The organism is Mesorhizobium sp. M2E.F.Ca.ET.219.01.1.1, from assembly GCF_004016445.2.
Taxonomy (GTDB): domain Bacteria; phylum Pseudomonadota; class Alphaproteobacteria; order Rhizobiales; family Rhizobiaceae; genus Mesorhizobium.
Genome location: NZ_SADT02000003.1, coordinates 1 through 56,358, shown reverse-complemented (window position 1 = coordinate 56,358; position 56,358 = coordinate 1). Strand labels below are relative to the sequence as shown.

Here is a 56,358-nt window from a genome sequence, read left to right as displayed (position 1 = left end):
TAGTCGGCAACCTGGAAGATCGGCGCCTCCTCGTCCTTGTTGATGGCGACGATGACCTTGGAATCCTTCATGCCGGCGAGGTGCTGGATGGCGCCGGAAATGCCGACGGCGATGTAGAGGTCGGGTGCGACCACCTTGCCGGTCTGGCCGACCTGCCAGTCGTTCGGCGCGTAGCCGGCGTCGACGGCGGCGCGTGAGGCACCGACCGCGGCGCCGAGCTTGTCGGCGACCGGCAGGATGACTTCCTGGAACTTTTCCGAGGAGCCGAGCGCGCGACCACCGGAGATGATGATCTTGGCCGAGGTCAGCTCCGGACGATCATTCTCGGAAAGCTTGTTCTCCACGAAAGACGACAGGCCGGGGTTGGCGGCGGCGCCGACCGTCTCAACCGACGCGGAACCACCTTCCGGCGCTGCCGCGAAGGAAGCGGTGCGCACGGTGATGACCTTCTTGGCGTCGGTCGACTGGACAGTCTGGATGGCGTTGCCGGCATAGATCGGGCGCTTGAACGTGTCAGGCGAGACCACCTCGATGATCTCCGACACCTGGGCGACGTCGAGGAGGGCTGCGACGCGGGGCGCGATGTTCTTGCCGGCGGAGGTCGCCGGCGCAATGATCGTGTCGTAACCGCCCGCGAGCGACACCACGAGAGCCGCCGTCGGCTCGGCGAGGCGTTCCGAAAGCTCATCGGCTTCGGCGAGCAGCACCTTGCGCACGCCCTTCAGCTTGGCGGCGGCGTCGGCAGCGCCCTTGGCACCCTTGCCGGCCACCAGCACGTCGACTTCCGCGCCGATCTGGAGAGCCGCCGACAGCGCCTTCGCGGTCTGGTCGGAAAGGCTTGCGTTGTCATGTTCGGCGATGAGGAGAATTGCCATTTTCTTTGTCCTTTCCCGATCGCTTCAGAGCACGCCGGCTTCGTTCTTCAGCTTCTCGACCAGCTCGGCCACCGACTTCACCTTGACGCCCGCCTTGCGGCCGCCGGGCTCCTCGGTCTTGATCACCTTGAGGCGCGGCTTGACGTCGGCGCCGAAGTCGGCCGGGCTCTTCTCGTCGAGCGGCTTCTTCTTGGCCTTCATGATGTTGGGCAGCGAGGCGTAGCGCGGCTGGTTGAGGCGAAGGTCGGCGGTGACGATCGCCGGCATCTTCAGCTCGACCGTCTGCAAGCCGCCGTCGACTTCGCGCGTCACCTTGGCCTTGTCGCCGGCAAGCTCGACCTTGGAGGCGAAGGTGCCCTGCGACCAGCCGAGGAGCGCGGCCAGCATCTGGCCGGTCTGGTTGGAATCGTCGTCGATCGCCTGCTTGCCGAGGATGACGAGGCCGGGCTTCTCCGCCTCGACCACGCCCTTCAGCACCTTGGCGACGCCCAGCGGCTCGGTCTGCTCGTCGGTCTTGACCAGGATGGCCCGGTCGGCGCCCATGGCGAGCGCGGTGCGCAGCGTCTCCTGCGCCTGCTGCGGGCCGACCGAGACGACGATGATTTCTTCCGCCTTGCCGGCTTCCTTGATGCGGATCGCTTCCTCGACCGCGATCTCGTCGAACGGGTTCATCGCCATCTTGACGTTGGCAAGCTCGACGCCCAGTCCGTCGGCTTTCACCCGGACCTTGACGTTGGCGTCCACAACCCGCTTCACGGGCACAAGGATCTTCATTTTCCTGTCACCTCTCCTGAAATAGTCGGGGCGCTATAGCAGCGTACGCCCTGTCAGAGTTGTCGAAAGCCGACATTCCGGGCGGAATATCCGCCCAACGGTGCCGTTTCCGTAGTGGCGGCAAATCCGCGCGTCAATATCCCACGACGCACCCAAATCGGTTCAGTCGCGAGGCGTCGCTGCTCCACGGCCCCATTGCTGCGCCGGGGCGCCGTCGCTCGGGGTGGGCTCAACGGGGACAGGCGGCTGCTGGATGTTCGGCGTCGGGTCCGGCTCGCCGTCGGCGCCGGCCAGCAGCGGCACGCCGCGGCTGCGCAGCACCAGCACCAGCACGAATCCGGCGATGATGCCGCCGATGTGGCAGGCCCAGGAAATCTGGTCCTCGCCGCCGGCGGCAAACATCACGATCTGGAACAGGATCCAGAGGATCAGCGGGATGAAGGCCGGAATGCGCAAGGGGATGCGGGCAAAGGCCAGAACCCAGACTTTCACGCGAGGGTAGAGAATCAAATAGGCGGTGACGACGCCGGCAATGGCGCCGGAGGCACCGATCAGCGGCACCTGCGAATCCCAGGCCACCAGCCCCTGGAAGAAAGCGCCGGCGACGGCGCAGGCGAGGTAGAAGATCAGGTAGCGTATGTGGCCGAGCGCATCCTCGACATTGTCGCCGAATACCCACAGGAACAGCATGTTGCCGCCGAGATGGAAAATGTCGGCGTGCAGGAAGGAATAGGTGAGGTAGCTGAGGCTTTCGGGGATGACGACGAATTCTGGCGACAGCTCGACCTTGTCGTGCACCACCGAAGGGATGAAGCCGAGACCGAGAACCGCGGCATTGGTGAAGTTCTCACCGCCAAGCGTAGTCGCCAGATAGACCAGCGCATTCGCCACGATCAGGCCGATCGTCACATATTGCAGGCGGATGTGGCGCAGCCTGTTGGTGTCATAAAGCGGGATGAACATCGGACCCTCCCGCCCCCGAATTCAGCGGTTCATTCAGCGGTTCTTGCCGGGAACCCATAGCACGTCGGCCTTTCCATTGTCATTGACGGCACGCGCGGCGACGAACAGGAAATCCGAGACGCGGTTGATGTATTTGAGCGCCTCGCGGTTGACATGCTCGGTCGGATCCTGCGCCAGCGCCACCATCAGGCGCTCGGCCCGGCGCGCCACGGTGCGGGCCAGATGGAGCGCGGCGGCTGCCGGCGTGCCGCCGTTCAGCACGAAGGATTTCAGCGGCTGCAGTTCCTTGTTGAGGAGGTCGATGTCCTGTTCGACGCGGCCGGTCTGGGCGGCGACGACACGCAGCGGCTCGTAGTCCAGCGGCTTGCCGTCGTCGGGTACGGCGAGGTCGGCTCCGAGATCGAAAAGGTCGTTCTGGATGCGCGACAGCATGGCGTCGATCAAGGGATGTTCGCCGGCGGTATGGATGCGGGCCATGCCGATGCAGGCATTGGCCTCGTCGATGGTGCCATAGGCATCGACGCGCAAGTCGGATTTCAGCCGCCGCTCGCCGGTGCCTAGCCCGGTGGTGCCGTCATCGCCGGTGCGGGTGTAGATCTTATTGAGCTTGACCATAACGTCCCCCAAAAGACCCTAATTGCGCGTGAAATAGACCACCAGCAACAGCAGCGCCAAGGCTACGGCCTGCAGCATCACACGGGCTTGCATCAGCTTGTTCGAGGTGACGCCGGAGCCGCCGCGCATCATGTTGATCAGGCCGCGGACCAGCACGATCAGCACGGCCGCCATCGCGATGACGGCGAGAATCTTCAAGACGATGACCATCTGGCTGGCTCCGGTTCAGTTTCGGTCAGGCGCGCCTGGCGAGCATGCGGTACAGCATTGACGCCGGCAGGATGCGTTTGAGTACCGCGCCGATCCTGGCCGGCACCGTTACCACATAGTGTGGGCGCGGGCGCTGTGACAGAAGCGCGTGGCGGAGCGCCTTGTGCACGATCTCCGGCCCGGGCTTCAGCTTCGACACGCTGCCGCCGGCCTGAAGCCGGGCGAGCTGCGCCTGATAATCGGCGCGGTGGACGGAATTCTCGACGTCGATGTTCTTCAAAAACCAGGGCAGGCCATTGCTGGCGATCTTCGAGGTCACCGGTCCCGGTTCGATGAGCGAGAGATGGATGCCGCTGCCTTCGAGTTCCTGGCGCATGCACAGCATAAGGCCTTCTATGGCGTGCTTGGATGCCGAATAGGCGCCGCGAAAGCGGACAGGCGCCAGTCCGAGGATCGAGGAGCAATGGACGAGACGGCCGTGCCCCTGGCGGCGCATGATCGGCATGACGCGCCGGGTAAGATCGTGCCAGCCGAAGAAATTGGCCTCGAACTGCTCGCGCAGCGCTGCGACTGGCAGGTCCTCGACGGCGCCGGGCTGGGCGTAGGCGCCATTGTTGAACAGCGCGTCAAGCGTGCCACCGGTGCGCTCCAGCACCGCCTCGACCAGCGCGGCGATGGATTCGGGCTCGCGATAATCGAGGTAAAAGGCCTCCAGGCCGTCGGCCTCGAGCGCGGCGATATCGTCCGGCTTGCGCGCCGTCGCGAAGACCCGCCAGCCCTCAGCCTTCAAGGCCCGCGCGCAATAGGCGCCGATGCCGGAGGACGCCCCGGTGACGATGACGGTGCGCAACTCTTTCGCGACGGTGGACGTTGTCTGACCTGGGGTTGCCATTTGCCGCAATCACTTCCCATATTCGCGGCGTCGACACAATCGAGCGGAGCGCGGGTCCTTGCTCAGGAATATCGTCGCCGTCAAGCGCGTGCTCTACGATGCGATCGGCCATTTCACCAATGACGACGGCTGGGCGATGGCCAGCCATCTCGCCATCACCTCGCTGATGGCGCTGTTTCCGTTCCTGATCTTCGCCACGACACTGGCCAGCTTCCTCGGCGCGCAGGCGTTCTCGGATACGGCGGTGCATCTCGTTTTCGACACCTGGCCGGAGCAGATCGCCAAGCCGATCGCGCGCGAGGTGCAGAACGTTCTCACCGTCAGGCGAACCGACCTTTTGACCTACGGCGTCGTGCTTGCCGCCTATTTCGCGTCGAACGGCATCGAGGCGCTGCGCACCTCGCTCAACCGGGCCTATCGTGTCACGGAAACGCGCGGCATCATCCACCGCAGGGTGCAGAGCATCATTTTCGTGCTGATCGCCACGGCCTGTTTCCTGGCCGTCAGCGTGCTTCTGGTGTTCGCCCCCCTGCTGGCCAGGCTGGCGGAGGCGCATCTCGAATGGATCAAGCCTTATATGGGCACCATCACGCTGTGGCGTTACGTCGTCGCCTCCACCGTCATCGTCATCGGGCTGTTCTCGGTGCATATCTGGCTGCCGGCCGGCAAGCGCCGCTTCGTCTCGATCATACCGGGCATCGTCTTCACGCTGATCGCCTGGCTCGCCGGCTCGACGATCTTCGCCAGCTATCTCGACCATTTCTCATCCTACGTGACGACCTATGCGGGGCTCGCCTCGATCATGATCGCGGTGGTTTTCCTCTACATCATCTCGGCGATCTTCATCCTCGGCGGCGAGCTCAACGCAGCGATCAGCCGTTACCTGGAGGCGCGTGCGCGCGTCGGCTGAGATGGCGCCGGGAACTGAGGAACTGAGGAAAAGGCGGCAATAACTAGCGCTGTGTTTTCTTCAGTTCCTCAGTTCCTCAGTTCCTCTTTCCGTCCCTGCCCCGCCGTCGCCAGGGCGACGCCAAGGGTCGCGATCGCCATGCCGGCGATCTGCAGCAGGTTGAGCTGCTCGTCGAAAAGCATCCAGGCGATGATCGCGGTTACGGCCGGCACCAGGTAGAAGAGCGAGGCGACCTTCGACATCTCGCCGTCCCTGATCATCACCATCAACAGGAAGATGGCGCCGACCGACAGCACCAGGACCAGCCAGGCCATGGCAAAGATCAACTCGCCATTGACGGTGATGGCGCGCGTCTCGAAGGCAAGCGAGCCCAGGATCATCACGATGGAGCCGCCTACATACTGCCACATCGTCGCCGACACCAGATCGCCGCCGGAGGCGTGGCGCTTCTGCCAGATGGTGCCGGCGCTCATGCCGAGCACCGAGACGAGCGATGCAGTCAATGTCGCCGCGGTCACGCCGCCGCCGACCGCTCCGAGCTTCGGCCACAGCACAATGACGACGCCCACAAGCCCGACAGCGAGCCCGGCCCAATGGCGGGGCAGGATCGCCTCGCCGAGGAACCTGCCCGCAAGCACGGCCGTGATCAATGGCTGCAGGCCGACGATCAATGCCGAAAACCCCGCCGGCATGCCCCGGTGGATCGCCCAGAAGACGGCGCCGAGATAGACGCCATGCATGAGGACGCCGGCCCCCGTCGCGTGCAACGCCTCGTCGCGCGTGGCCTTGGCCGAGCCAAGCAGCACGGCGAGGCCGGCAAACAGGATCGCCGCTATCACGAAGCGGATGGCAAGGAAGGTGAAGGGCTCGGCCCAGGGCATGGCGTAGCGTGCGCCGATGAAGCCCGTCGCCCACAAAACGACGAAAGAGGCGGGAATGAACCGCTTGATGCTCTGCATGGATGGGAGGCTGCCGGGGTGAACGATTGATGACGGCAATTGCTCTAATGCCGTTCAATCCGGCAAGCAAAACGAAACGGTTGATCCATAAGCTAAGTCGAATTCAACAAACCGTGCCAGGAGGGGCATGGCGCGTCGTCGCGCCATGGGTGGGCATGTTTTTGCATCTCGACACGACCTGGCTGTTGTTCGCCTTCTTGATCATCGCCGGCTTCGGCTTCTTCTTCGGTACGGCGCTCGACGCGGTCATGAAGGAGAGCGGATTCGGCCCGACCGGCAACACGCTGCTGTTCATCTTCGGTTTTTTTGCCGCGATGGTGATCGCCCACAAGCATGGCATCAGCCTGAACGATCTCAGGCTGGCGGTTGCCTGTGGGCTCGGCGGCGCCTTTGCCTTCATCAGCGTGCTGGCGCTGATCAAGGCCGGGATGGCGCGACTTTAATCAAACTCGACAAGCCGCCTGACGTCCTGCGGCGACATGCCTGCCTCGCGAAGCGCGGCAAGACCGGTGTCCTTGAAGCTTTTGGACAGTTTACGGCCGTCAGGGCCGAGAATCAGGCGGTGGTGGAAATAGCGCGGCTGCGGCAGGCCGAGCAGTTCCTGCAGCAGGCGCTGCACGCCGGTCGCCGCATAGAGATCCTGGCCGCGCACGACATGACTGATGTTCTGCAGCGCGTCGTCAACGACGACGGCGAGATGGTAGCTGGTCGGGGTGTCGCGGCGGGCGACGATGACGTCGCCCCAGGCCTGCGGTTGCGCTTCGACGGTTCGGGTCGCCGACATCGTCTCATCGGCGAATTCGATCCATGACAGGTCGGCCCTGACGCGCATTCTCGCCGCCTCGACGTCGAGCCGCCAGGCGAAGGGCATGTTCTCGGCGATCCGCCGCTTGCGCTCGCTGGCCGGCAAAGCCTTGTCGAGCGGTGGGTAGAGCGGCACGCCGTCGGGATCGCGCGGCCAGTCGCGGCCGCCGGCCTCGGCGATGAAGGCGCGGATCTCGCCCCGGCTCATGAAAGCCGGATAGACCAGTTCCTCGGCGATCAGCCGGTCGAGCACCGCCCGGTATTCGGCAAAATGCTCGGACTGGCGGCGCACCGGTTCTTCCCAGCGCAATCCCAGCCAGTCGAGGTCGCGGAAGATGCCGGCCTCGAATTGCGGCGTGCAGCGGGTGATGTCGATGTCCTCGATGCGCAGCAGCAGCCGCCCGCCTACTTGCGCTGCCATCTGTTGGTTCAGCAGGGCGGAATATGCATGGCCGAGATGCAGTTCACCATTCGGGCTCGGCGCGAAGCGGAATGTCAGGAGCGTCATCTTCGAGACGGCATTCGGGTTGAAAGGTGCTTTCGCGGGTTGATAGTTAGCCATCCATTGCCACTTCACAGGCGCCCTGGGAACAAGAACGTGCAACGCATCGCCTCGCTCGACGACATTGCGGCAGGGCTCGACGCCCTCTGCCGGATCGATCCGCGGCTGGAGACGGTGCGCGGCAAGGCGGGCGAGGTGCCGCTCCGGCTGTCGGAACCGGGGTTTCGAAGCCTGGCTTCGATCATCGTTTCACAGCAGGTTTCCCGTGCCAGCGCCGATGCGATCTTCGGGCGGCTGGTCAAGCTGGTCGATCCGCTGACGCCACAGGCAATCCTGGCCGCGGGCGAAGACGTGTTTCGCGAGGCCGGGTTGTCGCGGCCGAAGCAGCGCGGGCTGCTCGCCGTCGCCGAAGCGGTGTCCGGCGGGCTCGACCTCGATCACCTGTGCACGCTGGACGCCGGCGAGGCGATCGCGGCGATGACGGCCGTGCCCGGCATCGGCCCTTGGACGGCCGAATGCTACCTTTTGTTTGCCGCCGGCCATCCGGATGTGTTCCCAGCGCGCGACGTCGCGCTGCAGACGGCGGTCGGCAATGCGCTCGGCATAGACCCGCGTCCGCCGGAGAAAATGCTTATCCGGCTGGCCGAATCATGGAGCCCCTGGCGGGGTGTCGCGTCGCGGCTTTTTTGGGCCTATTATCGTGAACTGAAGGGCAGGGACGCGGCGCCTCCCGTCGAAATGGCCAAAAAAGCATGAAAATCATGCGTTTTTGAGAGTTTCGGCGAGAGACAATCCGCTTCACATCCCTGTCATGTCGGGCTTACAGTATCCGCGCCGTTCGGTTTGGAATGTAGGAGGCGAAGGACGTGACGGTTGCCGTATCTCCGGATGGGCTTCCCGCGCTGGTGCTGAATGCGGACTACCGTCCGCTCAGCTATTACCCCCTGTCGCTCTGGTCGTGGCAGGACGCCATCAAGGCTGTGTTCCTCGACCGGGTCAACATCGTCGCCGAATACGAGCACGCGGTCTCCTCGCCGACCTTCTCGATGAAGCTGCCGAGCGTGGTCAGCCTCAAGGCCTATGTGAAGCCGTCGCGGCATCCCGCCTTCACCCGCTTCAACGTGTTCCTTCGAGACCGTTTCCAGTGCCAGTATTGCGGCACGCCGGAGGATCTGACGTTCGACCACGTCATCCCGCGCCATCGCGGCGGGGCGACGACCTGGGAGAATGTCGTCGCCGCCTGCTCGCCCTGCAATCTTCGCAAGGGCGGCATGATGCCGGCGCAGGCCAAGATGTGGCCGCTGCAAAAGCCCTATCAGCCGACGGTGCACGACCTGCACAACAACGGCCGCCTGTTCCCGCCCAACCATCTGCACGAAAGCTGGATGGATTATCTGTACTGGGATGTCGAACTGGAACCTTAGAGTTCGGCAGAAATCCGCGAGCCCGGCCGTCTGCCGCAGCTTTCTGCGCTTCCGGTGCTCACGTACTTAAGTACGCTCCGCTCCGGTTCTCGAAAGCCGCGCCAGCCAATCCGGGCTGGCGAATTTCTGGGCGAACTCTCCGCCGTGCCGTTCGATAGAAAATTGGCTCAGTCGCGGGATAACGCGCTGCGGAAGGCGACGGCGGCAAGCACGAGGCTGGCGATGGCGTTCCAGCCGGCGAGCGACAGGCCGAGGATGCGGAGCGCCGCCTTGTCGCAGGACGGCGGCACGAATTTGTCGAGCGCGTCGAGCACGCCCTTGCCGCCAGTGTCGACCGGGCCGGCGCCGGCGGTGCAGTCGGTCGGGCCGGCCCACCAATGCCATTCGACGCCGGAATGGTAGACGCCGAGGTAGAGGCCGTAGAGCATCAGCAAGCCGCCGATCGCCAGCAGCCCGCGCGCCACCCAGGCCGGCGTATGAAGCATCGAGGCGATCACCGCCAGCAGCATCAGCGGCGCGCCGATATAATAGGGCGTGCGCTGCTCCAGGCAGAGATGGCATGGGATGTAGCCGCCGATATATTGGAAGGCCAGCGCCGAGCCGACGGTCGCCGCCATGGCGACGGCGAGAAACAGCGAAGCGCGCGTGCGCTGGCGTCCGGTATCGGCATCCATGGTCGCTGTCATCGATCGGGTCCGTTCGTTGCGTCGCTATCCGTGGGCGTATCTGACGAGGATATAGAGCAAAATCAGGGCAGCGGCGCCCGCGCCGACAATCAATCCCAAGCGCTTTTCGATGAACTCCCGGATTTCTTCGCCATAGCGGCGCAGCAGCCAGGCCAGTAGCAGGAAACGCGCGCCTCGCGCCACGATGGCGGAGACGATGAAGACAAGAATGTTGACGTGAAGCGCGCCAGCCAGAATGGTGACCACCTTGATCGGCGGCAGGTGCGCGGCGCCGGACGTGACCAGCAGCACCAGCATCAGCCCGGTGCCCGAGGACTGCCACTTCTCGAACGTCTCAAGGCCGCCGAAATGCTCCAGGATCGGCCGCGCTATCGTGTCGTAGGCATAGTAGCCGATCAGCCAGCCGGCGATGCCGCCCAGCACGGATGCCGCTGTGGCGGTCAGCGCGTAGCGATAGCTGCGTTCGGGCCGCGCCAACGCCATGGGCAGGAACAGCACGTCGGCCGGGATGAAGAACACCGAGCTTTCGACGAAGGCGATGAAGGCCAGCCACCATTCGGCGGATTTGCGCGCCGCCAGCGACAGCGTCCAGTCGTAAAGTCCGCGAAGCATCGGCTCTCCTAATGCGGTCGACGCAATTCCGGACGGAAAACCGCAGCGCGCTTTTCCTGGAATTGCTCTGATCAATGTCACCCGGGACACTTGGCGGTTTTGGGCAACGGCAGGCAGGAAGACAAGGACCCAAAGCGCCGCATCCAGCTTCCCGATGCGAGGCGCTCAACGCTTCGCCTGTCTAGAAAGATTTTTCGCGAGGCACAATGTCCTGCATCGCCACGAGGCCGAAGGGTGGGCGATACCGGCGGTCTAGTGGGCAAATCCGCAACAGCCCAGTTGACGAACACCCATCCGCCCGTATAGTCCGCGCCCATCCAGGCCGCCCGGCCTGAGCCCCTATGGCGGAATTGGTAGACGCGCTCGACTCAAAATCGAGTTCCGCAAGGAGTGCTGGTTCGATCCCGGCTAGGGGCACCACCACCGTCGTTCACGCCGGATTGCTCCGCCGCGATTCCCAAGACGGTAGTAGGCCGGAGCTACTGCGAATTCGGTATCCGTTGCCTCTGGGTCGGCCCTGCAAAGCGGGATAGAATGGTTAACGATGGCGTCTCCGAACCGCGGAAATGCGTCGAAGCAATGTAATTCTGAGCCCTTCTTGTCCGACGGTTGGGACGCAACCATGGCAAAGAGAAAATCGCGTGCCAAGCCCGACGGCGATCTCGTAAAGCTGCTGGCGACTAGGCCGCGAGCGATTGCCCTAGCGGCGCTGCATGTGAGCGAATCAGTGCTGCTTGAACTTGAAGCATCCGAACTCCTATCAGCCGCGGAGATCAGAGGCTTGCTCAAGGACGCGTCGACGACGTTGCGCAATGCCGCCGGTGAGGTGGACAACCGCAGTTGTCTCGCTGCCAGCAAAATAGTCGATTCGATGCGAGAAAATTTCAAGAGGAACAAAAGCTGATCGGTCTCACATCAAAACGAATTCAGATCTGATGCTGGTATTCGGCGGGCGCGCGCCGTTCAAAGAAAAAGAAGTGTTGTACTGATCGCGTCAAATTTGATGTACCTTCAATTCAAGGAGGAAGGTAGCCGGGGGAGGAAGATATTGGGCGGGGCAATAGATGACGTACTCTTCACACCCTTTTTTGCGCGCAAACGAGAATGGTCCGGTACGCGCCGGACTTGACGACGGTGATACGGCACTGATCGAGACGCTTGGGTTCACGCCCAAGCGCTATGCGGCGGGGACGGTCATCGTCAGGCAAGGCGAGCACAAAGATCGGATGTTCGTGATCGAGTCGGGCTGGGGCTGCATTGCTCATGAACTCGAGGGCGGGCAACGACAGATCCTGGATTTCACCCTGAAGGGCGATATCGTCCTGCCTCAGGTCAATGGCGGCGGCGCGCTTGAGACGTTCACGGCCCTGACCGACCTTTCGGCGCTGGTTGCGTCGACCAAGACATTTGCCCTTGCTGCCATGAAATCGCCTCCGCTCTTTTCCGTCGTCCTTGAGGCGCTCGTGCAAAACGGAGCGGTGATCGCTCAGCATCTCACCGATGTTGGACGACGGAGCGCGCTGGGACGGTCGGCGCATCTGTTCCTCGAGCTAACCGCGCGTCTGGAACGGGTCGGCGCGGTCACCCGCAACAGTTTCGAATGTCCTCTCACCCAGTACGATCTCGCGGACGCGCTCGGCCTCACGCCGATCCATGTCAATCGCATGCTGCGGGAATTGCGCGAGCGCAAGTTTCTGGAATTCCGGCATGGCCATGTTCGCATTCTCGACCGCGCGGGGCTGATAAAATTTGCCGGGTTCGCGGGCGAATATGTCGAAAGTTGAAGCGCCTGAAGGGCGCTCCAAGGTCTGGGACTTCGCAGGAGGAAGCGCCTTACCGCATATTCCCCGTATGCCCCTGCGAGTAGCGCCCCGGCTGAGGCCAGACCGTCAGGCCATGCGGCTCGACGCCGACGCGGATTTTGGTCACCGCGCCGCTCGTCGTGTCGATCATATAGGCCTCGCTGTCGAAGCGGCCGGAGAGCCATAGCTGCTTGCCGTCGGCGCTGACATTGCCCATGTCGGGGCTGCCGCCGCCGGGGATCGGCCATTGCGCGACCACGGCGCGGGTGGCGAAGTCTATCACCGTCACACTGCCCGGACCCTTGGCCTTGCCCTGCTCCATCTTGTGCGAGCCGCGGTTCGAGACATAGAGGCGCTTGCCGTCACGGCTGACGACGAAACCATGCGTGCCGATGCCGGTCGGGATGAAGCCGATCTCCCTGAAACTGTCGCCGTCGATCAGGAACACGCCGTCATTCATCATGTCGGCGACGTAGAAGACCTTGCCGTCGGGCGACAGGCGGATGTCCTGCGGCATGCCCATCTTGGAGAGATCGAGGTGGCCCAGCACTTTCTGGTTCTTCAGGTCGATCTTGGCCAGTCCGCCATCGCCATATTCGCAGGTGAAGATCGCATAGGAGCCGTCGACCGAAAAATCGGCATGGTTGATGCCGGGGCAGGTCGGCGTCGGTAGGCTCGATTTCAGCGCCATGGTGTGCGGGTCGCGGAAATCGAGCTGCTGCATTGCTTCGTCGACGACGATGGCGGCGCTGCCGTCCGGCATGAAATAGAGATTGTAGGGGTCGTCGACCGGGACCTGCTGGCCGGGCTTGGCCGTCATCGGGTCGATTGGCGTCAGGCTGCCATTTTTGCCGGTACCGTTGTTGGCGACCCAGAGCGTCTTCAAATCCCAGGACGGCACGACGTGCTGCGGCTTGCTGCCGACATTGAAGCGGTCGACTTCCTTGAGCGTGACGCTGTCGATGACCGAGACGCTGTTGGAGGAGCGGTTGGGCACATAGACGCGCGGCAGCGACCCGGTCGTCACGGGGCTCAGATGACCGGCGGCGGTGTGTTTGTAGATGTTGACGGCGGGCGGCGGGGGCTCGCTGCAGTCTTCGGGGCAGGAGCCGGCCAAGGCGCGCATGGGCATCAGCGCAAGCAGCAGCAGAGCCGCACGGAAACTGGTGTGACGCAAAAGACTTCTGATCATCTGGATGGTTTCGTAAAGGCCCGCCCGATATTCCCCGCCCGGACCCATAGCTTGTGTCCCGCCGTTGATCTAGCGCCTTTTCAACAGGCTCCGCATGCGATTGCGCAGCAGGCGCGCCATGTTGCGGGTCTCGCGGTAGAGGTGCAGCTGCGAGGCCGCCTGGCGGGCCAGCCGGTCGGCGTCCGGCGTCAGCCCGACCACCAGCGTGCCCATCGGCTTGCGCTCGCTCCACAGGCGGCTCATCACGGGATGGTCCGGAACCGCGCAGGAATCGGTCACGACGATGTTGGGATCGTCGAGATGCTGCTTGGTCACCTCGATCATCAGCAGCGTGCCCGGCGAATAGGCCGAGAGCGCCTCGTCATAGGCCGTCTTCCAGGTGTAGGCGACGCCGGCCTCGACGAAAACCACCAGGCAGGCGATGTTGCGGCCGTCGAGCGTCAGCATGTGGATGCGGCACATGTCCTGCTCGGCCAGCCGATGCACGGCCTCGCGGGCGAAGGCGGCGCGGTAGCGGTCGATCGCCATGGCGGTGCGTTCGCGGCCTTTCCAGCCGGCCGCTTCCAGCGTCAGGAAGCTTTCGATGGCGTGGCGGATCTCGTCCGGTCCGCGCGCCACGATGTGCTCCAGCTTGCCGTGGTCGGCGAGGCGCCGCTTCAGCCGGCGGAATTCGCGATAGTGATGCGAACGCAGCGACGCCTTGAGGTAATCCTCGCCGTCGGCCTCGCTCTCCAGAACCGGACGCTCGACCTTGCCGGTGGTCACCAGGGTCAGGCCGCGGCTGTCGGCGAAGGAGGTGAGCAGGCTCGCCACCGGACCGTCGAGGCGCATGTCGGGCAGCACAAAGACCCTAGGCAGCTTGAGATGCGGCCGCGACAGCATCGAGAAGAAATCCTCGATGACGCCGATGGGATCGTCGCGGTCGACCAGCGGCGTGCCGAGCGGGCCGAACGGGCTCGACCATGTGCGCATCACCGGAACGCCGAGCGGGATCGCCGGCCGCTCGACCGAGAAGGGCACCAGAAGGCGCAGCCGGTTGCGGTATTCGTCGCCGTCGCGGATGACGGCCAGCCGTACCTCGCGGTCTTCCAGCCGGGGCATCGCCGGCGCCAGGAAGCGCGGGTTGAAGAAGACATTGGGCTCGACGGTGCGGGCGCTGAGGTAGTCGAGCTCCTCGACGAGGTCGAAGCCGGCCGAGGCCGGGTAGATGGCGAGCTTGCGTTCCGGCCTGTTGCTGGCGAAGAGCTCGATATGGGCCGGGTCGACCTCGCGCGCCAGGCCGGCAAGGTTGGAGACCATCGCGCCGGCGGGGCCGCCGCTGGTCTCTTCGAGCAACGGGACGGCGGCCATCAAGCAATTTCCTTCTTTGAAGGCATGAAGATCGCCATCACGATGCCGAGCTTGCGCCAGACGGTGAAGGAGAGCGCGCTGGCCTCGAAGACCATGGCGAGGCTCGTTGCCATCGCCGCGCCCCAGAGACCGAACAGCGGTATCAGGATCACGTTGAGGCCGATGTTGAGGGCAAGCGTCATGGCGTAGACGGCGGCGCAGATGTTCTGGTTGCCGCTCATGGTGAGCAGGCTTTCGCAGGGGCCGACGGCGGCGCGCGCCACGACGCCCAGCACCAGCAGGAAGAGCAACGGATAGCCGGCGGTGAATTCGGGACCGAACAGCACCAGCATCGGCTCGCCCAGCGCCAGCACCAGCAGCGCCATCAAAAGCGAAGGCCAGAAGGTCCAGGAGACGGTTTCGCGGGCGAAGGCGGCGAGCCTGTCCGGCTCACCATGGGTGAATTGCGCATAGCGCTGGGCAACGCCGGCCTTGACCGCGAAATAGACGAAATGCACCAGCGCCAGGGTCTTCACCGTCGCGAAATAGACGGCGACATCGTTGGGCGGAAGGTAGGCGCCCACCATCAGCACGTCGGCATTGGTGAGCAGGAAGAAGAAGCTCTCGACCAGGAAGATCGGCAGCGAGACGAGGATCCACTGGCCGAAATGCACCGTCATCGGCCCGGCCGAGACTTTCTTGTCCATGCGCGAGGTGACGGCCATCAGCTGGCCGAGCGTGGTGACATAAGTGGCGGCGATCGAGGCGAAGATCGCGGTCTTGGCGTCGGGCACATAGTGCATGCCAAGCATCAGCGCCATGAACGCCAGGATCAGCACCGGGCGCACCAGATAGGTCGGCGACAACGCGAGCAGCGCCCAGGAATTGGCGCGCGCCAGCCCTTGCAGGAGATCGCCGAGCGCGATCATCGGCAGGCAGATGACGCCGAGGATGAAAGGGATGACGTAGTAGTTCTCGATCCAGTCTGAGGCCAGCCACACGCCAAGGGCGCCAAGGCCGGCGATCAGCGTCGAGGCGACGAGCACGAACAGGCGGCTGGCGAGCACGATGCCGCGCAGCTCGGCAAGCATGCCGCGCTCGCGATATTCCGGAATGAAACGGATGACGGAGGTGTGGAAGCCGAGGCAGGCGAGATTGCCGACGATGACCATCGTCACCCAGACCAGCACCGAGATGCCGTACTCGAACGAGCCCATCCAGCGCGCCATCAGCACCTGGCTGACAAAGGCGATGAAGGCGCTGATGATGCGGATGGAAAAGGCAATCAGCGACATGCGCCCGGCTTCGCCGCGCGCATCGGCGGTGAAGAGGATGGCATCGATGCGGCCAAGCAGCGGTGTGATGCGCAGCGCCCAGCGCTGCGGCAAGAACCGCCCGGCAGTCGTTGCCGCGGAAAAGCGCACCCACAACTCTCCGTTTTCCGCCTTTTTCCAGCGCTCGGGTCTATCCGAAACACCTTAAGAAAGGGTGGGTGGGGTGCTTCCTTCTCCCCGTCACTAAACGGGGAGAAGGTGCCGGCAGGCGGATGAGGGGCAGCGCCGGCCTTGGAAATTTGGGGTGAATCGCGTCTCGAAGAGCCTCTTTGCGGGAGGGGGCTCCTAAACTGAAGTGGCCATCCTCTGTCAGATTACGAGGGGCGGCAAGTCGCAATCGCCGGCGCCGCCCCTCATCCGGCCCTTCGGGCCACCTTCTCCCCGTGAAACGGGGAGAAGGAAAAGGCGTCACATCGCCTTCATCGCGTCGCACGAGACGTTCGGGTTCATGTCGGCGAAGGCGCCGGTCGGGTTCTGCTTCCAGGCCCAGACATGCAGCTCGTAGAACGGGCCGAGGCCGTAGCGGTTGGGCGCGGTGTTGAAGTTGAAGAGATGGCCTTCGAGCGAGGCCGGGCCTTTCGACGTGATGTATTCGACCGCGATCAGCTTCAGCGTGCCGTCGGCCATCGGCTCGTACATGACGGCTTCCGGCCTGGCGACGTCGACGGCGTCGTCCTTCAGATAGGTGGCATTGACGTAGTGTATGCCCATGGCGCCGCCGGTGAGGCCGCTGGCGCAGGGGATCGGCGCGTAGCCTTCGGCCTTCGCCACCGCGATGTCCTCGAAGCGGCTGTCGAGCGCCCGCACCTTTTCGGCGAGCGGGTTGATGGTTTCCGCCGTGGCGGCGCCCGCCATCAGCAGGATGATCGACGCGGAGGCGCCGATGGCGCATCGAGTCAGGATGTGAATGCTCATTTGTCTCTCCAATTCAGTTGCGGCGCGCAAGCGACGGGAGTCGGCCGGTCAAAGCCAACTCCGCACGCCGGCGGCGCCTGTCGGTAAAAGGGATGGTCGCTGGTCCCGACGCTGCGGGATCAGCGGTGAAGCCACCAATATTCCCAGTATTCGCGCGGCATCTCCCGCTCATCGAGGCCGATATCGCGTTTCAGGTAATCGTCCCGAGGCGGCAGAAGGCGGCGTCGGTTTCGCAACGGCGAAAGCAGCGCCGACAAGGCCCGTCGCATGTAGCCGCGCCGTGGCGGGAGGTAATCCGCCGCGGCGGATAGACTCTCGCTGTCCGGCACGGCATCAGGTCCGCCGGCGGCGGGACTGATCTGCCCGACACGGTCCGCCCAATCAGCGATAAAAGTAGGGGTCGAGGACCCGCACCTCCGTGATCTTGTCGACGGGAAGCGAATTCTTCTGCGCGGTGCTGCGGATCGCCTCCGGCGAGGGCGCGTCGTAAATGCAGAAGCTCTTGCCCTTGTCGGGCGAGACGAAGGATTGCACCCAGGTCACGCCTTTTTCGGCATTACGGGCGATGACGCCGCCCATCGCGGTGGCGCCGGCATCGTTCATCGGCACGTTCAGCCCTTCCGGGAAGGTGCGTTCAACAAGGTAGCGAGGCACGATCGTTATTCCTTTCGTGATTGGATTGGGCTCGTTTCGAGCAAGGCCGATCCCACCATTTCGGCAAAGATCACGCATCGGAGCCATTCCCCATATTGGCCGGGACGATTCCCTATCTTTGGATCGTTTTATGTGGAAGATGGCACCGGAATGTGTGGAAAGTCACATTTCTGTGCCGTTTCCCACGCTATCGCGGCGGGGACCCGCCGTGATGGAATTCCGATTTCGCGAGAGTGCGATCATGCTTCTGGAACGGCAGCCGCAGCTGCAGCAGATGGATGCCTTGTTGGCGGATGCAACAGGGGGTCGTGGCCGCGTCGTGGTCGTCTTGGGCGAGGCCGGCGCCGGCAAGACGGCGCTGGTCGAGGCGTTCGCGAGCCGACTGGATGATGGCCTGTCCGTGCTTCGCAGCGCCTGCGAGGACCTGTCCATTCCGGACCCGCTGGGGCCGCTTCACGACCTGGCCCGCAACGCGCAGTGGGAACTGCCGCGAGCGATCGACGACCGCCAGGTGCAGCGGTTGCCCTTGTTTTCCGAGGCGCTCGACGTCTTCGAGGCGAAGGGCCCGAGCGTGCTCGTCATCGAAGACCTGCACTGGGCCGATGACGCGACGCTCGATTTCGTGCGCTTCCTCGGCCGGCGCATCGCAAACACCCACATCCTGCTTCTGATCACGGCGCGGACCGACCGCAGCGAAGGGCAGATGCGCGTGCGCCGGGCGCTCGGCGAGATCCCGGCCGGCAATGCCGTGCGTATCGACGTGCCGCTGCTCAGCGAAAGCGCCGTGCTCTCGCTCGCCGCAACCGCCAAGCGCGACGGCGACGCAATCTACCGGGCGAGCGCCGGCAACGCCTTCTTCGTCACCGAGCTGCTCGCCGCCGAAGGCGATGGCGCATTGCCGGCGAGCGTGCGTGACGCCGTTCTGGCGCGCGCCGAAAAACTGTCGCCTGGCGCGCGCTCGATGCTCGACGCCGTCTCGGTGTTTCCGCGCCGCGCCGACGCTTGGGCGCTGAGTGGCCTTTGCGGGATTGCCGCCGCCGGTCAGCTCGCTGAATGCGTCGCCAACGGGCTGCTCGAGGATTTCGGCGACGGCTATGCCTTCCGGCACGAGATCGCCCGCACGGCGATCGAGATGGCGCTGACGCCGAGCAAACGGCGCGAATACAATGAACGCGCCCTGGCGGCCTTGCGCGAAAACCCGCAAGTGGCCACTGCCAGGCTGGTGCACCATGCCGTGGAAGCGCAGAACCTGGACGTGGTGCGCGAGCTCGCGCCGGCCGCGGCGCGCGAGGCTTCGCGGGTCGGCGCGCATCGCGACGCGGTGGGCTATTACGAAGTTGCCCTGCGCTACGCGGATATGCTGCCGGCCGAAAAGCGAGCCGAGCTCTATGAAGGCCACGCCTTCGAGTGCCACTTGATCGGCCGCGTCGACGCGGCGATGGAGGCGCAGGGCCGGGCGCGCCAGTTGCGCCAGGCGTTGGGCGACCGTGTCAAGGAAGGCGACAGCCTCAGGTGTTTGTCGCGCTTTGCCTACCTGCTTGGCGATCGCGCGGCCGCGGACCGTTTCGGTGAGCAGGCGGTGGAGCTTCTGGAGACCGCTCCCGACAGCGCCGAGCTGGCGATGGCCTACTCGAACCTCTCGCAGCTGGCGATGCTCGCCGAGCGGCTCGAGGACACGCTTTCGCTCGGCGGCAAGGCGGTCGATCTGGCGGAGCGGCTCAACCGGCCGGATATTCTGTGTCATGCGCTGAACAATGTCGGCGCCGCCGGACAATGGCTGGATTTCACCAAAGGGCGGCGCGATCTGGCCCGCAGCCTGGGAATCGCATTGTCGGGAAACTTCCAGGAACACGCTGCGCGCGCCTTCACCAACTGCGCCTGCGTCGAGATGAACAGGCTCAATTTCAGCGAGGCGTCTTCGTTCCTGGAGCGCGGCATTGCCTATTGCGTCGAGAACGATCTGGCGACATGGCGCGATTACATGCGCGGCGTGCAGGCGCAGCTTCTGCTGAGGCTCGGCCTCTGGGACGATGCCGCGGCGACGGCGCATGAGGTTGTCGACGATGAAGCAACGCCGGCGCTGGTACGCTATCCGTCGCTGGTGGCCCTGGCCAGATTGCGCATCCGCCGCGGCGACCCGTCGGCCGAGCCGATCGTGGAAGAGATGAGGCGGTTCCTGGACAAGGGCATGGAGCTGCAACGGCTTGTTCCTTTTGCCGGGATGATGGCCGAGCTGGCGTGGCTGGGCGAGGGCGACAGGGACGAAGCGCTGCATCTGATCGCCCTTGCCGAAGGCCTCGCGCCGACGCGGGCGGTGTTCGGTGAGCTGGCGATCTGGCGGCGGCTTTTGTCGCCTGAAAGCGATCCCGGCGAGACCGAGGGCATGGCCGAGCCGCACCGCCTGCAACTGGTTGGCGACTGGCGCGCCGCCGCTGCGTTTTGGACAAGGATGGGCGCCCCTTTCGAACGAGCGCTTGCCTTGCTGCAGGGCGACGAGGCCGCGCGGCGTGAAGCGCTGGACATTTTCGAGGCGCTCGGCGCAAGACCGGTGGCGCAGCACGTGCGCAGCCTGCTGCGGCAGAGCGGCGTGAGCCGCATCGCCAGAGGTCCGAGGCAGGCGACACGCGCCAACCAGGCCGGCCTCACGCAGCGCCAGATGGAGGTCCTGCAGTTGATCGAGCGAGGCTTCTCAAACAAGAAGATCGCCGCGCATCTGACCATCTCGCCGAAGACGGTCGACCACCATGTTTCAGCGGTGCTCGGGAAACTGGAAGCCGTCTCGCGCGGCGAAGCGGCGGCCGCGGCGCGCGCCTCGGGGCTGGTGTGACGGTTAGTGCGTTCCCCGACACAAGGATTTTGAAAAGTTGCCGTTTGTCTTGGTGCAAGATTCTCCGTTCATTTCCGTGAAATCAGCGCAACGCCGGAGATTGGTCGAAGCCGCCCCAACCTCGTCATTCTATGGCGGAGCAAGGAGCGAAGCGACGCGCGCAGACCATAGAATCCTGTGTGTTGGTTTCGGTGTATGGTTGAAGTGGGAAGGAGACCGAGTGGATCCTGGTCGTCCTTTCGGACAGGCCGTGGCATGGCCCGGTCCCTTCCCACCGGTGAACCATCAACCTGAACAGTTGCACGGGGCTGTTCGAAGCAGACCCCGCACCACAGGAAGAGGCGTGGACATGATAGCCCAGAACTATGTCGGCTGCGACATCTCCAAGCAGTGGCTCGACTTTTTTTGATGAGACAAGCGGTCGTCTTCGGCGCATCGATAACCAGGCCGATGCGATAGCGGCCTATGTGGCGGGCCTTGATCCCAGTCGGGACTTCGTCGTCATGGAGGCGACAGGCGTGCATGACCGGCTGCTGCGCCATGCGCTGGCCAAGGCCGGCGTGCCATTCTCGCGGCACAACCCGGCGCACACCCACCACTATTCGAAGTCAACGCGACGGCGCGCCAAGACCGATCCTCTCGATGCCAGGATGCTGAGCGGCTACGGCCGTCGCTATAACCCTGAGGCCGAGCCGGCGCCGAGCGAAGAAGTCGAGCAGCTTCAATCGCTTGCTGGCCACCGCGATCAACTGGTCGGGATGCGGGCAACGGCGAAGAAGCACCTCGCCGAGGCCTTCGAGGAGATCGTCATCACCAGCCTTGAAGACCTGATCGCCGACCTCGACACGCGCATCAAGGCGTTCGAGAGCCAGATTGCCGCAGTCATTCGTCAAAACCAGGACACCGCCCGCGACCATGCGCTGATGGTCTCCGTGCCCGGTGTCTCCAAGGGCGGCGCGCTCTCGCTGCTGGCGCTCCTGCCCGAGCTCGGCCAGCGCTCACCCAAGGCGATCGCCGCGCTCGTCGGCCTTGCCCCGTTCGACAACAAGAGCGGCAAGCTCAACCGCAGGAGCCAGATCCAGGGCGGGCGATCACGCGTGCGCCGCGCCCTCTACATGGCAGCCCTCACCGCCATCAGAACCTGTGAGCGCTTCAAGACATTCTACACAGCGCTTGCTGCCCGCTCGGGGTCCAAGAAACTCGCCATCATCGCCGTCGCAAGGAAGCTCCTGGTCGTCCTCAACGCTATCATTCGCGACAAAACCGCATTCGCATGAACACAGTTGCCATGCCGTGGATTCTAGGGTCTTCGCGACGGAGCTTCGCTCCTGCTCCGCCCTAGAATGACGATCGCGACGGGCGTTTCGGCCAAAGGCATGCCACCTGCCGACGCAGACAGAGCCGGCCGGTCAAAATCCGTGTGCTGGGGAATTAGTTGCTGGGGAAGCCTAACTCGGCGTTCCACCGGGATCGCGTAACGCCGGCGCTGCCCCTCATCCGCCCTTCGGGCACCTTCTCCCCGTATGACGGGGAGAAGGAAGAGGGGTTCAGGCGAAGGCGCCGTGGCAGTGCTTGTACTTCTTGCCGGAGCCGCAAGGGCAGGTTTCGTTGCGGCCGATCTTGCCCCAAGTCGCCGGGTTCTTCGGGTCGCGGTTTTCCGGCGCGACGACGGCGGTGGTGTCCTGGCGCATCAGAAGCGCGGTCTCGCCGCCCTGGAAATCGTCCTCGCCGGTGGAGCCGTCGATGTGGCTGCCGAACATCTCGGGCGTTTCGGGCGGCGGCGCGTCGGCCGCCTGGCGCACCAGCTCGACTCGCATCAGCTGCGCGGTGACGGCCTGGCGCAAATTGCCCAGCATGCCCTGGAACAGCTCGAAGGCCTCGCTTTTGTATTCCTGCAGCGGGTCGCGCTGGGCGTAGCCGCGGAAGCCGACGACCGAGCGCAGATGGTCGAGATTGACGATATGCTCGCGCCACAGATGATCGAGCGTCTGCAGGACCACTGAACGCTCGACGTAATTCATCACGTCGGGGCCGAAGCGGTCGGCGCGCTCCTTGGCGGCGGCGTCGGCCGCGGCCGCGATGCGCTCCCGGATATCGTCCTCGGCGATGCCCTCTTCCTTGACCCATTCCTCGATCGGCAGGTCGAGATTGAGGTACTGCGCCACTTCCTCCTTGAGGCCGGCGACGTTCCATTGCTCGGCATAGGCGTTTTCGGGGATGTTCTTGGCGACGATCTCGTCGATCACGCCTTCACGCATCTCGGTGATCGTCTCCGAGAGGCCTTCGCCGTCCATCAGCTCGATGCGCTGCTCGAACACCACCTTGCGCTGGTCGTTCGAGACGTCGTCATATTTCAAAAGGTTCTTGCGGATGTCGAAGTTGCGCGCCTCGACCTTCTTCTGCGCTTTTTCGAGCGCCTTGTTGATCCAGGGATGGATGATCGCCTCGTCTTCCTTGAGGCCGAGCTTCTGCAGCATGCCGTCCATGCGCTCGGAGCCGAAGATGCGCATAAGGTCGTCCTGCAGCGACAGGAAGAATTTCGAGCGGCCGGGGTCGCCCTGACGGCCGGAGCGGCCACGCAGCTGGTTGTCGATGCGGCGCGATTCGTGGCGCTCGGTGGCCAGAACGTAAAGGCCGCCGGCGGCCAGCGCCTTTTCCTTCAGGCGCTCGACATCGTCGATGATGGCCTTCTCCCGCGCCTCGCGCTCGGGGCCGGCCGGCATGTCGCCAAGCTCCTCGGCGATGCGCATCTCGGCATTGCCGCCGAGCTTGATGTCGGTGCCGCGGCCGGCCATGTTGGTGGCGATGGTGATGGCGCCGGGCTTGCCGGCCTGGGCGACGATGGACGCCTCGCGCTCATGGTGGCGGGCGTTCAGCACTTCGAAGTCCTTGATGCCTTCCTTGCGCAAGCGCTCGGCCAGCTGCTCGGATTTCTCGATCGAGGTGGTGCCGACCAGGATCGGCTGGCCACGCTCGCGCGCGTCCTTGATTTCCTTGACGATCGCCTTGTATTTCTCGTCGACCGTCCGGTAAACCTCGTCGTCCTCGTCCTTGCGGGCGACCGGCAGGTTGGTCGGGATCTCGGTGACCTCGAGATTGTAGATGTTGCCGAATTCCTCGGCCTCGGTCAGCGCCGTGCCGGTCATGCCGGCGAGCTTCTTGTAGAGGCGGAAATAATTCTGGAAGGTGACGGAGGCCAGCGTCTGGTTCTCCGGCTGGATCTGCACGTGCTCCTTGGCCTCGAGCGCCTGGTGCAGGCCTTCCGAATAGCGGCGGCCGGGCATCATGCGGCCGGTGAACTCGTCGATGATGACGATCTCGCCGTTGCGCACGATGTAATCGCGGTCCTTCTGGAACAACAGATGCGCCTTCAGCGCATTGTTGACGTGGTGGACGATGGCGACGTTCTCGACGTCGTAGAGCGACTCGCCCTTCAACAAGCCGGCCGCGGTCAGCATGTTTTCCAGCTTCTCGGTGCCTTCCTCGGTGAAGATCGTCGTCTTCTGCTTCTCGTCGACCTCGTAGTCGGCCGGGCCGAGCTTCAGCATGAAGGCGTCGATGGTGTTGTACATTTCCGAGCGGTCCTCGAGCGGACCGGAAATGATCAGCGGCGTGCGCGCCTCATCCACCAGGATGGAATCGACCTCGTCGACAATGGCGTAGGAATGGCCGCGCTGCACCATCTGCGAGCGCTCATACTTCATGTTGTCGCGCAGATAGTCGAAGCCGAGCTCGTTGTTGGTGGCGTAGGTGACGTCGCAGGCATAGGCCTCGCGGCGCTCGTCGTCGGAAAGGCCGTGGACGATGATGCCGACGGTCAGGCCGAGGAATTTGTAGACGCGGCCCATCCATTCGGCGTCGCGCTTGGCGAGGTAGTCGTTGACGGTAACGACATGCACGCCATTGCCGGCGAGCGCATTGAGATAGACGGGCAAGGTGGCGACCAGGGTCTTGCCCTCGCCGGTGCGCATCTCGGCGATGCCGCCATTGTGCAGCACCATGCCGCCGATCAACTGGACGTCGAAAGGCCGCATGCCAAGCACGCGGCGGGCGGCTTCGCGCACCGTGGCGAAGGCTGGGACCAGCAGGTCGTCGAGCGAAGCGCCGTTGGCGATATCCTGGCGGAATTTCTGCGTGCGTCCGGCGAGTTCGGCGTCGGAAAGCGCCCGCATCTCGTTTTCCATGGCGTTGATGGCTTCCACCCTGGGCCGGGTCGACTTGACACGCCGGTCGTTGGAGGAACCGAAAACCTTACGGGCGAGACCGCCGAGACTGACCATCCAATGGTCCTTTCGATAGCAATTTTGGCCGTTTGCGACAGGCGCCTGGCGGGCCCATCAAATCCGCGTGAATGCGGACAAACGCAAAAAGCGCCCGGAAAACGGTTCTGGACGCCAAGTCGTTGGACAGATAAGAGGGGGCTCAATCGATGTCAACGCCGCGTTAGCCCTATGGGCAGCGCCAAATTCCGCCACAATTCGACTGATCTGGAACCCTTCCGCTCACGCGATCCTCATTGGCAATCCCATTGGAGTTATCTTGATGTCCCTGTCGTTCCGCCGCGCCTCGCTCGCCAGCCTCGGTCTGGCCTTCGGGCTCTCGGCTCTCTGCCTGTCGCCGCTGATGGCGCAGGAGACCAAGCCCGCGGATGCCGCCGCGCCTGCCGCCGCTCCCGCCGCGCCGGTCGATCCCAATGCCGTGGTCGCCACCATCAATGGCGAGAAGCTGACCGAGGCCGATCTGCAGCTCGCCGAAGGCGAACTTTCGCAGCAATTCGCGCAACTGCCGCCCGATCAGCGCCGCGCGGCCGCCCTTTCGGCGGCGATCGAAATCCGCGTCATGGCCAAGAAGGCGGTCGACAGCGGCCTTGACAAGGATCCCGACTTCCAGCGCCGCATGGCTTTCCTGCAGGCGCGCGCGCTGCATGGCGAGGTCGTCGAGAAGGAAGTGGTCGACAAGGTCACGGACGCCGAAGTGCGTGCCCGCTACGACCAGGAGATCGCCAACACGCCGCCGGTCAATGAAGTGCATGCGCGTCACATCCTCGTTAAGACGAAGGAAGAGGCCGAGGCGATCATCAAGCAGCTCGACGGCGGCGCCGACTTCCAGAAGCTCGCCAACGAACACACCAACGACCCATCGGGCAAAACCAGTGGCGGCGATCTGGGCTGGTTCGGACCGGGGCAGATGGTGCCGGAATTCGACAAGGCGGCCTTCGCGCTCGACGTCGGCAAGTACACCAAGGAGCCGGTGCAGACGCAGTTCGGCTGGCACGTCATCAAGCTCGAGGACAAGCGCGCCAAGCAGCCGCCGGCCTTCGACGACGTCAAGGACCAGGCCAAGCAGGCGGTGATCCGCGACAAGTATTTCGCCATGGTCAAGGAGCTGCGCGCGTCAGCCAAGGTCGAGATTCCGGACGAGAAGCTCAAGAAGGACATCGACACGCTGGAAGGCGGCAAGTAATCCGGCCGCTCGAGATCGGTTTTGCAAAGGGCGCCTTCGGGCGCCTTTTCGTTATGGGGCGGGGGCTATCCCTCGCACCAGATAGCGCACGGCGGTGCGGATCGCCGCCTCGTCTTCGCCGAGGCGGTTGCTCAACAGATGCCGCCAGGCGTAGGACGCGATCAGGTCGGCGACGATCCCGGCATCGACATCGGCCGCCACCTCGCCGCGCGCCTTGGCGCGCTCGATCATCAGGCCCGTGTGGCTGCGGCGTCCTTTTGAGTATTCGGCAAGTGCCGCCGCGGCCGTCTCGTCCGACTGTGCCTCGGCAATCAGTGAGCGGTAGATGTTGCCGGACGGGGTGTCGCGCCAATGCGCGAACAGATTCTCGAGGAGGCCGGCCAGATCATCCTCGACGTTTCCGGTGTCGGGCGTCTCGACATGCTTCTGGCGCTGGTAGACCTCGATCAGCAGCGCCGCCTTGCTCGGCCACCAGCGATAGATGGTTGGTTTTCCCGCCCGCGCCCGCCGGGCGACGGCCTCGATCGAGAAGCCTGCGTAACCCGCCTCGCGCAGCACCGCCTCGGCCGCCTCGACAATGGCGTCGGCGCTCTCGGGATTGCGCTTTGCGCCGATCGACTTGCGCCCGCGAGCGGCGGCCTCGCCCATTCCAGTCTTCCTTAGCCGGTGAATCTGCCGCCGATCATATTGGCTTCGCGGGCGAAACGAAACGATCCGTTTCAGACCGCGAGCCCTTCAGCCGGGGCGATCAGGCGTGGCCAGAACGCCCCTTGCGCCGGGACGCGCTATCGGGCAAACCGGCCTTCCTTTCGCTTTATTGCCATTCCGAGGTTCCGATGTCCGCTACGATCTCGCCGCTCGCACCGAAGAAATATCCGAAGATGCCGGTCATCGAGGGTGTGCGCATCGCGACTGCCGAAGCGGGCATCAAATACCGGAACAGAACCGACCTGCTCGCCATGGTCTTCGATCCGGGCACGGCTGTCGCCGGCGTCTTCACCAGGTCGAAATGCCCGTCGGCGCCGGTCGACTTCTGCCGCCAGAACCTGCCTGACGGCAAGGCGCGCGTGCTGGTGGTCAATTCCGGCAATGCCAACGCCTTCACCGGCAAGAAGGGCAAGGCCTCGACCGCGCTGACCGGCGAGGCGGCGGCCAAGGCCGCAGGATGTTCCGAGAGCGAGGTGTTCCTGGCCTCGACCGGCGTTATCGGCGAGCCGCTTGACACCACCAAATTCAGCCATCTGCTCACCGGCCTGGTCAAGGACGGAAAGCCCGATCTGTGGACCGAGGCGGCAAAGGCTATCATGACCACCGACACCTATCCAAAGGTGGCGACGGCGACGGTCAAGCTCGGCGATACCGACGTGACCATCAACGGCATCGCCAAGGGCGCCGGCATGATCGCGCCCGACATGGCGACGATGCTTTCCTTCATCGCCACCGACGCGCCGATCGCGGCGCCCGTGCTGCAGGATCTGTTGTCGCGCGGCACGGCCAAGACCTTCAACGCGGTGACCGTCGACAGCGATACCTCGACCAGCGACACGCTGCTCATCTTCGCCACCGGCAAGGCCGCCGCGCGCGGCGCGCCGGCGATCAGCGATGCCAAGGACGCGCGGCTCGGCGCGTTCCGACGGGCGCTCGGCAAGGTGTTGAAGTCGCTGGCGCTGCAAGTCGTGCGCGACGGCGAGGGCGCGCGCAAGCAGGTCGAGGTCACGGTGACCGGCGCCAAGTCGGCGCGTTCGGCCAAGCGGATCGCGCTGTCGATCGCCAATTCGCCGCTGGTCAAGACCGCCGTCGCCGGCGAGGACGCCAATTGGGGCCGCGTCGTCATGGCCGTTGGCAAGGCCGGCGAGCCGGCAGACCGCGACCGGCTGTCGATCTGGTTCGGCGACAACCGGCTCGCGCATGAGGGCGAGCGCGATCCGGCCTATTCGGAGGAGGCGACGTCCGCCTACATGAAGCGCGACGACATCCGCATCCGCGCCGATATCGGCATCGGCCGCGGCAAGGCGACGGTTTGGACCTGCGACCTCACCAAGGAATATGTCGCCATCAATGGCGACTACCGGAGCTGATGGCGCCGGTGTCCAGGCATCCGGCAAGCGTGCTGGCGGTCGTGCGCCGCTACGAGGCGGCAGGCTTTCGCGCCTGGCCGGCGGCGGCCGTCCATTATGACGGCACCTGGGTGGTGCGGCTGACCGCCGGGCACCCCGCCAAGCGGCTCAACTCGGTCAATCCGCTCGATCCGGGCGACACGCACGCCATCGAGGAGCGCATCGGCCGCGCCGCGCGCCGCTTCGATGCCTATGGCAGGCCGCTGACCTTTCGCATGTCGCCGCTGTCGGGGCAGGTGCTGTCCACGCATCTCGACAAGGCCGGCTGGAACAGGTTCGACGAATCCATGGTCATGCGGCTGCCGTTGAAGGACCTCGAGCTCGGCGCGGCCATGGACCAGATACCGCTCAAGGACATCAGCCGCTTCATCGGCGCGTCGTTGAGAACCAGCGGCTCGGATGCCTCGCTGCGGCCCGGCCTGTCCGAGGTTATCGGCGCCATCCAGCCCGAAGCTGGGTTGTTCGCGCTGGAGGACGGCAATGAGCCGCTGGCGACGCTGATCTGCGTCCATGATGGCGATCTCGCCGGCCTATTCGAGGTCGCCACCGAAAAATCGGCGCGCAAACAGGGCCATGGCAGCAATCTCATTCTATCGGCGCTGAAATGGGCGCGGCTGCGCGGCGCGCGCGAGGCCTGGCTGCAGGTCGAGGCCGGCAATGCGCCGGCGCTCTCGCTCTACCGGTCGCTCGGCTTCGAGGAAGTCTACCGCTACCACTATCGACGGCCGCCGGGCGCATGAGCGAGATGAAGCCAGCCGGAAAACGCCTGCTGCTGGTCGCCGCCTGCGCGCTGGTCGATAACGACCGGCGCGTGCTCCTGGCGCAGCGCCCCGAAGGCAAGCAGCTTGCAGGCCTGTGGGAGTTCCCGGGCGGCAAGGTCGAGCCCGGCGAGACGCCGGAGGAGTGCCTGGTCCGCGAGCTGCATGAGGAACTGGGCATCGAGACCGAGATTCCGTGCCTGGCGCCTCTCACCTTCGCCAGCCATTCCTATGACGATTTCCATCTCCTGATGCCGCTCTATGTCTGTCGCCGCTTTCGCGGGATCGCGCAACCCAGGGAAGGGCAGGGGCTGAAATGGGTCAGGCCGCGGCAGATGCGCGACTACCCGATGCCGCCGGCCGACGCACCGCTGATCCAGTTCCTCATCGACCTGCTGTAATTCGCGACCTGCCTTCGCCGCCGTTCACCATTTGCTGGAAGCGTCGTTTTCCAGAGCTGCTTTAGCCAGCGTTAATGGAAGATTTATCTCGACGTGAAAAATTGCACGGGGCCGTTTCGCGCGGCGAGATCGTCGATGACTGTGGGAAACACGGCATGAGCCTTGAAAGAGAGTGGGACTCGATCCGGCCCGACCGCGGCTTCCGCGCTGCGGATGCCGGCATGGGCATCCTGCGAATCACGCTTCTCTTCGGCTCGGCAGCCGTGGCGCTGGCGCTGATCGCAACGCCTTTGCTGGACAGCCAGACGCGATCGCAGGGCGCTCGCGACGGCTTGGCCGTCGGGCTCGACATGACAGCGACCGGATCGATCGGCCATCGCACCAATACATATACGGTGCGCCGCAGTGTGCTGCAGCCGATGCCCAGTTCAATCTGCGTCATCCGCAATGACGGCAGCCGCAGCGGCGAGTGCTGACATGGTTAATGATTTTTTGGGACACCGGCATTTCACTCGCTGTTAAGCTTTTGCCGTTAACCTTTCTTAACGGGTAGGACATTAGAATTTCTGCATAAGGGATGGATGACCATGAAAAACCTGCTGCAGCAATTCGTAAGAGATGAGACGGGCGCCACGGCCATCGAATATGGCCTGATCGTTGCTGTGCTCTCGCTTACAATCATCGGCGGCGTGGGCAGGGCCGCGGACGCGCTCCAGTGGTTGTTCAGCGACAACAACAGCAGGTTGGTGCAGGCCTTCTCCCACTGACGAAGCCGAGCCGGCAATCAGAGACGCGGTCAACCCTTGGGCGGGTTCTCCAGGATCGCCTTCAGCGATACTTTGGCTGACCCCGGCTTGAGCGGCTTTTGCTGGGAGGCGTCAGGCGCCCAACCGGACATCCAGACAATCGGAAAGCTTGCGCGGATGCGGCCATCCGGGTCCGAAAACCGTTCAGCGTAGATTTCGGCGGCACGGGCAAACAGGCGTCTGCTGCCCGGCCGCCGGCTGCGGTCGATGAGCGGGCTGGTCTCGCCCATGGCGCGCAGGTCGCTAGCCAGATCGAACAGCGTGTCGTAGCGCACCGTCACCGTCTCGACATCGGCCACCGGCAGTGCCAGGCCGGCGCGCTGCAACAGCGCACCCGCATCGCGCACGTCGGTGAAAGGAAGGATGCGCGGGCTCGCGCCGCCGTAAAGCTCCGTCTCGGCCGTCAGCATGCTTTCGCGCAACTCCGCGAGCGTACCCGCGCCGGCGAGAGCGCCAAGGAAAAGCCCGTCCGGTTTCAGCGCGCGGCGGATTTGCGCCAGCACGCCGGGAATGTCGTTCATCGCGTGCAGCGAGAGCAGGGAGACGACGAGATCGAGGCTGCCGTCCTCGAACGGCACGGTCTCGGGCGGCGCTACCAGGCCCGGCCCGCCGGCGAGAAGCGCTTCATCCATCTCGACACGCACAATCTCGCCGACCTTGCCGCTGGCTGCGAGCACCTCGACCGCCGCTGACGTCTGGCAGAACAGCGCGGCCGCCTTGCCGAAGCGGCGCTCGACGGCACCCAGCCGGTCGGCAAGGTCTTCGGCCGCCCGCCGCATCAGGAAATCGGCACCCTCGACGGGGCGGGCGAGAGCCCGGCGCATGCGCGCGAGCCAGAGCTCAGTGTCGATCAAAGGCTGCAATGAAAAGCTTCCTGTTGTCCGCGCCCGCCGGAGTGGTGTTAAGGTGGCGCGGGGCTTCCTTTCACGTGGCCGATCCGGTGCACAAGATCAAGACCAGCGCGGTTCCGGACATGACGCGGCAGGCACTGGCCTGGCCGGCGCGTCTGTTGTTTCCGCCGGTTTGCGCCGGCTGCCGTCGCCATGTGTCGCAGCCCGGCGTTTTGTGCGGCGCCTGCTGGCCGAAGCTCAGGATGCTGGAAAGACCCTGGTGCCCGGTGATGGGAACGCCCTTCACCCACGACATGGGCGAGGGGTTTCTGTCGGCGGAAGCGATCGCCGATCCGCCGCCCTTCGAACGGGCGCGGGCCGCCGTCATCTATTCGGGCGTCGCACGGCAGATGGTTCAGGGGCTGAAATACCAGGACCGGACGGACCTGGCGCCCTGGATGGCGAACTGGATGGTCCGCGCCGGCGCGGAACTGATTGGCGAGGCCGATCTGGTCGTGCCGGTTCCGTTGCACTGGCGGCGCTTCTTCCGGCGCCAGTTCAACCAGTCTGCGGAGCTTGGACGCGCCGTTGCAAAGCTCAGCGGGCTGCCATTCTCGCCATCCGCGGTCAAACGCGTGAAGCTGACGCGCCAGCAGGTCGGGCTCGAACGGCATGAGCGCGAAGAGAATGTGCGCGCCGCCTTCCGCGTTCTACCGGACGCCGAGATCCAAATCTCGGGCCGCCGGGTGCTGGTCGTCGACGATGTCTACACTACCGGCGCCACGGTGAGGGCGGTCGCCAAGGCGCTGAAGAGGGGCGGCGCCGGGGCGGTCGACGTGCTGACCTTCGCCCGGGTCTTGCCGGGGGACTTTCGGGCCGATGAGTCCGCGACTATATAGAAACCCAAGTGTTGTTTTTGGTGCGGGTCGCTGTCATGCAACCATTGGGCGATATGCACTGGCAGGATTGTGACTGATGGTCGATGTGACGATCTATACAAGGATGATGTGCGGCTACTGCAGCGCCGCCAAACGGCTGCTCGACCGCAAGGGTGTGAGCTATACGGAGCACGATGCCTCGTTCTCGCCGGAACTGCGCCAGGAAATGATTTCCAAGGCGCATGGGCGAACCACCTTTCCGCAGATTTTCATCGGCGACACGCATGTCGGCGGCTGCGACGATCTCCATGAGCTGGAGTCGCAGGGCCGGCTGGATGTGATGCTCGCCAACGGGAGATGATCATGGGTGTTTTCAAGGCCGCCGCCGTGCAGATGCGTTCGGGCACGAGCCCCGAGCGCAATGCCGCCGACATGGAAATCCTGGTCCGCCAGGCCGCCGGTCAGGGCGCGACCTATGTCCAGACGCCGGAAATGACCGGCGCGCTGGTGCGCGACAAGGAAGCCGGCGCGGCCGCCTTCACCACCGAGGACAAGGACATTGTCGTCGCCACCGCGCGCAGGTTGGCGAAGGAGCTCGGCATCCACCTGCATATCGGCTCGACGGCAATTCGCCGCGCCGACGGCAAGCTCGCCAACCGCGCCTTCCTGTTTTCGCCCGACGGCACACTGATTGCCGGCTACGACAAGATCCACATGTTCGATGTCGACCTCGACAATGGCGAGAGCTGGCGCGAATCCGCTTCCTATGAGCCGGGAACGGAAGCGGTCGTTGCCGACATCAATGCAACGAAGCTGGGCTTTGCGGTCTGCTACGACCTGCGCTTCCCGCAACTGTTCCGCGCCGAGGCGATGGCCGGAGCCGAGGTGCTGACGGTGCCTGCCGCCTTCACGCGCCAGACCGGCGAGGCGCATTGGCATGTGCTGCTGCGTGCCCGCGCCATCGAGAACGGCGCCTATGTCGTTGCCGCCGCGCAAGGCGGCCTGCATGAGGACGGACGCGAGACCTATGGCCGTTCGCTGATCGTCGACCCTTGGGGACGCATCGTCGCCGAGGCCGCGCATAACGAGCCGGGAGTGATCGTCGCCGAGATCAATCCGGCGCAGTCGCTTGCCGCGCGCCGCAAGATCCCGAATCTCAGGAATGCGCGAGACTTCACCGTCAATGCCGGCGCAGGCGAAGCGCCGCGTCTCAGGGGTGCTGCCTCTTGATCCGCTTTTCCCTGGTTTGCGAGCACGAGCACGAGTTCGAAGCCTGGTTTCGCAGCAATGACGACTTCGACACTCAGAAGAAGCGCGGTTTCGTCGATTGCCCGAATTGCGGCTCGCACAAGATAGAGAAGGCGCTGATGGCGCCGGCCGTCTCGACCTCGCGCAAGCAGGAAAAGATGGCTTTGGCCATGGGCGAAGCGCAGAAACAGGCGCTGGTGCAGTTGAAGGCGCTGGCCGAGAAGGTGCGCGAGAATGCCGACTATGTCGGCGACAAGTTCGCCGAGGAAGCGCGCAAGATCCACTTTGGCGAGACCGATCCGCGCGGCATCTATGGCGAGGCGACGCCGGAAGAGGCGCAAAGCCTGATCGAGGACGGCGTCGAGTTCATGCCGATCCCAAGCTTTCCGGACGACCGCAACTGAGGTGTGTCGATATTCAGGTGAGGCCGGCCTGCGAATAGCGGCTTCCTGCGGTTCCGGTGCTCACGTACTTTAAGTACGCTCCGCTCCGGTTCTCGCAAACCACCATTTTCGACTCGGCCTGACCTGAATCTCAACACACCTTGGTGCAAATCACGAAGGTAGAGATCAAGGCACGCTAAACGGCGGGTTGGCCTAGGCTTCCGATCAGTTTCTCAAGCAGTTTCGCCAGCATTTCCCTGTCCTCTTGCGTCAGGCCGGCGAGGATTTCATGCTCGTTGGCGACGTGGGCGGTGAGTGCGGTGTCGGTGAGCTCGAGGCCTTTCGTGGTGAGCTGCACGACAACCCCGCGCCGGTCGCTCGGGTGTGGCGCGCGTTGGGTCAGACCGGCCTTTTCCAGACGATCGAGGCGGGCGGTCATGGCGCCTGATGTCACCATCGTCGCCTCGTAGAGTTCGGTCGGCGTCAGCGCGTAGGGGGCGCCCGACCGGCGCAGCGTCGCCAGGACGTCGAATTCCCCGGACTGCAGCCCGAAGCGGGCAAAGACCGGCGCAAGCCGGTCGCGCGCGATGAGCGCCGAGGCTTCATTCAGCCGTCCGATGACGCCCATCGGCGACACGTCGAGATCCGGCCGCTCCCGCCGCCACTGTTCGATAGCCCTGCCTGCTCGGTCCATATTGCTCACCACGAAGTATCTTGACATCAAGAATCTTTACGCTATGTTACCGCAAGATGAACCGGCCGCCAAGCGGTCACGCAGCGACGGGACAATCCGATGAAATTTCTCTGGGATTCGGCGATCGGCCTTCTGGTCGTGACCGGCGGCCTGCTCGGCATGACGCTGCCCTTCGGCAAGCTCGCCACCGCCGCCGGCGTGCCTGCCATGGCCTGGGCTTTCACTATCTCGTTCGGCGCTGGCGGCGTGCTGTTGCTGGCGCTTCTGCTGCGCGGCGAGCGCATCCGGCTGACCCCGCACAAGCTGCGTTATTTCTTCGTCACTGCCGCGATTTCGTATGCCATCCCCAATCTTTTGATGTTCTCCGCCATTCCGCATCTCGGCGCAGGCTATACCGGCATCATGTTCACGCTGTCGCCAGTGGTCACGCTGGTGTTCTCGATCCTGCTCGGCGTCAGGCGTCCGAACCTGCTCGGCGTCATCGGCATCGCCGTCGGCTTCATCGGCGCGGTAATGGTGGCGCTCACGCGCGGCGAGGCCGGCCAGGCGGCGGATTATTTCTGGGTGGCGATCGGGCTGCTCATCCCGGTCAGCCTCGCGGCCGGCAATATTTATCGCACTGTCGACTGGCCGGAGGGCACCGGCCCGATCGAACTGGCGGTCGGCAGCCATCTGGCCTCGGCCACGCTGCTCCTCGTCGGCATTTGGACGCTTTTGGGCTGGCAGGCCTTTGCATCGCTCGCCGGCGTGCCGCTGGTGGTCGTCGGACAGGCCGCCTCGGCCTCGGCGATGTTCGTCTTCTTCTTCCGCCTGCAGGCCGTCGGCGGCCCGGTCTATCTCAGCCAGATCGGTTATGTGGCGGCGGCCGTCGGCCTGTTCGCCGGGACGATCCTCCTCGGCGAGCACTACCAGCTTCTGACCTGGCTGGGTGCGGCCATTATCACCGCGGGCGTGTTCATCACGACCAGGGCGCAAAGCCAGGTCGGCGCGCCTGCGCCGCTTCGGATCGAGCCGGCATCATCCCGTAGCTAATCCTCTTTGCCCGCGGGCTCCGGCTGCGGATGACGGCGGCGATGGGTGGCAGCGCCTTGGCTCGCTGTCCCAGTCCTAAGTTCGTCTTGACGCTGTTCCAGACAGAGAACAACTGCGCATCTTTCCTGAGATTGCTTTCGGCGAAAAAAGGAGAAAGCCATGGCCAACCCGGAAGGTCCCGTCAGCGTCGCGGATTTCCGCGCCGCCATGCGGCTCATCGTCGGCAATGTCAGCGTCATCACCGCCGGCGTCGGCGACGACCGCACCGGCCTCGTTGTCATTTCCGTGGTGTCGCTGTCGGCGGAGCCGCCGAAGGTGATTGCCTGCGTGAACCGCTCCTCGTCGACCTGGCCGATCATCGAGCGCTACCGGCATTTCGGCGTCAACTCGCTCGGGCCCCAGCACCAGCGGGTGGCCGAGCGCTTCTCCGGCTTCGGCGGCATCAAGGGCAAGGACCGTTATGAGGGCGTCGAGTGGACGACGCTGAAGACCGGCGCATCGTTGCTCACCGATGCGGTGGCCGCGTTCGATTGCAGCCTGGACGAGATGATCGACCGAGGCCCGCATTCGATCGTCATCGGCTCGGTCGAGGCGGTGAGGACGCAGGATTCCGGGCAGGCCCTGATCTACTGGCGGGGCGGCTATCGGCCGTTGGAAGCCTGAGGTCTGACGCGATCAGACCGAGGCTTTCTCCGCCAGCACCATGTAGTTGACGTCCATATCCTTCGAGCGCTGCCAGCGGTCGGCCAGCGGATGGTAGATGACGCCGGTGCGGTCGATCACCGTGAGGCCTGCGGCGCCTAGCGCCTTTTCCAGTTCGTCCGGCCGCACCAGCTTGCCGAACTGATGCGTGCCGCGCGGCAGCCAGCGCAGCACATATTCGGCGCCGATGATGGCGAGGCCGAGCGCTTTCAGCGTGCGGTTGATAGTGGCGACGAACATGATGCCGCCGGGGCGCACCATCTGGCCGCATTTGGCGATGAACAAATCGACATCGGCGACATGCTCGACCACTTCCATGTTGAGGATGACGTCGAAGGTCTCGCCGGCATCGGCCAGTTCCTCGGCCGTCGTGGCCCGATAATCGACGCTGACGCCGACCTCCGCCGCATGCAGCTTGGCCACTTCGATGTTGGTCGCCGAAGCGTCGGCGCCGACCACTTCAGCGCCTAACCTGGCCATCGGCTCGCACAGCAAGCCGCCGCCGCAGCCGATATCGAGGAAGCGCAGGCCCTCGAAAGGCCGCGCGGCGCGGGGATCGCGGCCGAAGCGGGCCGCGACCTGGTCGCGAATATAGGCGAGCCGCACTGGATTGAACTTGTGCAGCGGACGAAATTTGCCGTTCGGGTTCCACCATTCGGCGGCAAGGGCTGAGAAGCGTTCGACTTCTCCGGCATCGATGGTCGATCGACGGGGTTCTGGCATAGGCGGGTCTCCGGCGCCTGATCCCGGAAAGGATCATGCGCAAAGTCAAAGTGCTGCAGTTGTCCCTGCGTCGAAAGGGACGCGCGGCGCTATAGAACGCTAGGAAGTCGGGCGCGGGGGAAGGAATGTCAAGGCAGGTTTTTCCGGCTGCTGCCATGAGCGCCCGGGGATGGGATTGCCGGAAGCGCCGTCGTCGCGTTTCAAGCGGCCGGCATATATGCATATCCCGTTCTACCATCCACGGTTCCTTAACAGCAAATTTACGAGGTTGACGGTTTTTCAACGCGCAAGTGCTAACCGGCATGTACATTGCCGACTCGGGTGTCGAGAGGGCTTGGTGCGCATCAAGACCCAGATCATTGCAACGCTGTTGAGCGCCGCGGCCCTGATCGGCGCGGTGGGCGCTGTCGCAATAGTCTCCCAGATATCGATGACCAGATCGGCCGCGCTGGCCGAGGCGACAAGCGTGGCACGGCAACTGGCGGATACGATCGCCTTCAAAGCCGCCGATGCGCCCGCTGTTCGAGCGCCCCGAGACGCTGCGCGAATTCGTACGATTGCAGCACAGCGACTCAAAGCGCGATCTCGTCGTCGTCGATCGCGGCAAGACCATCCTCGCCGACGTACCAGGCGAGGAACAGAATGTCGGGACCGCGTTCGGACACGACCGAGGCAACGAAATCGGCCGCACGCTCGAGGACGGCCAGCCGCGCGACTTCGTCGAGGAAAGCGCCGATGTGTCCGAGGCGATCAACCTGGTAGTGGTGCCGATCGAGGAAACGCCCGGCAAGATCGTCGGCGCCGTCCTGTTCGAATACACGCCCCTGCTGAATGCAGCCCAAAATCGCACAAACGCGATGCTCTGGCTGGTCGGCTCGTCCACCGCCGCCGCCATGCTGATTGCGGCATTTTCCGCCTTTCTGCTGCTCAACCGGTTTGGCGCCGGTCTTTCCAGCCTCAATCGCGGCATCGAAGCGCTGGCGCGTGGCGATAGCGGCGCCCGCATCGGCCACGCCTCCGAGGACGAATTCGGACAGCTGGCGAAAGGCTTCGACACGATGGCGGCGGAGCTCGAATCGTCGCGACGGCAACTCGTCGATCAGAAAGCTTACATCGAGGATATCGTGCGCACAGTGGCCGAGGGCATCGCCGTCATCGACGGCGACGGCCGGGTCATGTCGGTCAATCCGGCCGCCTCCGATATCGCCGGGCGACACGCGAGCAAGATCGAGGGGCAGGACTGGCGATCGGTCCTGGAAATGCGGGGACCGACCGGGGACCGGCTCGGGACGGGAGCATCCCCGGTGGAATTGGCGCTTGCCACGGGCCGGCGGCATCAAAGCGAGGTGCGTCTGGTAAAGCCCGACGGCTCGCAGCTGCCGGTGATCGCCAGCTGCAATCCGCTCAACCGGGCCGATCGCGGCATCGTGCTGACGCTCAGCGACATAAGCGAACTGCGCAGCGCCGAGCGGGCGGTCAATGACCGCGCCGAGGAGTTGGCGGTGCTCAACCGCGAGCTGAGAGAGACATCGGAAGCCACAAACCGGTTGGTCAAGCTGGGTGAGCTGCTGCAGGCCTGCGTCACCTTCCAAGAGGCATTCTCGGTCGTCGGCTCGGCGATGCCGGATTTTTTCGGCGGCCTGAGCGGAACGGTCCATCTGACCAGCGCCTCGCGCAACCTGGTCGAGGAGATGGCGCATTGGGGCGATGTCCGCTCGAGCGTGGGCCAATTTGCCCCGGAAGATTGCTGGGCGCTGCGCCGCGGCCAGGAACATGTCGCCGGCCCGGGCATGCTGACGCCTCACTGCAATCACATCACCGAAAATGGCGGGCGCGGCTATGTCTGCATGCCGCTGGCGGCACAAGGCGAGACGCTCGGCATCGTCCATCTCACCGAGCCCAATGCCGCCGACAGGCCGGACTGGCTGGCCGAGCGGAAGCAGGTGCTGCGCGGCGTCGTCGATACGCTGGCGCTGGCCCTGGCCAATTTGCGGCTGCGCGAAACGCTGCGACAGCAATCGATCCGTGATCCCAATACCGGGCTCTACAACCGCCGCTATCTCGAGGAAACGAGCAGCCGCGAACTGCGGCGCCTGGAGCGCTCAGGGCAGCCGATGGCGGTGATCATGCTCGATGTCGACCATTTCAAGCAGTTCAACGACACATTCGGTCACGAGGCCGGCGATCTCGTGCTCAAGCAGGTGGCCAGCACGCTGCTGGACCATGCCCGGGAAAGCGACGTGGTGTCGCGCTATGGCGGCGAGGAGTTCGCGGTGATGATGCCCGGAACGTCACTTGTCGATGCCGCCGAGCGCGCCGAGGCGCTGCGAAAGGCGGTCAAGCAGCTGCATCTGACGCATCGCGGGCGCACATTGGGCACCATCACCGCCTCGTTCGGTGTGTCCGCCTTCCCCGAACTCGGCGCCTCATGGGCCGAAATCGTCAACGCGGCGGATCGTTCGCTCTACCAGGCAAAGGCAGACGGACGCGACCGCGTCGTCGCGGGATTGCGCAAGACCGATCCCGACTGGGACCTTTCCACCCCAGACAGAAGCGCGGCCGAGGGCTGAGCTTCGGCGCCCTCGCTTCGGGCGAGATGCATCAGCGCGACAGCGCAACCTCGGCATGGCTCATGGCGACGCTGGCGGGCTCGATCGCCTGCATGGCCTCGCTGTCGCCGATCTCGGCCATGATGCGGTCGGCCGCCGCCTGTGCCTGATCCAGGCCCTGCCAGCGCACGACGTCAACCCAGGTGCCATCCTTACGCTTCCCGAGGTGACGGGCAAGAAAGCCCGGCTGCCGGGCAAGCCAGTCGGTCACGATCCCGTTATTGGCGACAAAGCCGTCTTCGGTGCCGGGCTTGAGGCGGAAGGTGACGATTTCCAGAGTCTCGGTCATGAAGAATCTCCTAAGGCCGGTTTCAGCAGTCTTATGGCATGATCGGCGACAGGAATCCGTCAGGATGAGCGTTGCCGGGCCGGCTATAGGCGCGCTCGCTTGCGAAGCCTTGCTGTTTTGGCTAAGGAGGCCGCGCATTTCCGCGCCCGGCTTAACCCTGGCGTTTCCTCCGGTTCCGGCCTTGCGCCGGCTTCAGTCAAAGGCATTTCGCTTCCATGGCGCGTATCGTGATGAAATTCGGCGGAACCTCGGTCGCCGACATCGCCCGCATCCGCAATGTGGCGCGCCATGTCAAACGCGAGGTCGATGCCGGCCATGAAGTGGCGGTCGTGGTGTCGGCGATGGCCGGCAAGACCAACGAACTGGTCGCCTGGACGCGCGAGGCCTCGCCGATGCATGACGCGCGCGAATATGACGCGGTCGTCGCCTCGGGCGAACAGGTCACCGCCGGCCTGTTGGCGATCACGCTGCAGAGCATGGGGGTGCATGCCCGCTCCTGGCAGGGCTGGCAGATCCCGATCAAGACCGACAATGCGCACGGCGCGGCACGCATCCTCGACATCGACGGCGCTTTCCTGATCAAGCGCTTCGGCGAGGGCCAGGTGGCGGTCATCGCCGGTTTCCAGGGTATCGGGCCGGACAACCGCATCGCGACGCTCGGCCGCGGCGGCTCCGATACAAGTGCCGTGGCGATCGCGGCGGCGGTCAAAGCCGACCGCTGCGACATCTACACCGATGTCGACGGCGTCTACACCACCGATCCGCGCATTGAGCCGAAAGCCCGGCGTCTCGCCAAGATTTCCTTCGAGGAAATGCTCGAAATGGCCTCGCTCGGCGCCAAGGTGCTGCAGGTGCGCTCGGTCGAGCTTGCCATGGTACACAGGGTGCGTACCTTCGTGCGGTCGTCCTTCGACGATCCCGATGCGCCCGGAATGGGGGATTTGCTCAATCCGCCCGGAACGCTTATTTGCGACGAGGAAGAGATCGTGGAACAGCAGGTCGTCACCGGAATTGCCTACGCCAAGGACGAAGCGCAGATTTCGCTGCGCCGCGTCGGCGACCGTCCAGGCGTCGCCGCCGGCATCTTCGGTCCGCTGGCCGAGGCCAACATCAATGTCGACATGATCGTCCAGAACATCTCCGAGGACGGCAAGTTCACCGACATGACCTTCACCGTGCCGTCCGGCGACGTCGACAAGGCGCTTGCCGTGCTGGAGAAGCTGAAGCCGGAAGTCGGCTACGATGTCGTGCAGTCGGAAGCCGGGATGTCGAAGGTCTCGGTCATCGGCATCGGCATGCGGAGCCACGCCGGCGTCGCCGCCACCGCCTTCAAGGCGTTGGCCGACAAGGCGATCAACATCCGTGCCATCACCACTTCCGAGATCAAAATCTCGATACTGATCGACGGTCCATATACGGAACTTGCAGTTCGTACTTTGCATTCCGTCTACGGTCTCGATAAGCAATAGCAAGAACTGAGTCAGTTGTTGCGTGAACGCCGGCCGCGGGAGAAACTGCGGCGGGCGAAATGCCCATTGGAGAACAAGCCGCGATGCGTGATACGGCCAGTGGCCCGCGCGTTCTGCTCAAACGGCTTCGCGAGCTCATGCAGGAGCCGCTGGAGCCGCAGGAGCGGCTCGACCGCATCGTGCGCGACATCGCTTCCAACATGGTGGCCGAAGTCTGCTCGCTCTACGTGCTGCGCGCCGACTCGGTGCTCGAACTCTACGCCACCGAGGGTCTGAACCCCAACGCCGTCCACCTGTCGCAGCTCAGGCTCGGACAGGGCCTGGTCGGCACGATCGCCGCCAGCGCGCGGCCGCTCAACCTGTCCAACGCGCAGGAGCACCCGGCCTTCGCTTACCTCCCGGAGACGGGCGAAGAGATCTACCATTCCTTCCTTGGTGTGCCGGTGCTGAGGGCCGGGCGCACGCTCGGCGTCCTGGTCGTGCAGAACAAGACCATGCGGCAGTACCGCGAAGACGAGATCGAGGCGCTGGAAACGACGGCGATGGTGATCGCCGAGATGATCGCCACCGGCGATCTCGCCCGCCTGACCAAGCCGGGACTGGAGCTCGACCTGCGCCGTCCGGTGAGCTTCACCGGCCTTTCCTTCAACGAGGGCGTCGGCCTTGGCCATGTCGTGCTGCACGAGCCGCGCATCGTCGTCACCAACCTCTTCAACGAGGATAGCGAGGAGGAGGTGCGCCGGCTGCAGTCCTCGCTCGGCTCGCTCCGGCTCTCCATCGACGACATGCTGGAGCGGCGCGAGGTCGCCTTCGAGGGCGAGCACCGCGAGGTGCTCGAGGCCTATCGCATGTTCGCCAATGACAGCGGCTGGGTGCGGCGGCTGGAAGAGGCGATCCGCAACGGCCTGACCGCGGAAGCCGCGGTCGAGAAGGTGCAGAGCGACATGCGCGCCCGCATGCTGCACATGACCGACCCTTATCTGCGTGAGCGGATGAGCGATTTCGACGATCTTGCCAACCGGCTCCTGCGCCAGCTGATGGGGCGCGGCCCGGAGGACGTCGCGGCTGCGTTGCCCAAGGACGCTATCATCGTCGCCCGTTCGATGGGCGCGGCCGAACTGCTCGACTATCCGCGCGACAAGCTGCGCGGCCTGGTGCTGGAGGATGGCGCCGCCACCAGCCACGTCGTCATCGTCGCGCGCGCCATGGGCATTCCCGTCGCCGGTCAGATGAAGGGCGCCGTTTCCATGGCGGAAAACGGCGATGCCATCATTGTCGACGGCGAGGAAGGCACGATCCATCTGCGGCCGCAGTCCGACCTGGAAGCCGCCTATGCCGAAAAGGTCCGTTTCCGGGCCCGACGGCAGGAGGTCTACCGCGAGCTGCGCAAGAAGCCGTCGCTCACCAAGGACGGTGTGCCGGTCGATCTCCTGATGAATGCCGGTCTGGCCGTCGACCTGCCGCAACTGACCGAGTCGGGCGCCGCCGGCATTGGGCTCTTCCGCACAGAGCTGCAGTTCATGGTCGCCTCGACCTTCCCGCGCGCCGAGGCGCAGGAGCGGCTCTACCGCGACGTGCTCGACGCCGCGCGCGGCAAGCCGGTGACCTTCCGCACCATCGATATCGGCGGCGACAAGGTGCTGCCTTATTTCAAGGGCGCGATCCAGGAGGAAAACCCGGCGCTCGGCTGGCGTGCGATCCGGCTGACGCTCGATCGTCCCGGCCTGCTCAGAACGCAGATCCGGGCGCTGCTGAAGGCCAGCGGCGGCCGCGAGCTGAAGCTGATGCTGCCGATGGTTACCGAGTTGTCGGAGATCGCGCAGGCGCGCGAGATCATCGACCGCGAGGTCCGGCATCTGTCGCGCTTTGCCCATCACCTGCCCACCAGCCTCAAGCTCGGCGCGATGCTGGAAGTGCCCTCGCTCTTGTTCCAACTCGACGAGCTGATGAAGGCGGTCGACTTCGTTTCGGTCGGTTCCAACGACCTCTTCCAGTTCATCATGGCGGTCGATCGCGGCAACACGCAGCTTGCCGACCGCTTCGACACGCTTTCGGCGCCATTCCTGCGGGTGCTGAAGACGATCGCCGATGCCGGCGCCCGCAACAACACGCCGGTGACGCTGTGCGGCGAGCTTGCCGGCAAGCCGATCTCGGCGATGGCGCTGATCGGCCTCGGCTTCCGCTCGATCTCGATGTCGCCGGCTTCGATCGGCCCGGTCAAGGCGATGCTGACCGAGCTGCCGCTGCAGGAGCTGAAAGACTTCTTCAAGGACAATCTGATGGCGCCCAGCCAGGGGACGCCGATGCGGGCGCTGCTGCAGGCGTTTGCCGACGACCGCTCCATACCGCTATAGCCATCCCACCATGATCAACCTGCCCCGCGACCGTATGGATCAAGTCGTCAAGCGTTTCGATATGCTCGAAGCGCAGATGGCGGCCGGACCCGCCGCCGATCAATATGTCAAGATGGCTTCCGAATATGCCGACATCCAGGAGATGGTGGGCAAGATCCGGTCGTTGCGCGCCGCCGAGCAGGAGCAGGCGGATCTCGAGGCGATGCTCGCCGACAAGGCGACCGACGCCGAGATGCGGACACTGGCCGAGGCGGACCTGCCGGGCGTCGAAGAGCGCATCGAGGCGCTGCAGAAGGATATCCAGATCCTGCTCCTGCCCAAGGACGCGGCCGATGAGAGGAACGCGATCCTCGAAATCCGAGCCGGCACCGGCGGCGACGAGGCGGCCTTGTTCGCCGGCGATCTCTTTCGCATGTATGAGCGCTATGCCGCCTCGCGCGGCTGGCGCTTCGAGGTCGTGTCGGCCAGCGACGGCGAGGTCGGCGGCTACAAGGAAATCATCGCCTCGGTGTCGGGCAAGGGCGTGTTCGCGCATCTGAAGTTCGAATCCGGCGTTCACCGCGTCCAGCGCGTGCCGGAGACCGAAGCGGGCGGGCGCATCCATACCTCGGCGGCGACGGTCGCCGTGCTGCCCGAGGCCGAAGAGGTCGATATCGAAATCCGGCCGGAGGATATCCGCATCGACACGATGCGCGCCTCGGGTTCCGGCGGCCAGCACGTCAACACCACCGACTCGGCGGTTCGCATCACCCATCTGCCGACCGGCATCATGGTGGTGCAGGCGGAGAAGTCGCAGCACCAGAACCGGGCGCGCGCCATGCAGATCCTGCGCGCGCGGCTTTACGACCTGGAGCGCAGCCGTGCCGATGAGGAGCGCTCGTCGTCGCGCAAATCGCAGGTCGGCTCGGGCGACCGGTCGGAGCGCATCCGCACCTACAACTTCCCGCAAGGGCGCGTCACCGACCACCGCATCAACCTCACGCTCTACAAGCTCGACCGGGTGATGATGGGCGAGCTCGACGAGGTCATCGACGCGTTGATCGCCGACCATCAGTCGAAGCTGTTAGCCGATATGAGCCTAGATGGCTGATCGATTGCCTGCCGAGCTCGGGCCGTTGCTGAAGGCGGCGCGCGAGCGTCTGGCCGCCGCCGGCATCGACGATCCGGCGCTCGATTCCCGGCTGATCGTCGAGCATTTCTCCGGTACGACCCGCACCCAGGCCATTGCCGAACCGGCGCAAAGGGTGGGTTCGGCGGCGCTTTCGGCCATCGAAACGGCCCTGAGGCGTCGCGTCGCAGGCGAGCCGGTGCACCGCATCCTCGGTTATCGCGAATTCTACGGCTTGCGACTGTCGCTCTCACCGGAGACGCTTGAGCCGCGGCCGGACACCGAGACGCTGGTCGACGCCATTCTGCCTTTCGCCAGGACAACTGCCGAACGGCTGGGCGAATGCCGCATTCTCGACCTCGGCACCGGAACCGGCGCCATCGCGCTGGCCCTGCTCAACGCCGTTCCGGCCGCGATCGCGACCGGCGTCGATATTTCCGAGGGGGCGTTGGCAAAAGCGGCCGGAAATGCCCGGGATCTGGGGCTCGGCGGGCGCTTCAAAGCCTTGCATTCCAACTGGTTCGAAAAAGTTTCGGGCTCCTACCATGTAATTGCCTCGAACCCTCCCTATATACCCAGTCTAGAGATTGGAAATCTGCAGGACGAGGTCCGCGATTTCGACCCGCACCGAGCGTTGGACGGTGGTGCGGATGGTTTGGACCCCTACAGGGTCATCGCCGCTGAAGCGGCAGGATTTCTGGAAGCGCAAGGCAGAGTAGCGGTCGAGATCGGCCACACGCAGAAAAACGACGTAACCGGAATATTCGTGGCGGCAGGCTATGTGTTAACCGGGACACATCGCGACCTTGGCGGCAATGACAGAGTTCTGGTGTTCGAGCGGTGAAAGCCCTGATACAGCGCGAAAAAACCGCTTGGCAATATAAGGGAATGCAGTTAGGGTCCGGCTCAACCGGATGAGACGAAGCAGGCAGTGCTCCCAGCGATTCGGTTTTCCTTGGAAATAGCTGCCTTCTTGCGCAAACGACGCCCAAGCTTCGTGCGGGAATCGTCCGGCAAGTGATGTAACCGGAACAGGATGGCACGTGGCGCCAACGCAATTGATGCGGGCGAACGGCGGTGAAGAAACGAAACGGCTGGCTGCATGAGCGCCTCCGTTCGTGAAGAGTTTTTCGAAAATTCACTATGAAGAGAGTCTAATGAGGCCACAACAGCAGAACAGGCGCATGCGCGGTCGCAACAACAATGGCGGCGGTGGCAACAACAACAACCGCAAGGGGCCAAATCCCCTGACCCGCACCTACGAGAGCAACGGCCCGGACGTGAAGATCCGCGGATCGGCTCAACAGATCGCCGAAAAATACGCCACACTCGCCCGTGACGCGCAGAGCTCCGGCGACAGGGTGATGGCGGAGAACTACCTCCAGCACGCCGAGCACTACAATCGCATCATCGCCGCCGCGCAGGCGCAGATGCCGATCCAGAACGCCCAGCAAAACCGCGACGACTTCGACGACGATCTCGATGAGGATCGTGACGAGTTCGATTCTGTCGGAACCAACGGCAGTGGAGCCGAGGCGCCGACCGCAGCGAACGGCTCGGGGCCTCAGCCTGTGATCGAAGGTACGCCGGCGGAACTCGCCTACAACCAGGAAAACGGCCGCGACAACAACCGGCGCGACAATAACCAGCGCGACAACCGCGACAACAATGGCCGCGACCGGCATCGTGACCGCCGCAACGGCGGCTACGGCCAGTATGGCCAGAACAGTCAGCGTGGCGACAACGGCCAGCGCGGCGAGCATGGCGGCGGCCAGCAGTTCGACCAGAACCGGCGCAATGAGACCCCGGCGCAGCCAGAGGCCGCTGGAGAGGCCGGACCCCAGGCCGAGCAGGCGCCGCAGTTCGACAGTTTCTCGCCGGCAGCGCTCGCCGCACAGGCCGAGCTCAACGAAGCCGCCATGGACAATGGTGGCGGTCGCCGGCCGCGGCGTCCGCGCCGCCCGCGCGGCAACTATGCCGACCAGGCTGGCAATGGCGAGCAGGGCGACCAGCCGCAGAGCGCAAGCCCGGAAAATTCAGGCGAAGCAAATCCAGGCGAAGCGCATAACGCGCCGAACAATGGCGGCGAGGCCGGCGCCAAGCCCGCCGAAGAGGCAAGGCCGGTGAGCGAGCCTGTCGCCAGCGAGCCGGCGCCGGTCGCCGGCGAAGCTCCTGGCGAGCCTGTGACCGCCGACGCGAACAACTGACCGAAACGCCATTTCAGGCATTGCGGACGGCGGGGATATTTCTCCGCCGTTTTCGTTCGTGCGTATTTGGAATATTCTGCTTTGATCGACATCAAGGCGTCTTGAGGGACCGCACCCCATACACCATATCTCGGCTGAACTGGGCTCGGCTCCTATGAGCGGGTCCGTCACCGCAATCTGATCCGGTGCCGCAAAGCGGGCCGGTGACGGAAGGAGACAGATATGAATCTTGAAAAATACTCGGAGCGCGTGCGCGGCTTCATTCAGTCCGCGCAGACCATGGCGCTCTCGCGCAATCACCAGCAATTCACGCCCGAACATATGCTGAAAGTGCTCGTCGACGATGACGAGGGCCTTGCCGCGTCCCTGATCGAGCGTGCCGGTGGCAATGCCCGCGACGTCAAGCTCGGCGTCGAAGCGGCGCTCGAAGCCATGCCCAAGGTCGAAGGCGGCAATGGCCAGCTCTATCTTGCCCAGCCGCTCGCCAAGGTGTTCTCGACCGCCGAGGACCTTGCCAAGAAGGCCGGCGACAGCTTCGTCACCGTCGAGCGGCTGCTGCAGGCGCTTGTCATGGAGAAGTCGGCCAAGACCGCCGACATCCTGTCCAAGGCAGGCGTCACCGCGCAGGCGCTCAACCAGGCCATCAACGACATCCGCAAGGGCCGCACCGCCGATTCGGCGAGTGCAGAGCAGGGCTATGACGCGCTGAAGAAATACGCGCGTGACCTGACGGCCGATGCGCGCTCAGGCAAGCTCGATCCGGTCATCGGCCGCGACGACGAGATCCGCCGCACCATCCAGGTGCTGTCGCGGCGCACCAAGAACAACCCCGTGCTGATCGGCGAGCCGGGCGTCGGCAAGACGGCGATCGCCGAGGGCCTGGCGCTGCGCATCGTCAATGGCGACGTGCCGGAATCGCTGAAGGACAAACAGTTGATGGCGCTCGACATGGGCGCGCTGATTGCCGGCGCCAAATATCGCGGCGAGTTCGAGGAACGGCTGAAGGCCGTGCTCAACGAAGTCACCTCGGCCAGCGGCAACATCATCCTGTTCATCGACGAGATGCACACGCTGGTCGGCGCCGGCAAGGCGGATGGCGCGATGGATGCCTCGAACCTGTTGAAGCCGGCGCTGGCGCGCGGCGAGCTGCACTGCGTCGGCGCAACCACGCTGGACGAATACCGCAAGCATGTCGAGAAGGACGCCGCCCTTGCCCGCCGTTTCCAGCCCGTCTTCGTCGACGAGCCGACGGTGGAGGACACGGTTTCGATCCTGCGCGGCCTGAAGGAGAAATACGAGCAGCACCACAAGGTGCGCATCTCCGATTCCGCGCTGGTGTCGGCGGCGACGCTTTCCAACCGTTATATCGCCGACCGCTTCCTGCCGGACAAGGCGATCGACCTGGTCGACGAGGCAGCGTCGAGGCTGCGCATGCAGGTCGATTCCAAGCCCGAGGCGCTGGACGAGATCGACCGCCGCATCATGCAGCTGAAGATCGAGCGCGAGGCGCTGAAGGTCGAGAAGGACGAGGCCTCGAAGGACCGGCTCGCCCGGCTGGAGAAGGAACTCGCCGGCCTCGAGGAGGAATCGACCGAACTGACCACGAAGTGGCAGGCCGAAAAGCAGAAGCTCGGCCTGGCCGCCGACCTCAAGAAACAGCTCGACGAGATGCGCAACGAACTGGCGATCGCGCAGCGCAAGGGCGAGTTCCAGCGCGCCGGCGAGCTTGCCTATGGCAAGATTCCGGAACTGGAGAAGAAGCTCAAGGAAGCCGAGGCCCAGGACGGCAAGGCCGGCATGGTGGAAGAGGTGGTCACCCCTGACCACGTCGCGCATGTCGTATCGCGCTGGACCGGCATTCCGGTCGACAAGATGCTGGAAGGCCAGCGCGAGAAGCTCCTGCGCATGGAAGACGAGATCGGCAAGCGCGTCGTCGGCCAGGGCGAAGCCGTGCAGGCGGTGTCCAAGGCCGTTCGGCGCGCCCGCGCCGGGCTGCAGGATCCGAACCGGCCGATCGGCTCGTTCATGTTCCTCGGGCCGACCGGCGTCGGCAAGACCGAGCTCACCAAGGCGCTGGCGAGCTTCCTGTTCGATGACGAGACGGCGCTGGTGCGCATCGACATGTCGGAGTTCATGGAGAAGCATTCCGTCGCCCGGCTGATCGGCGCGCCTCCCGGCTATGTCGGCTATGAGGAAGGCGGCGCGCTGACCGAAGCGGTGCGGCGCCGGCCCTATCAGGTCGTGCTGTTCGACGAGATCGAGAAGGCGCATCCGGATGTGTTCAACGTGCTCCTGCAGGTGCTCGATGACGGAAGGCTGACGGACGGTCAGGGCCGCACGGTCGACTTCCGCAACACGCTGATCATCATGACGTCCAACCTCGGCGCCGACTACCTTGTCGATCTTCGCGACGACCAGGATGTCGATGCCGTGCGCGACCAGGTGATGGCCGTGGTGAAGGCCTCGTTCCGGCCGGAGTTCCTGAACCGCGTCGACGAGGTGATCCTGTTCCACCGGCTGCGCCGGCAGGACATGGACCGCATCGTCGAGATCCAGCTCAAGCGGCTGGAGAACCTGCTCGTCGACCGCAAGATCACGCTGTCACTCGATCACGACGCGATCGAGTGGCTGGCGTCGAAGGGCTACGATCCGGCCTATGGCGCCCGGCCGCTGAAGCGGGTGATGCAGAAGGAACTGCAGGACCCGCTCGCGGAGAAGATACTGCTCGGCGAGATCCTCGACGGTTCGACCGTCAAGGTCACGGCGGGTTCGGACCGGCTGAACTTCCGCTCGAAGCCGACGGTGGTGGCGACGGAAGCCGCCGCCTGATCCCCGGCATGTTGGAATGAACAGGCGCGTCGCACCGGACTGGTGCGGCGCGCTTTGTTATTTTCGGGGACTGCCCATAATCAGCTGCCGATTCGGATGACCGGGAAGGACTCGATGAAGCTCGACGATTACAACGGCTTCTGCGCTTCATTGCCCGCCACGACGCATGTCGTCCAGTGGGGCGGCGCCCATGTCTGGAAGGTCGGCGGCAAGGTGTTCGCCGTCGGCGGCTGGAACGACGGCGGCGAGCTTTTCGTCACCTTCAAATGTTCCGAGATGGCCTATGACGTGCTCAAGGATCAGCCGGGCTGCCGGCCGGCGCCCTATCTCGCCTCGCGCGGCATGAAATGGATCCAGCGTCAGACAAGCCAAAGCATAGATGATGCGGCGCTCAAGGACTATCTGCGCGAAAGCCACCGCCTGGTCGTGCTGAAGCTGACCAGAGAGGCACGCAGGCAATTGGGGCTCGCGCAGACTAGCTAATGTTCCTCAAGGCACTGGAAATCCGCCATCTTCATGCCCGGTTCATGTTGGAATCTTAATTTGGGTAACTGGTTTGCTGGCGAAGATTCGCCCGCCGGAAGCCAGAGTCGACCGGAGAGCTTGACCCCCATGCTGCGCTTGATCTTTTCCCTTTCGGCACTCTCGGCCGGGCTGGCGTCTTCCGGTGCGTTCGCCGCGCCGAGTGTGGATGGCCCGCAAGGCGTGCGCCCGGTTGAGCGCGGCGCGCTGATGCTGGCCCAGGAAGGCAATATCGATATCTATTACGACGCCAGGGGCAATCGGGTTCTGGTCGATGCCGACACCGGCAAGGTCATCGCCATCCAGCCGCCTGGCAGCAGGCTCGACCGCCGTGCGCTTCGCCGGCAGATGCAGGAGCTCGGCCGCGCGCCGGCTGAGGACGACGACCGCTACTATCTCGACAATCCCGAGGACATGGCTCGCTTCCGTCGGCGGCAGCTGGAGGAGAATGGCCGGGTCATCCCGCCGCCGGCCGACGAATATGATCCCAACGGCGACAATTCCGTCGATGCCTATCCGCCGGCGCCCAACAATGATGAAGGCTATGCCACCACCTATCCGGAGGAGCCGAAGTCCAACACCATCAAGCGCCAGCCGCTGAACGAGGCGTCGATCGACCCGGAGCAGCCGGGTCAGGGCGAGGTCCTGCAGACCAATCCGGAGACCTCGTTGCCGCCGAACACGGGCGGCAAGGCCAGTGTCGATCCGTCGCTGTCGCTCGGGGTGCGTCAGGATGTTGCCGCGCTGCAGGTGCTGCTTGATCGCGGCGGCGCCTCGCCGGGCGTGATCGACGGGCGTTTCGGCTCCAATGTCGACAAGGCGCTGGCCGCCTATAACGAAATAAACGGCACCAATCTGAAATCGACCGATGCGGTCGGCATCCAGGCGGCGCTCGCCCAGTCGGGCGGCGACCCCTTTGCTTCCTACACGATCACGGCCGAAGATGTGGCCGGCCCGTATGTCGCCTCGATTCCCGAGGACTACAGCCAGAAGGCCAAGCTCGACTGCATGTGCTACACCTCGGTCACCGAGGCGCTGGCCGAGCGCTTCCACATGGACGAGACCTATCTGAAGTCGATCAACAAGGGGGTCGACTTCAATCGCCCTGGCACGATGATCAAGGTCGCCAATTTCGGCAAGCTGGTCTCGACGCCGGTGACGCGCATCGTCGCCGACAAGACCAAGAAGGAAGTCTACGCCTATGATGGCGGCGGCAAGCTGGTCGCGGCCTATCCGGCGACGATCGGCTCGGCCGACACGCCGTCGCCGACCGGCATCCATGCCGTCTCGCGCATCGCGCTCGACCCGAACTACACATACAACCCCAACATCAATTTCAAGCAGGGCCAGAACGACAAGATCCTGACCGTCCCGCCGGGGCCGAACGGCCCGGTCGGCTCGGTGTGGATCGCGCTCGACAAGCCGACCTACGGCATCCATGGCACGCCCGAGCCCTCCAAGATCGGCAAGACCGAGAGCCATGGCTGCGTGCGCCTGACCAACTGGGATGCGCGCGAGCTTGCCAAGCTGGTGTCGCCGGGCGTCACGGTGGAGTTTATCGGCGGACCAACAATCGTGGAGGTCGGCGGGACCTCAACCGATGAGTTTACGCAGCAGTGAGGCGCGCGGCGCCGCGGCATAGATGAGCTGCACCAGCATGATGAAGCCTATGCTGAGCAGCGGCGTGATCAGGCAAAGCGCCGCGCCGACCGCCCATAGGGCCTGTGCCTTGACGATGCGATTGTAGACGGTGCTCCGCGTCTCCGCATCGACATCTTCGGCGATCATGCCGTTCCTGTCGGCATACCACCAACTCGCGAACAGCGAGGCGCCCAGCATCAAAAGGTTCAGCCAATAGACCAGCACCGCGATCCTGAATTCCAGGAAATCGGCCAGCAGGTCGGTTGAGAACGGCAATAGCGCGATAAAGGCGAGAAAGCACAGGTTCAATGTCGCCAACCTGCGGTCTGACTTCGCGATCAGGCCATGCTGCGCCTGCTGGCCGAACCAGAAGATGGTCAGCGTCAGGAAACTCAGCGCATAGGTCAGGAACCGCGGCGCCAGCGCGAGGATCGCGGCGAGCAACTCACCTTCCGAATGCACCGCCTCATGCGACGGAACCCTGATCTCGAGCACGATCAAGGTCAGCGCGATGGCGAAAACGCCGTCGGTTATGCCGACGATGCGCCCGCGTCCTTCCGTCGACGGTTCGAGCGGCCGCTTCATGGCTTCCCCCTCCACGCAATGCTGGAACCTAGCACGCTGCCGGCGGTTTGCATCAGGATCGGCGCCTACCTCCCCACACGGCCCTGAATCAAAGAGATAGAGCATGATGTTGTCCGAAAACCGCTTCACACTTTTCGGCATCATGCTCCGTCGCCTGGTTTCAAGAACAGTGATGCTCTGGCTCGTTGTTGCAATCACTCCGGAGGGCTAAGCAGGAATCATGTCATCCGCGAACGAAACGACTGTTGACTCGCATTCGCCCGCGCGCGTGAACGGTACATTCTGCCCCCAGACGCAGCGAAAGTTCGTGCTGGTCGCAGCGATTCTTGCCTCGGCACTGGGTTTCATCGATGGGTCCATCCTGGCGATCGCGATGCCGGCGCTGCGTGCGGACCTCGGCGCCAGCCTGGCCGAAGCGCAGTGGATATCCAACGCCTATGCGCTGACGCTCTCGGCGCTCATCCTGGCGGGCGGTGCCGCAGGCGACCGGTTCGGGCTGCGGCGCGCCTTCGTGACCGGCATCGCACTGTTCATTGCCGCCTCGCTCGCCTGCGCGGTGGCGCCCGACCCGGCCATATTGATCGCCTTCCGCGCCATCCAGGGCATCGGCGCGGCGATCATGGTGCCGGGCAGCCTCGCCATCATCGCCAAAGCCTATCCGAAGAAGGAGCGCGGCCGGGCGATCGGCATCTGGGCCGCCGCTTCGGCGCTGACCACCGCGCTCGGCCCCGTTCTGGGCGGCTTCGTTTTGACGACGTTCGGTAATGGGGTCTGGCGCGCGATCTTCGCCATCAACCTGCCGCTCGGGCTGATCTCGATCTATCTGCTTCTGGCCAAGGTGCCGGCCGACAGGCCGACCGAAAAACGCAGCCTTGACCTTGGGGGCGCGGCGCTGGCGACGCTTGCCTTCGGCCTGCTCGCCTACGGGCTGACGGCCATGAACGCCGAAGGCGGCGGAATGCTGTCAACGCCCGCGATCATAGCCGGTGTGGTTCTGCTCTTTGTCTTCATCGCTTATGAGCGCTGGCAGCGCGACCCGATGATCGATCTCGGCCTGTTCCGCATCCGCGCCTTTGCCGGCGCCAATCTGGCGACATTCTTCCTTTATTTCGCGCTGTCGGCCAATTTGTTCTACCTGCCGATGCTTCTGATCTCCGGCTGGAGGCTAAGCGAGGCCGAGGTCGGATTCATCTTCCTGCCGCTGTCGGCATCGATCGCGCTTTTGTCAGGGCCGGTCGGCCAGTGGTCGGACCGGATCGGTCCGCGCTTTCCGATCGCCAGCGGCAGCATGGTCGTCGCCATCGCCTTTGCCGGCCTCGCCATGCTCACGCATTTCGGCATCCATAATTTCTGGACCGGGACCTTTCCGCTGATGGCGCTGATGGGGCTGGGCATGGCGCAGATCGTGTCACCGCTGTCGACCGCGGTCATGACGTCCGTCGAGGACAAGGACACCGGTGCCGCGTCCGGCATCAACAATGCGGTCTCGCGCGTCGGCGGCCTGATCGCGGTGGCGGCGATGGGCTCGTTGGCGGCCTGGGTTTACGCGCGGACGACCGGCAGTGCTCCCGGCATGCCCGGTTTCGGCGAGACGCCCGCTTCCGGGCTTGCGGCCAATCTCGATGCGGCCAGGGTGGCGGCAAGCGATTCGGCTTTCACCGCGGTCGCGGCGGTCACGGCGCTACTTTGCGTGCTTTCTTCCCTCATCGCCTGGTTCACGGTTCCCGGACAGGCATCGCCCTGGCCGCAGCAGACAGACGAATCGCGTGGTTAGAGCAATCCCAGAAAAGTGTGAGCGGTTCAGCCTTGCGATTTCGCCGTAGGCTTCCGTCTGGAATTGCGTCGAAAGGGGTAGAGTGGTTCCTGCAACTGCTCAGTTCGGGAGCTGCGAATCAGCCTTGGCGCTGGCGACCTTCAGCGAGTTGCCGTCTTCCTGCTTCAGAAGATCGTCGATGCGCTCGCGCTCCTTCTTGAAGGCCACGAGATCGTTACCCTTCAGCACCTTGCCGACCGGCAGGCGCACGCGCATCGAATCGACCTTGGTGCCGTTGACGATGAGCTCGTAGTGAAGATGCGGGCCCGTCGACAGGCCGGTCTGGCCGAGATAGCCGATGACCTGGCCCTGGCGGACATGGACGCCGGGCTCGATGCCTTTGGCAAAGGCGCTCTGGTGGTTGTAGGACGTCTCGTAGCCATTGGCGTGGCGCAGGATGATCTGCTTGCCGTAGCCGCCGGCCCAGCCGGCCTTCTCCACGACGCCATTGCCGGCCGCGATGATGGGCGATCCGATCGGGGCGGCCCAGTCGGTGCCTGTGTGCATGCGCACATAGCCGAGAATCGGGTGACGGCGCGCGCCGAAGCCGGAGGTGAAGCGCCCGTTGGGCAGCGGGTTGCGCAGCAGGAACTGCTTGGCGCTCGAACCGTTCTCGTCGAAATAGTCGGTGCTGCCGTCCTGCATCTGGAAGCGATAGAAATTCCGCGTCTGCCCGCCAAAGGTTGCCGAAACGTACAGAAGCTCGGAATTGTCGGAGGTCTGGTCGTCGCCGTCGGGTTGTGAGAACAGGACCTCCAGCCGGTCGGCGGGCGAAAGCCGCGACTGGAAATCGACGTCCGAAGCAAGAAGCTTGATCAGCTTCTGGGTCATTGCTTTCGACATGCCGTAGGAATAGGCGGTGCGATAGATGCCGTCATAGATATTGGGCAGGTTGCCGCGCACCACCACGGGCTGCGAATCATCGAACGCCGTCAAAAGCTCGGGATTGGCTTCCGGCTCCTGGGCCGGCACATACTGGCCGCGGTCGTCCAGCGCGATGGTGACGATGTGCGTGGTCTTGTCATAGACGCTGGTGCGCACGACCTTGGCGATGTCGCCGCGTACTTCGAGGCCGACACGCAGCACCGTTCCGGCCTTGAGCGCCGTGGTGTTCAACAGCTTGCCGATCGCTTCCGCCATGCCGGTGGCGTCAGCGCCGGTGTAGCCCGAATCGGCATAGGCCTCGGCGATATCGGTATCCTCGGTGAAGGGGATGATTTCCTCGGCGAAGGCCGGCGTCTGGTCGTCCAGCGTGGCGCGAGGCGTCACCGAAACGTTTTCCTGCGTGATCTTCACGTCATAGGAGCCGGCCATCGATTCGGCGAAGGCGTCGCCGAATCGCTGCGGATCGACATAATGCAGCGCGGCCACCTGGACGGCGCCGTCGCTCAAGCCGTTGCTGGCATCCCGAACGACCTTTTCCACCTCGTCGGCGGACAGGTCGCTCTTTTCGTCGAAGGAAGCCGTCTCGATCGGGAAATCGACCGTCTTGAGGCTCATTTCGCTTTCAACCTTGGCGCCGTAGATCTGCGCGGCGGCCGCGGCGGCCGTTGCTGGCTGGGCATTGTCGTCGCTGTCGTCGCCGAAGACCTGCAGGGGGTCGAATGGCGGGTAAGGGCGGTTTGTGGTGTGGCCGGCGGCCAAGGCCATCTTGATCTGCACGAAAGGCATGGTGTGGATAACGTCACGGTCGCCGACCTTGGTGACCATCGAAACTTCCATGCGCCGCCGGTCCTTCGCCCGGGCGATCTGGCGGGGCGCTACCAGCCTGGTGGTCTTTGCCTGCTCGCCGGAATCATCGCCGCCGCTGGCAAGACCGATGAGCTCCGCAATTTCGGGTGGCGTGGCCAACTGCTGGCGCCCGTCGAGCGCCGCAAACAGCGCCACACCCATCAACACGCTCGAGGTTACACCGGTGAGGAAGGTGCCCGACAGCCAGCGCGCCGACACCTCGCGGCGGTCAGGCGGACCGCTGCGGCCGTCCGCGATCAGCGGCGGCTCGTTGCCGAGTTCGGCTATGACCTCTTCGGTGTCCGGCATCCAGAAAGGCTGCTTCTTCCCCAGGCGAAACGGCTTGTCGTTCTCGTTGCGGCCATGACATTTGCCTGTCACGGCCGTTGAAGTCAACGAAGCGGCAAGCCGGCCGATATCCCCAATGATGCGTCTCTTGCGAGACGGTGCTCTTGTCGTCTGTCGCGGTCGTCTGTTTTGGGGGCGCCTCACACATACGCGCGCGCCTTCCTTATATGGGCTGGTTTCACGCCTTAATGCGGCGGCAATAGGGCCCGTTGTGGATGACCCAAGGGCTGCCGCAGGGGCAGTCGGCTATCGAAAAAGCGGGCTGAAAAATTTGTCGCAAAAAATTCAAAAAAGTTCGAAATCGGTGTTGACGCCTCGAGTGCCCCCCGACTATATACGCCTCACCAACGACGGCGGCGACGCTGCTGGCGACGAAGAAGTTCGCTTCTGAGTATCGCGAGAGTTGGACCGAATTCAAGAGAGCCGCGTGAGCGACACTCGGGAGGCCCCGGAGCCGAGAGCGAAACGGGCCATGACGCTGCGTCTGTGGTGTCTGTTCTTTGACAATTGAATATTGAAGAAAGAGAAACGTGGGCGGC

General features: G+C 64.4%; 53 protein-coding genes and 1 tRNA gene (1 of these 54 only partly in view). 31 read left to right on the top strand and 23 right to left on the bottom strand.

Features of this window, described 5'->3' with window-relative positions:
* From EN862_RS17510 to EN862_RS17485, 6 genes are all read right to left on the bottom strand, one after another.
* Nucleotides 1–875: the 5' portion of an electron transfer flavoprotein subunit alpha/FixB family protein gene (locus tag EN862_RS17510; protein WP_127865793.1), read on the bottom strand. The gene continues 55 nt to the left of window position 1, outside the view; the window shows 875 of its 930 coding nt (coding positions 1–875); the start codon lies at nt 873–875; the stop codon falls past the left edge of the window.
* Between the two features lie 24 nt (nt 876–899).
* Nucleotides 900–1,649 carry an electron transfer flavoprotein subunit beta/FixA family protein gene (locus EN862_RS17505; protein WP_127865794.1) on the bottom strand — a complete coding sequence of 250 codons (750 nt, stop codon included), beginning with the start codon at nt 1,647–1,649 and terminating at the stop codon, nt 900–902.
* 162 nt (nt 1,650–1,811) lie between these two features.
* On the bottom strand, nt 1,812–2,612 hold the full coding sequence (locus EN862_RS17500) for a rhomboid family intramembrane serine protease (RefSeq protein WP_245519634.1): 801 nt from the start codon (nt 2,610–2,612) through the stop codon (nt 1,812–1,814).
* A gap of 33 nt (nt 2,613–2,645) precedes the next feature.
* Nucleotides 2,646–3,227, bottom strand: coding sequence for a cob(I)yrinic acid a,c-diamide adenosyltransferase (locus tag EN862_RS17495; RefSeq protein ID WP_127865795.1), 582 nt, complete (start codon nt 3,225–3,227; stop codon nt 2,646–2,648).
* An 18-nt stretch (nt 3,228–3,245) separates the two neighbouring features.
* A complete protein-coding gene (locus tag EN862_RS17490) occupies nt 3,246–3,437 on the bottom strand; it encodes a twin transmembrane helix small protein (protein ID WP_127865796.1) in 192 nt (63 codons plus the stop codon).
* A 25-nt stretch (nt 3,438–3,462) separates the two neighbouring features.
* The gene (locus EN862_RS17485) at nt 3,463–4,329 is read right to left on the bottom strand and encodes an SDR family oxidoreductase (RefSeq protein WP_127865797.1); all 867 of its coding nucleotides are present in this window, start codon (nt 4,327–4,329) and stop codon (nt 3,463–3,465) included.
* A gap of 58 nt (nt 4,330–4,387) precedes the next feature.
* On the opposite strand from EN862_RS17485, the gene EN862_RS17480 reads away from it, so the two are divergent.
* Nucleotides 4,388–5,239, top strand: a complete 852-nt coding sequence (locus tag EN862_RS17480) for a YihY/virulence factor BrkB family protein (RefSeq protein ID WP_095816917.1) — start codon at nt 4,388–4,390, stop codon at nt 5,237–5,239.
* 68 nt (nt 5,240–5,307) lie between these two features.
* On the opposite strand, the gene EN862_RS17475 is transcribed toward EN862_RS17480, so the two are convergent.
* Nucleotides 5,308–6,198 carry a DMT family transporter gene (locus EN862_RS17475; protein WP_127865798.1) on the bottom strand — a complete coding sequence of 297 codons (891 nt, stop codon included), beginning with the start codon at nt 6,196–6,198 and terminating at the stop codon, nt 5,308–5,310.
* A 47-nt stretch (nt 6,199–6,245) separates the two neighbouring features.
* On the opposite strand from EN862_RS17475, the gene EN862_RS17470 reads away from it, so the two are divergent.
* Entirely contained in the window at nt 6,246–6,641 is a 396-nt protein-coding gene (locus EN862_RS17470) for a hypothetical protein (protein WP_245519633.1), read from the top strand.
* On the opposite strand, the gene gluQRS is transcribed toward EN862_RS17470, so the two are convergent.
* Nucleotides 6,638–7,510, bottom strand: coding sequence for a tRNA glutamyl-Q(34) synthetase GluQRS (gene gluQRS / locus EN862_RS17465; protein WP_127865854.1), 873 nt, complete (start codon nt 7,508–7,510; stop codon nt 6,638–6,640). The genes EN862_RS17470 and gluQRS overlap by 4 nt on opposite strands.
* A 90-nt stretch (nt 7,511–7,600) precedes the next feature.
* Between gluQRS and EN862_RS17460 the strand changes: the two genes are divergently transcribed.
* Nucleotides 7,601–8,260 (top strand): DNA-3-methyladenine glycosylase, encoded by a 660-nt coding sequence (locus EN862_RS17460; RefSeq protein ID WP_127865799.1) that lies wholly within the window; start codon nt 7,601–7,603, stop codon nt 8,258–8,260.
* Nucleotides 8,261–8,370: 110 nt separating this feature from the next.
* Nucleotides 8,371–8,928 (top strand): HNH endonuclease, encoded by a 558-nt coding sequence (locus EN862_RS17455; RefSeq protein ID WP_027167440.1) that lies wholly within the window; start codon nt 8,371–8,373, stop codon nt 8,926–8,928.
* A 167-nt stretch (nt 8,929–9,095) separates the two neighbouring features.
* Here the strand turns inward: EN862_RS17455 and EN862_RS17450 are convergent, their stop codons facing one another.
* Nucleotides 9,096–9,614, bottom strand: coding sequence for a disulfide bond formation protein B (locus EN862_RS17450; RefSeq protein WP_127865800.1), 519 nt, complete (start codon nt 9,612–9,614; stop codon nt 9,096–9,098).
* A 24-nt stretch (nt 9,615–9,638) separates the two neighbouring features.
* Entirely contained in the window at nt 9,639–10,226 is a 588-nt protein-coding gene (locus tag EN862_RS17445) for a YqaA family protein (protein ID WP_127865801.1), read from the bottom strand.
* A gap of 335 nt (nt 10,227–10,561) precedes the next feature.
* Between EN862_RS17445 and EN862_RS17440 the strand changes: the two genes are divergently transcribed.
* The 3 genes from EN862_RS17440 to EN862_RS17430 all read left to right on the top strand — a co-directional run bounded on the left by EN862_RS17440 (nt 10,562) and on the right by EN862_RS17430 (nt 12,010).
* Nucleotides 10,562–10,646: transfer RNA gene (locus EN862_RS17440), tRNA-Leu, on the top strand.
* Nucleotides 10,647–10,848: 202 nt separating this feature from the next.
* On the top strand, nt 10,849–11,130 hold the full coding sequence (locus EN862_RS17435; RefSeq protein WP_127865802.1) for a hypothetical protein: 282 nt from the start codon (nt 10,849–10,851) through the stop codon (nt 11,128–11,130).
* Nucleotides 11,131–11,290: 160 nt separating this feature from the next.
* Nucleotides 11,291–12,010: a Crp/Fnr family transcriptional regulator gene (locus EN862_RS17430; protein WP_127865803.1), complete on the top strand. Its 720-nt coding sequence runs from the start codon at nt 11,291–11,293 to the stop codon at nt 12,008–12,010.
* 49 nt (nt 12,011–12,059) lie between these two features.
* On the opposite strand, the gene EN862_RS17425 is transcribed toward EN862_RS17430, so the two are convergent.
* The 5 genes from EN862_RS17425 to EN862_RS17405 all read right to left on the bottom strand — a co-directional run bounded on the left by EN862_RS17425 (nt 12,060) and on the right by EN862_RS17405 (nt 17,452).
* On the bottom strand, nt 12,060–13,220 hold the full coding sequence (locus EN862_RS17425; RefSeq protein WP_127865804.1) for a YncE family protein: 1,161 nt from the start codon (nt 13,218–13,220) through the stop codon (nt 12,060–12,062).
* Between the two features lie 69 nt (nt 13,221–13,289).
* Nucleotides 13,290–14,570 carry a GNAT family N-acetyltransferase gene (locus tag EN862_RS17420; RefSeq protein WP_127865805.1) on the bottom strand — a complete coding sequence of 427 codons (1,281 nt, stop codon included), beginning with the start codon at nt 14,568–14,570 and terminating at the stop codon, nt 13,290–13,292.
* The gene (locus EN862_RS17415) at nt 14,570–15,973 is read right to left on the bottom strand and encodes a lipopolysaccharide biosynthesis protein (protein ID WP_127865806.1); all 1,404 of its coding nucleotides are present in this window, start codon (nt 15,971–15,973) and stop codon (nt 14,570–14,572) included. The genes EN862_RS17420 and EN862_RS17415 overlap by 1 nt, the downstream gene beginning before the upstream one ends.
* 318 nt (nt 15,974–16,291) lie before the next feature.
* Complete coding sequence (locus EN862_RS17410) at nt 16,292–16,738, bottom strand: hypothetical protein (RefSeq protein WP_245519646.1); 447 nt, start codon at nt 16,736–16,738, stop codon at nt 16,292–16,294.
* A 441-nt stretch (nt 16,739–17,179) separates the two neighbouring features.
* The gene (locus EN862_RS17405) at nt 17,180–17,452 is read right to left on the bottom strand and encodes a DUF4242 domain-containing protein (RefSeq protein ID WP_095817014.1); all 273 of its coding nucleotides are present in this window, start codon (nt 17,450–17,452) and stop codon (nt 17,180–17,182) included.
* A gap of 241 nt (nt 17,453–17,693) precedes the next feature.
* On the opposite strand from EN862_RS17405, the gene EN862_RS17400 reads away from it, so the two are divergent.
* Both EN862_RS17400 and EN862_RS17395 read left to right on the top strand, forming a co-directional pair.
* Nucleotides 17,694–20,279 (top strand): LuxR family transcriptional regulator, encoded by a 2,586-nt coding sequence (locus tag EN862_RS17400; RefSeq protein ID WP_127865855.1) that lies wholly within the window; start codon nt 17,694–17,696, stop codon nt 20,277–20,279.
* A gap of 365 nt (nt 20,280–20,644) precedes the next feature.
* Nucleotides 20,645–21,556 (top strand): IS110 family transposase, encoded by a 912-nt coding sequence (locus tag EN862_RS17395; RefSeq protein ID WP_127865808.1) that lies wholly within the window; start codon nt 20,645–20,647, stop codon nt 21,554–21,556.
* 270 nt (nt 21,557–21,826) lie between these two features.
* On the opposite strand, the gene secA is transcribed toward EN862_RS17395, so the two are convergent.
* The gene (gene secA, locus EN862_RS17390) at nt 21,827–24,559 is read right to left on the bottom strand and encodes a preprotein translocase subunit SecA (RefSeq protein WP_127865809.1); all 2,733 of its coding nucleotides are present in this window, start codon (nt 24,557–24,559) and stop codon (nt 21,827–21,829) included.
* Between the two features lie 262 nt (nt 24,560–24,821).
* Here secA and EN862_RS17385 point away from each other — a divergent pair, with 262 nt between their 5' ends.
* Complete coding sequence (locus tag EN862_RS17385) at nt 24,822–25,742, top strand: peptidylprolyl isomerase (protein WP_127865810.1); 921 nt, start codon at nt 24,822–24,824, stop codon at nt 25,740–25,742.
* 51 nt (nt 25,743–25,793) lie between these two features.
* Here EN862_RS17385 and EN862_RS17380 read toward each other — a convergent pair whose 3' ends face one another.
* The gene (locus EN862_RS17380) at nt 25,794–26,390 is read right to left on the bottom strand and encodes a TetR/AcrR family transcriptional regulator (protein WP_127865811.1); all 597 of its coding nucleotides are present in this window, start codon (nt 26,388–26,390) and stop codon (nt 25,794–25,796) included.
* 188 nt (nt 26,391–26,578) lie between these two features.
* Here EN862_RS17380 and argJ point away from each other — a divergent pair, with 188 nt between their 5' ends.
* From argJ to EN862_RS17355, 5 genes are all read left to right on the top strand, one after another.
* A complete protein-coding gene (gene argJ / locus EN862_RS17375; protein ID WP_127865812.1) occupies nt 26,579–27,820 on the top strand; it encodes a bifunctional glutamate N-acetyltransferase/amino-acid acetyltransferase ArgJ in 1,242 nt (413 codons plus the stop codon).
* Nucleotides 27,820–28,599: a GNAT family N-acetyltransferase gene (locus tag EN862_RS17370; RefSeq protein ID WP_176480057.1), complete on the top strand. Its 780-nt coding sequence runs from the start codon at nt 27,820–27,822 to the stop codon at nt 28,597–28,599. The genes argJ and EN862_RS17370 overlap by 1 nt, the downstream gene beginning before the upstream one ends.
* Nucleotides 28,596–29,018, top strand: coding sequence for a (deoxy)nucleoside triphosphate pyrophosphohydrolase (locus EN862_RS17365; protein WP_127865813.1), 423 nt, complete (start codon nt 28,596–28,598; stop codon nt 29,016–29,018). The genes EN862_RS17370 and EN862_RS17365 overlap by 4 nt, the downstream gene beginning before the upstream one ends.
* A 155-nt stretch (nt 29,019–29,173) precedes the next feature.
* Nucleotides 29,174–29,494, top strand: a complete 321-nt coding sequence (locus EN862_RS17360; RefSeq protein WP_127865814.1) for a hypothetical protein — start codon at nt 29,174–29,176, stop codon at nt 29,492–29,494.
* A 105-nt stretch (nt 29,495–29,599) separates the two neighbouring features.
* On the top strand, nt 29,600–29,785 hold the full coding sequence (locus tag EN862_RS17355; protein ID WP_095816931.1) for a Flp family type IVb pilin: 186 nt from the start codon (nt 29,600–29,602) through the stop codon (nt 29,783–29,785).
* Nucleotides 29,786–29,814: 29 nt separating this feature from the next.
* Here the strand turns inward: EN862_RS17355 and EN862_RS17350 are convergent, their stop codons facing one another.
* Nucleotides 29,815–30,687, bottom strand: coding sequence for a methyltransferase domain-containing protein (locus EN862_RS17350; protein ID WP_127865815.1), 873 nt, complete (start codon nt 30,685–30,687; stop codon nt 29,815–29,817).
* 65 nt (nt 30,688–30,752) lie between these two features.
* Between EN862_RS17350 and EN862_RS17345 the strand changes: the two genes are divergently transcribed.
* The 4 genes from EN862_RS17345 (at nt 30,753) to EN862_RS17330 (ending at nt 33,184) form a co-directional block, all read left to right on the top strand.
* Nucleotides 30,753–31,553 (top strand): ComF family protein, encoded by an 801-nt coding sequence (locus EN862_RS17345; RefSeq protein WP_127865816.1) that lies wholly within the window; start codon nt 30,753–30,755, stop codon nt 31,551–31,553.
* Between the two features lie 76 nt (nt 31,554–31,629).
* Nucleotides 31,630–31,893 carry a glutaredoxin 3 gene (gene grxC, locus EN862_RS17340; RefSeq protein WP_127865817.1) on the top strand — a complete coding sequence of 88 codons (264 nt, stop codon included), beginning with the start codon at nt 31,630–31,632 and terminating at the stop codon, nt 31,891–31,893.
* 2 nt (nt 31,894–31,895) lie between these two features.
* Nucleotides 31,896–32,762: a carbon-nitrogen hydrolase family protein gene (locus EN862_RS17335; protein ID WP_127865818.1), complete on the top strand. Its 867-nt coding sequence runs from the start codon at nt 31,896–31,898 to the stop codon at nt 32,760–32,762.
* Nucleotides 32,759–33,184: a DUF1178 family protein gene (locus EN862_RS17330; protein ID WP_127865819.1), complete on the top strand. Its 426-nt coding sequence runs from the start codon at nt 32,759–32,761 to the stop codon at nt 33,182–33,184. Before EN862_RS17335 ends, EN862_RS17330 begins: the two co-directional genes overlap by 4 nt.
* Nucleotides 33,185–33,359: 175 nt before the next feature.
* Here the strand turns inward: EN862_RS17330 and EN862_RS17325 are convergent, their stop codons facing one another.
* Nucleotides 33,360–33,857 (bottom strand): MarR family transcriptional regulator, encoded by a 498-nt coding sequence (locus EN862_RS17325; protein WP_127865856.1) that lies wholly within the window; start codon nt 33,855–33,857, stop codon nt 33,360–33,362.
* 99 nt (nt 33,858–33,956) lie between these two features.
* Between EN862_RS17325 and EN862_RS17320 the strand changes: the two genes are divergently transcribed.
* A complete protein-coding gene (locus tag EN862_RS17320) occupies nt 33,957–34,889 on the top strand; it encodes a DMT family transporter (RefSeq protein WP_127865820.1) in 933 nt (310 codons plus the stop codon).
* 159 nt (nt 34,890–35,048) lie between these two features.
* Entirely contained in the window at nt 35,049–35,552 is a 504-nt protein-coding gene (locus EN862_RS17315) for a flavin reductase family protein (protein ID WP_127865821.1), read from the top strand.
* Nucleotides 35,553–35,564: 12 nt separating this feature from the next.
* On the opposite strand, the gene ubiG is transcribed toward EN862_RS17315, so the two are convergent.
* A complete protein-coding gene (gene ubiG / locus EN862_RS17310) occupies nt 35,565–36,314 on the bottom strand; it encodes a bifunctional 2-polyprenyl-6-hydroxyphenol methylase/3-demethylubiquinol 3-O-methyltransferase UbiG (protein ID WP_127865822.1) in 750 nt (249 codons plus the stop codon).
* A 509-nt stretch (nt 36,315–36,823) separates the two neighbouring features.
* Here ubiG and EN862_RS17305 point away from each other — a divergent pair.
* Complete coding sequence (locus EN862_RS17305) at nt 36,824–38,884, top strand: diguanylate cyclase (RefSeq protein ID WP_127865823.1); 2,061 nt, start codon at nt 36,824–36,826, stop codon at nt 38,882–38,884.
* Between the two features lie 31 nt (nt 38,885–38,915).
* Here EN862_RS17305 and EN862_RS17300 read toward each other — a convergent pair whose 3' ends face one another.
* On the bottom strand, nt 38,916–39,212 hold the full coding sequence (locus EN862_RS17300) for a hypothetical protein (RefSeq protein ID WP_127865824.1): 297 nt from the start codon (nt 39,210–39,212) through the stop codon (nt 38,916–38,918).
* Between the two features lie 215 nt (nt 39,213–39,427).
* Here EN862_RS17300 and EN862_RS17295 point away from each other — a divergent pair, with 215 nt between their 5' ends.
* From EN862_RS17295 to EN862_RS17260, 8 genes are all read left to right on the top strand, one after another.
* A complete protein-coding gene (locus EN862_RS17295) occupies nt 39,428–40,681 on the top strand; it encodes an aspartate kinase (protein WP_127865825.1) in 1,254 nt (417 codons plus the stop codon).
* An 83-nt stretch (nt 40,682–40,764) separates the two neighbouring features.
* Nucleotides 40,765–43,035: a phosphoenolpyruvate--protein phosphotransferase gene (ptsP, locus tag EN862_RS17290; protein ID WP_127865826.1), complete on the top strand. Its 2,271-nt coding sequence runs from the start codon at nt 40,765–40,767 to the stop codon at nt 43,033–43,035.
* A 10-nt stretch (nt 43,036–43,045) separates the two neighbouring features.
* Complete coding sequence (gene prfA, locus EN862_RS17285; protein WP_127865827.1) at nt 43,046–44,125, top strand: peptide chain release factor 1; 1,080 nt, start codon at nt 43,046–43,048, stop codon at nt 44,123–44,125.
* A complete protein-coding gene (gene prmC, locus EN862_RS17280) occupies nt 44,118–44,987 on the top strand; it encodes a peptide chain release factor N(5)-glutamine methyltransferase (RefSeq protein WP_127865828.1) in 870 nt (289 codons plus the stop codon). The genes prfA and prmC overlap by 8 nt, the downstream gene beginning before the upstream one ends.
* Before the next feature lie 313 nt (nt 44,988–45,300).
* On the top strand, nt 45,301–46,350 hold the full coding sequence (locus EN862_RS17275) for a DUF4167 domain-containing protein (RefSeq protein WP_127865829.1): 1,050 nt from the start codon (nt 45,301–45,303) through the stop codon (nt 46,348–46,350).
* Between the two features lie 222 nt (nt 46,351–46,572).
* Nucleotides 46,573–49,179, top strand: a complete 2,607-nt coding sequence (gene clpB, locus EN862_RS17270; protein WP_127865830.1) for an ATP-dependent chaperone ClpB — start codon at nt 46,573–46,575, stop codon at nt 49,177–49,179.
* A gap of 114 nt (nt 49,180–49,293) precedes the next feature.
* Nucleotides 49,294–49,662, top strand: a complete 369-nt coding sequence (locus EN862_RS17265) for an MmcQ/YjbR family DNA-binding protein (RefSeq protein WP_127865831.1) — start codon at nt 49,294–49,296, stop codon at nt 49,660–49,662.
* Nucleotides 49,663–49,791: 129 nt separating this feature from the next.
* Nucleotides 49,792–51,321: a L,D-transpeptidase family protein gene (locus EN862_RS17260; protein WP_127865832.1), complete on the top strand. Its 1,530-nt coding sequence runs from the start codon at nt 49,792–49,794 to the stop codon at nt 51,319–51,321.
* On the opposite strand, the gene EN862_RS17255 is transcribed toward EN862_RS17260, so the two are convergent.
* A complete protein-coding gene (locus EN862_RS17255; RefSeq protein ID WP_127865833.1) occupies nt 51,295–51,927 on the bottom strand; it encodes a TMEM175 family protein in 633 nt (210 codons plus the stop codon). The genes EN862_RS17260 and EN862_RS17255 overlap by 27 nt on opposite strands.
* 220 nt (nt 51,928–52,147) lie before the next feature.
* Between EN862_RS17255 and EN862_RS17250 the strand changes: the two genes are divergently transcribed.
* Nucleotides 52,148–53,701, top strand: a complete 1,554-nt coding sequence (locus EN862_RS17250) for an MFS transporter (protein WP_127865834.1) — start codon at nt 52,148–52,150, stop codon at nt 53,699–53,701.
* Nucleotides 53,702–53,800: 99 nt separating this feature from the next.
* On the opposite strand, the gene EN862_RS17245 is transcribed toward EN862_RS17250, so the two are convergent.
* Nucleotides 53,801–55,780, bottom strand: coding sequence for a M23 family metallopeptidase (locus tag EN862_RS17245; RefSeq protein ID WP_189402013.1), 1,980 nt, complete (start codon nt 55,778–55,780; stop codon nt 53,801–53,803).
* Nucleotides 55,781–56,358: the final 578 nt, after the last annotated feature.

Bases quoted from the DNA above. Each gene is read 5' to 3' on its own strand.
- EN862_RS17505 (WP_127865794.1), bottom strand. From the start codon at position 1,649: ATGAAGATCCTTGTGCCCGTGAAGCGGGTTGTGGACGCCAACGTCAAG.
- EN862_RS17500 (WP_245519634.1), bottom strand. From the start codon at position 2,612: ATGTTCATCCCGCTTTATGACACCAACAGGCTGCGCCACATCCGCCTG.
- EN862_RS17495 (WP_127865795.1), bottom strand. From the start codon at position 3,227: ATGGTCAAGCTCAATAAGATCTACACCCGCACCGGCGATGACGGCACC.
- EN862_RS17490 (WP_127865796.1), bottom strand. From the start codon at position 3,437: ATGGTCATCGTCTTGAAGATTCTCGCCGTCATCGCGATGGCGGCCGTG.
- EN862_RS17485 (WP_127865797.1), bottom strand. From the start codon at position 4,329: ATGGCAACCCCAGGTCAGACAACGTCCACCGTCGCGAAAGAGTTGCGC.
- EN862_RS17475 (WP_127865798.1), bottom strand. From the start codon at position 6,198: ATGCAGAGCATCAAGCGGTTCATTCCCGCCTCTTTCGTCGTTTTGTGG.
- EN862_RS17470 (WP_245519633.1), top strand. From the start codon at position 6,246: ATGCCGTTCAATCCGGCAAGCAAAACGAAACGGTTGATCCATAAGCTA.
- gluQRS (WP_127865854.1), bottom strand. From the start codon at position 7,510: ATGACGCTCCTGACATTCCGCTTCGCGCCGAGCCCGAATGGTGAACTG.
- EN862_RS17450 (WP_127865800.1), bottom strand. From the start codon at position 9,614: ATGACAGCGACCATGGATGCCGATACCGGACGCCAGCGCACGCGCGCT.
- EN862_RS17445 (WP_127865801.1), bottom strand. From the start codon at position 10,226: ATGCTTCGCGGACTTTACGACTGGACGCTGTCGCTGGCGGCGCGCAAA.
- EN862_RS17435 (WP_127865802.1), top strand. From the start codon at position 10,849: ATGGCAAAGAGAAAATCGCGTGCCAAGCCCGACGGCGATCTCGTAAAG.
- EN862_RS17430 (WP_127865803.1), top strand. From the start codon at position 11,291: ATGACGTACTCTTCACACCCTTTTTTGCGCGCAAACGAGAATGGTCCG.
- EN862_RS17425 (WP_127865804.1), bottom strand. From the start codon at position 13,220: ATGATCAGAAGTCTTTTGCGTCACACCAGTTTCCGTGCGGCTCTGCTG.
- EN862_RS17420 (WP_127865805.1), bottom strand. From the start codon at position 14,570: ATGGCCGCCGTCCCGTTGCTCGAAGAGACCAGCGGCGGCCCCGCCGGC.
- EN862_RS17410 (WP_245519646.1), bottom strand. From the start codon at position 16,738: ATGGCGGGCGCCGCCACGGCGGAAACCATCAACCCGCTCGCCGAAAAG.
- EN862_RS17400 (WP_127865855.1), top strand. From the start codon at position 17,694: ATGCTTCTGGAACGGCAGCCGCAGCTGCAGCAGATGGATGCCTTGTTG.
- EN862_RS17395 (WP_127865808.1), top strand. From the start codon at position 20,645: ATGTCGGCTGCGACATCTCCAAGCAGTGGCTCGACTTTTTTTGATGAG.
- secA (WP_127865809.1), bottom strand. From the start codon at position 24,559: ATGGTCAGTCTCGGCGGTCTCGCCCGTAAGGTTTTCGGTTCCTCCAAC.
- EN862_RS17385 (WP_127865810.1), top strand. From the start codon at position 24,822: ATGTCCCTGTCGTTCCGCCGCGCCTCGCTCGCCAGCCTCGGTCTGGCC.
- EN862_RS17380 (WP_127865811.1), bottom strand. From the start codon at position 26,390: ATGGGCGAGGCCGCCGCTCGCGGGCGCAAGTCGATCGGCGCAAAGCGC.
- argJ (WP_127865812.1), top strand. From the start codon at position 26,579: ATGTCCGCTACGATCTCGCCGCTCGCACCGAAGAAATATCCGAAGATG.
- EN862_RS17370 (WP_176480057.1), top strand. From the start codon at position 27,820: ATGGCGCCGGTGTCCAGGCATCCGGCAAGCGTGCTGGCGGTCGTGCGC.
- EN862_RS17365 (WP_127865813.1), top strand. From the start codon at position 28,596: ATGAGCGAGATGAAGCCAGCCGGAAAACGCCTGCTGCTGGTCGCCGCC.
- EN862_RS17360 (WP_127865814.1), top strand. From the start codon at position 29,174: ATGAGCCTTGAAAGAGAGTGGGACTCGATCCGGCCCGACCGCGGCTTC.
- EN862_RS17355 (WP_095816931.1), top strand. From the start codon at position 29,600: ATGACCATGAAAAACCTGCTGCAGCAATTCGTAAGAGATGAGACGGGC.
- grxC (WP_127865817.1), top strand. From the start codon at position 31,630: ATGGTCGATGTGACGATCTATACAAGGATGATGTGCGGCTACTGCAGC.
- EN862_RS17335 (WP_127865818.1), top strand. From the start codon at position 31,896: ATGGGTGTTTTCAAGGCCGCCGCCGTGCAGATGCGTTCGGGCACGAGC.
- EN862_RS17325 (WP_127865856.1), bottom strand. From the start codon at position 33,857: ATGGACCGAGCAGGCAGGGCTATCGAACAGTGGCGGCGGGAGCGGCCG.
- EN862_RS17320 (WP_127865820.1), top strand. From the start codon at position 33,957: ATGAAATTTCTCTGGGATTCGGCGATCGGCCTTCTGGTCGTGACCGGC.
- EN862_RS17315 (WP_127865821.1), top strand. From the start codon at position 35,049: ATGGCCAACCCGGAAGGTCCCGTCAGCGTCGCGGATTTCCGCGCCGCC.
- ubiG (WP_127865822.1), bottom strand. From the start codon at position 36,314: ATGCCAGAACCCCGTCGATCGACCATCGATGCCGGAGAAGTCGAACGC.
- EN862_RS17305 (WP_127865823.1), top strand. From the start codon at position 36,824: ATGCGCCCGCTGTTCGAGCGCCCCGAGACGCTGCGCGAATTCGTACGA.
- EN862_RS17300 (WP_127865824.1), bottom strand. From the start codon at position 39,212: ATGACCGAGACTCTGGAAATCGTCACCTTCCGCCTCAAGCCCGGCACC.
- EN862_RS17295 (WP_127865825.1), top strand. From the start codon at position 39,428: ATGGCGCGTATCGTGATGAAATTCGGCGGAACCTCGGTCGCCGACATC.
- ptsP (WP_127865826.1), top strand. From the start codon at position 40,765: ATGCGTGATACGGCCAGTGGCCCGCGCGTTCTGCTCAAACGGCTTCGC.
- prfA (WP_127865827.1), top strand. From the start codon at position 43,046: ATGATCAACCTGCCCCGCGACCGTATGGATCAAGTCGTCAAGCGTTTC.
- prmC (WP_127865828.1), top strand. From the start codon at position 44,118: ATGGCTGATCGATTGCCTGCCGAGCTCGGGCCGTTGCTGAAGGCGGCG.
- EN862_RS17275 (WP_127865829.1), top strand. From the start codon at position 45,301: ATGAGGCCACAACAGCAGAACAGGCGCATGCGCGGTCGCAACAACAAT.
- clpB (WP_127865830.1), top strand. From the start codon at position 46,573: ATGAATCTTGAAAAATACTCGGAGCGCGTGCGCGGCTTCATTCAGTCC.
- EN862_RS17265 (WP_127865831.1), top strand. From the start codon at position 49,294: ATGAAGCTCGACGATTACAACGGCTTCTGCGCTTCATTGCCCGCCACG.
- EN862_RS17260 (WP_127865832.1), top strand. From the start codon at position 49,792: ATGCTGCGCTTGATCTTTTCCCTTTCGGCACTCTCGGCCGGGCTGGCG.
- EN862_RS17255 (WP_127865833.1), bottom strand. From the start codon at position 51,927: ATGAAGCGGCCGCTCGAACCGTCGACGGAAGGACGCGGGCGCATCGTC.
- EN862_RS17250 (WP_127865834.1), top strand. From the start codon at position 52,148: ATGTCATCCGCGAACGAAACGACTGTTGACTCGCATTCGCCCGCGCGC.
- EN862_RS17245 (WP_189402013.1), bottom strand. From the start codon at position 55,780: ATGCCGGACACCGAAGAGGTCATAGCCGAACTCGGCAACGAGCCGCCG.